Below are 43,985 nucleotides of genomic sequence, written 5' to 3'. Positions count from 1 at the left end.
AGCCTGCCTTGTCCTCGGTAGGTGTAAAATCCATATCCGAGAAACTTTACTGTAGTGATCCTTGCCACTTTCGTCTTCTCCCGATTTATTTTCAGGAATAGCTTTCCTTCGATAAACGGTGCGATGTGACTGAGTGTTCGCTCTGCTGCTTTCCTGCTTTTGCAGAAGATCATCAGATCATCGGCATAACGGACAAACCGGTGCCCGCGACGTTCCAGCTCTTTGTCGCATTCGTTGAGCATGATATTTCCCAGCAATGGACTGATGGGGCCTCCCTGAGGGACGCCTTCTTTACTTTCTTCAAACATTCCGCCGACCATTACTCCTGCGTTCAGGAATTGATGGATCAGCGAAATCACCCGCCCGTCTTTTATCGTTTCTGATAAAATCTGAATGAGCTTGCTCTGGTTTACCGTATCAAAATACTTTTCCAAATCCATATCGACCACATAGTTGTAGCCTTCTGTCATATTGGTCTGGCATCGTTTCAGTGCATCCTGTGCACTGCGTTTCGGTCTGAAACCAAAACTGTTATCCGAAAACTGCTTCTCAAAAATGGGGGTCAACACCTGGTTGATTGCCTGTTGGATGAGTCTGTCAACGACAGTCGGTATTGCCAACTTTCTTGTTTTCCCGTTGTCTTTGGGTATTTCTACCCGGCGCACCGGTTTTGGGTGGTATTTGCCACACCGGATGGCTGTGATGAGTTCATTCCGGTTTTCTCTCAGGTAGGGCAGAAGTTCATCCACCTGCATGCCATCGATTCCACCTGCACCCTTGTTTTTCTTGACCCGCTTGTATGCCAGGTTCAGATTATCACGGGTTAGAATTTGCTCAAGCAAGCCTTCCGTCTGCTCATTCGTGTTGGTGATATCCGTTTCAATTATCTTTGGTGATACGCACACTTCCGCATAGTCTTTCTGTTCCGCAGATACCTTTTGCAGATAGTCTTCCATTCGAAGTTGTCTGTGTTTTAATTGATCACTGTCAGTAATTTTCATTGATCGTCACCTCCTTTGGTTCAGCCCTTCCTTCAACATCTAGTATGTCTCTGTACTATGGCCTCAGCTGACTTCTCACGATAAATCTTATTTCAACCATGCTTTATACTCTGTTTCCACATGTCCGTGAGATCTCCCCGGGTAAGAACGCAATCTTTCCTTCCATCTATCTGCCACATCTACATCATCAGCTTCCGGATAGTTTTGGGCTTCGGTTTGGATGGCAACCTTACCCAGCTGATGTTGCCTCATGTGATTTCTGTTCGTCAGACCAGAAGTTTGCCGCCGGCTTCCTTCAGATTCCCCGTCGCCGGGGACACCCTTGCCTTGAGCTATGCACTTGGCACTACCTACCCGTGCTCGGGACTTTCACCCGTTAGATTGCGCCCATGCCGGGCGCACTATAAAAAATCCCATCCACAAGAAACTTGCGAATGGGATTGCAATGCGATTTATGGCATACCCCACCGTATGTACGACAATTATCAAGAAAATCAAGGGCATTTGATTAAGAATTATTTAATTTTTGTCACATAATTTAATGATCCATTCCCCAGATCGATTATTCCCTTTGCGGATAATCATACCTTTATCCTGTAAGTCCGCCATGATGCTTTTTACCGAACAGTTCTACCTTGTCTTTTAAAGATGTGTATATACTTATATTAGCAAACACTTTAATTAGAATATTCTCATTTTTAACAACTTCATATAAAATCTCAATAATGCATTTTGTATATTCCGACGTGAAAGGCCACCTAGATCAGCTATCAGATACCATAGCAAATGTTAATCAATTTTAAGTAGTTTTGCATTGATTGCCACGATGATTGTACTTACTGACATTAGTGCTGCACCTACAGCTGGGTTTATGACGATCCCTTGATAATACAGGATCCCTGCTGCTAAAGGCAGTGCGATCATATTATAACCAGTAGCCCAGATCAAGTTTTGGATCATTTTTTGATAGGTTGCTTTTGACAATTTTAAAATTGTTACCACATCCAGTGGATTGCTTCGTACCAGAATAACATCCGCCGTTTCAATGGCAACATCGGTTCCAGCTCCGATGGCGATACCTAAATCAGCTTGTGCCAGTGATGGTGCATCATTCACACCGTCACCAGTCATTGCCACGATCTTGCCTTCTTTAATAAACCCCGCAATTTTAGCTGCTTTTTCCTGGGGCAATACCTCAGCAATCACGGTATCGATCTTCAGCTGATTACCAACATAAGCGGCAACGCGCTGATTGTCCCCGGTTAATAGAATCGTTTCGATCGCCATCGACTTTAGCATCTCAATCGCTTCCCTGGCACTATCTCTGATAATGTCTGATAATGCAAGATAGCCAAGGAGGGTGTCGCCATCTAATATGAATACCACTGTTTTTCCCATTTGGGCGAGTTTTTCATAATGCTCAGCGTCAAAAGCTATTTTTTCAGAACGCATATAACCAGGACTCACAATCATCATATCACGTCCATCTACCTTGGCTTTTAGTCCCTTACCCGGAATATTTTGATAATCTTTTACTTCCCTCAACTTGAGGTTTAATTTTTTTCCTTCATTTACAATTCCCTGTGCAATGGGATGTTCCGAGTTTGCTTCAACTGAATAGGCAAGTGAGAGGAGTTCATGCTGAGTTATGCCAATGGCTTTGATATCCGTTATCCCAAATGTACCTTCAGTCAAGGTTCCGGTTTTGTCGAAAACCACAGCATTCAGTTTTCGCGCGTTTTCAAATGCTGCCCGATCTCTGATTAAAAGACCTTTTTGCGCACCGATGCTTGTCGAAACAGCCGTTACCAGCGGTACGGCCAAACCTAATGCGTGAGGGCAGGAAATGACAATAACAGTGACTGCGCGGGTAACTGCAAAATTCAGATCTTGTGAGATGAACATCCATGCCAAAAAAGTCAATGTTCCGGCAATCACGGCGATATAAAACAACCACTTGGCTGCTTTGTCTGCTAATCGTTGGGTATTGGATTTTGAATCCTGGGTTTCGCGAACAAGTTTTAGCACTTGTGACAGAAAGGTCTCTTCTCCCACTCGCGACACATTAAATTTCAAAATCCCTTCACCATTGATGGAACCACCGACGATTTCATCGCCTTTTTCTTTTTCAACCGGGACTGATTCTCCCGTAATCATCGATTCATTCACTGCTGATCTGCCATCATAAACTAAACCATCGATTGGAATCTTTTCTCCCGGCTTGACAAGAATAGCATCCCCTGCTTTCAATTGTTTGACCGGAATATCAGTGATTTCACCGTTGACCGTTATCTGGTGTGCTTCTTCAGGCATCAATTTAACCAATTCATCCAATGCCCTTGAAGCGCCCATTACCGATTTCATTTCAATCCAATGACCTAAAAGCATAATGACAATTAATGTGGCGAGTTCCCAAAAGAAATCATCGCCGTTTATAAAAAATACCGTTAGGGTACTATAGATATAGGCGATTGTTATCGAAAGCGTAATGAGTGACATCATTGCCGGTGATTTTTTCTTAAGCTCATCCCTGGCTCCAGTAAGAAAAGGCTTTCCGCCGTAAATAAAAAGTATGGTGGAAAGACCAAACAGTAAATAGGAATCTCCGGTAAAACGCCAATCGACGCCGATAAACATTTGGATCATTGGCGATAAAAGTAATATCGGTACCGTAATAATCAAAGCGATAAAAAATCTTTTTCTGAAATCCGCCACCATCATTGCGTGATGATCATCATGTACGGGATGTTCTCCATGCTCTGGAACAGGATGGTGTGAATGCTTCTCTTCTGCCGGGGAAACCGGTCGGTCTGCTTGAGGCATTTGATTCATTTTCCCAGGAGCGTGGTTATGCGTATGTTCATTATTCTTTTTCGAAATTTCCTTGTTATCCAAGGCTATATGGTGATTAGGTTAACTGATCATCACCCATTAATGTTCCTTCAGATTGAGTCTTCTGGGGATTCTGAGTTATCTTTTCTTTATCCATCCCGTTCACATCCTTTCTTTTTTTTAACCATGTATATAAAACCCGATCACAATTTTTAAACTGAAATCGGGTTTTATATACATGTTTTCAATAATTACTAGACCATTAAAAATCCCGACGTGTTCACGTACTTAAATCATCGCTTGCATAAACCATGCCAAGAACTTCTTTTTCAAGCAAACACTTTTTTCATGCGGTTAAACGATCGTTTTTAATCGACAGTTATGGCGCTTACTGGACACTCATCCTGAGCTTCAATCGCACAGGCTTCATTTTCCGACGTGATTACATCAGCAATCACTTCAGCGATACTATCATTGTCCATTTCAAACACATTCGGACAAACCGATTCGCACAAACCACACCCAACACAAGTATCCCGATCAACAATTGCTTTCATCATGGAACCTCCACACTTATATTTAAACAGCTGCTTTTTTTCAGAGACAAAAGTCAATTAGACTCCAATCAGAAAAACAGTCTATTATTTTAGTTACCCACAACAATCATATCTAAACATTCTCTGAGTTGAACGCTAGTATGAATCTGCCACTTTCAGTTAGTGTTCGCATGTGGCCAAATTTCAAAGTCGTAGGGAACCTGGATGGTGCGCTCGTTTATTCAGAAGTTCAGCTCGCAACGAATATTCTTTAATTAATTCTGAGAATGTTCATCATTTCTTTCCCGAAAGCTCTACCTCCGGCCGATTTGATCGGACAGGGACTTCGCAAAGTAAAAACTTTGTTTAATTTTTAAATTTTCATATTAATCAATAACCGATACCCATTCAAAACAAAAGAAACGATAAAATCTTCATCCACCCCAATGGGCATCTTAACCAGTGCCTGTCGAATCTTGTCTTCATCCAGCGCTGGTATCTGGCAATCGATCTTTTCTACATTCAGTAGCTCCAGAAAATCATGAATAAACAGATCATTTTTTCGTTCAAGATCAGATTGGTAGCCCCGGCTGATCAAGGCAATGTTGAGGAAATAACAAATGTTATCTCTATCGGTTAAAATTCGGTTAAAACATAAAAAATCCCATCCACAAGAAACTTGCGAATGGGATTACAATGCGGTTTATGGCGTGCCCTGAGGGATTCGAACCCCCGACCTTCCGGGTCGTAGCCGAACGCTCTATCCAGCTGAGCCAAGGGCACGCATCGTGACCTAGGATACTTCCGTTGGCCACGAAAGTTATTATAGCACATTTATAAATAGAATAAAAGTCTTTTTTTGATAATTTTGTATAATTTTTCACAAATTATGGGTTCTTTCCATTGATGGTTGAAATAATTATAAGTTGCTATCTATCACGTCATAAATCATATCTAAAATGCTCGTTTTTAATAACTTGTACAATACGATATCATTTTAAACGAAAAGCATCATAATCACAAGGAAAGTTTGGTTCTTAGACATAATTGTGACCAAAGTGTGATTGCTATTGATTAAAAAGTGTTATAAAATATACTTAACTTTGAAATAGGAGCGACGGCATGCCAAAAAAAAGATTTTTAACTGTTATAATCATTTCCCTAATTGTTTTACTATTCGCCGGTTGCAACAAAGATGACGGCTCTACCAAGTACCTCACCTTGATGACGGTCCCCACCGAAGCAACTATTCCAGCGGGACTCCATTTAGACTCAATATTAAGTATTACCAACCCGATCCCAGATGATCCTAGCGGTGCCACTACCACCATTCAGTTTGGGGTCTTCGGTTTTACCAATATCGCTGGGGAACCAGTTTACTACGTTTATGGAAAGAAAGAAGCCATATCCGAAGGTCAGTCCCATCTCATCGGTCAAGGTTTTTACCAGGTCGAATATCAGGTCGATGAACAAAATGTACATCTGGCTTTGAAAAACAGCAGTTCTGCGCTGACCAAGGTAGATCGAGGCAATGGTATTACTACCGCATATGATGGTGAACTGCCCTTTGCTTTTTATACACCTGTAGAAGGCCTGAATGGTTTTTACTCCTTTGTTGACGCCGACGGAGTGACACAATTCCGGGTTTATGCTACCTTCCTGAACAAGAACGGAAATTTCTTTCCTGCCACCGAAGATGGTCAAATGATCGCTGGATCACTACCCATCAACAGGTCGATGGAAGAAACCCTCCATGCTCAGGGTCAAGGCGGAGTTTCTAACCTGATTACCACCCCCATTACCTGCGCCAACATACCAACTTCTTTTGTTATATAATGCAAACTGTAAAAACCGGCTGATCGCCGGTTTTTGCTGTTGTATCGATTTTTATAATTTTAGTCGTAAACTGGATCGTATTCCGGATTTTGGTGGGCTTTAAAAAAGAGCGCTAATTGTGCTTCGGTGGTGCGACCCAGGGACAAAGGCGGTAGCTGATCCATGGCAAAAAAGCCACTCTCGATGGTTTCAGCATTGCATCTAAAATCACCTTCCAGCAATTCGCAAAGCATCAGGATCTTATAAATGGTATAGGGACAGGTATCCTGAACCCACTTACTGCGATCTAGCAGTCCGACCAACCGAATTGGCTTAACCAGCACACCGGCCTCTTCAAAGGCTTCCTTGATGACATTTTCCTGAGGCGTCCGATTGACATCGGCCCAGCCACCCGGTAGCGACCAGCGGCCATCAACCTTTTCCCGAACCAGCAGGATTTTATTTTCTACGATAACACCGCCACGAACATCCACTTTAGGGGTCAGATAGCCTTCTTCCCGGACGTAGTATTCCTTGATCACCTCATGGGAAACCTCGGTGTGTTTTTCGATGATTTCTCGAGACAGCTTTTCGATTTCACGATAACGAACCAGATCATAATCATTTTTGCAGTAGGTCAATCCTGATTGAGAAATTGATTGCAATTCTCTTGCCCATATAAGCCATTGTTTTTCCATTTTCTTTTCGAAGCTGCGCTTCTCTCCTTTCGAAATCAACAAATTGTATCTTCACATTTCTGAATCCTATGCTATAATATAATCAAGATTAATCTTATCTGTTTATTCTCTCATTTATTGGGAATATAACAAGTAAAGATTAACATTGACTTAGGAGGTCTATTATGTGTAAAGAACCAAAATTTTTCGTCTGTAAACATTGTGGTAATTTTGTGGGTATGATTCACGAATCGGGTGTCGAAATGATCTGTTGTGGCGATCCCATGACTGAAGTTGTTGCCAATACGACGGATGCCGCCCAGGAAAAACATGTTCCAGTTATCGCTGTAAGTGGCAGTACTGTTACTGTCGATATCGGAAGCGTTCCTCATCCAATGACGCCTGAACACCATATCTCATGGATCTATCTTGAAACAACCGAAGGTGGCCAGCGAAAATGTCTGGCAGAAACAGGCGCCCCTAAAGCCGAATTTGCATTGACACCTGGTGATAAGGTCATTGCTGCTTATGAATATTGTAACCTTCATGGTTTATGGAAAGCAAGTCTATAATAAAAACACGCTATAAAAATCGCTACACAAATCCTTAAACAAGAAAAGCTGCCATTATGGCAGCTTTTCTTAACTTATTAAAAGAATTCTTTGATAAATTCTGCGTAGGTGCCATTATATAAATTCATGTCAATGAAGGTTTCATCGCCGTCGTAACCATCCATCATGCCGCGGTGGCTGTATTGCCAGAAGGTGAAGGTTTCTCCATTTGGCAAGGTTTCTGGCCAGGAATTATCCAGATCGACAATCCAGATCGGATAGTCTTTGTAGTCGGTCCCGATATACATTTTAAAAATCCGCTGGGTGGTGTAGATAATTGGCTTAACCCCGTAATGATCTTCTAGTTCTTTTATTAGTTCATCGAGGATGACCTTAACCTGATCCTTGGGCAAGGCATTATCCTCATAGATCCCGTATAACTCCAGATCGATCACCGGTGGCAGGTTTTTATTTGAAGCCGGGACATTGTCAATAAAGTTTCTGGCCTGGACTTTGCCGGTGGAGTCATAATTTAAAAAATGATAGGCTCCTACCTTGAGCTGAGTTTTCTGACTTTCTTGCCAATTGGTCTTAAACCTGGAATCGACGAAATCATCCCCTTCAGTAGCCTTGATAAAAGCAAAATCAATGTTCTGTTCGGCTAGTTGTTCCCAGTCGATCTCTCCCTGATAGGCCGATAGATCCACCCCTTTAACCAGATGATCGGCTCTTTTAGTGTGATTCAATGTATTGGTAACCCCATAAATAATCAAAACGATGATGATTAACACCCCGATTCCGACCACCAATGAAATCGCTTTTCTTTTGGACATTTGATAATCCTCCTATCCTCTAATGGAAACATTATAACAAAATATTTACTGGCAGGAAAGTCTCTTAAGGAGTTATAATATAACCACAGCCGATATATCGGCTGATCGTCTGCACATAAGGAGAGCGTTATGAATATGAATAAACCATTATCCCCGGTTCTTGCTGAAAAACTGGTGACCCTGAAAGATAATATTACTCGTTTCCCTAAGGTCAGCATTGCCTTTTCTGGCGGTGTCGACAGCACCCTGTTGCTACAGGTAGCGGTTGACGTGCTGGGAGGCAATGTTTTGCCGATCACTGTCAATGGTGCCATGCTACCCGGCTCAGAATTTTCCGAGGCTCAGGCTCTAGCCAAAGCAATCGGTGCTAAACCCCTGGTCATTGAAGCCGATGTCTTTTCCTTGCCGGATTTTATCGCCAATTCTTCCGACCGCTGTTACCACTGTAAAAAATTTATTTTTAACCAGATCAAAGACGCCGCTCAAGTAAGTGGCTATGAAGTCATCCTGGACGGCTCTAATTTGGATGATATGAAAGATTACCGACCCGGCATCAAAGCCCTGGCTGAGTTAGGCGTTTTCAGCCCCTTAAAAGAATCCGGCCTGACCAAACAGGATATCCGCGATCTGTCGGCCTACTACAATCTCCCCACTGCCACCAAGCCGGCCATGGCCTGCCTGGCTACCCGAATCCCTACCAACACCCCGATCACGCCGGCAGCCCTTGCAGCCATCGAAGCTGGTGAGGATTTTCTCAAATCCCTGGGCTTAAGTCAATACCGGCTGCGGCTGCTGGGCAATACCGCTAAAATCGAATGCGACCCCGGCGATTTTACCGCCGTCATCGAAAACCGCCTGGCCCTGATCGCCACCCTGAAAAACCTCGGTATCAAAACCATCACCCTGGACCTGGCCGGCTACAACTGCGGCAATATGAACAGCTGAATCATTCGGGTTGAAAACAACCCTAGTACCGACAAGCAGCTAAAACTCTTCGTCTAATTCATCGAGCTCCCGGTACATTTGGTAGAGGTCATAGTAGACCCCTTCTTCCCGAAGTAGTTCCTCGTGGGATCCTTTTTCGACAATTCCGTCTTCGGTGAGCACTAAAATCGAGTCGGCATTTTTAATAGTCGTCAGCCGATGGGCAATCGTAAAGGTGGTTCGTCCACGGGTCAGCTCTTTTAAAGATTCCTGAACAATCCGTTCACTTTCATTGTCCAGAGCTGAGGTAGCTTCATCCAGAATCAGAATCGGCGGATTCTTCAAAAATACCCGAGCAATGCTGAGCCGCTGTTTCTGGCCGCCCGAAAGTTTAATGCCGCGTTCGCCAATATAAGTATCATAGCCGTTTTTGAGCTTATCAATAAACTCATCAGCGCCGGCGTGTTTGGCAGCCTGAATTACGCTTGCCCGATCGGCATCTATCCGACCATAGCTAATATTTTCATAAACGGTTCCCGAAAAGAGATAAACGTCCTGTTGGACAACCCCAACCTGGGAGCGCAATGAATGCAGGGTTAGGCTCTGAATATCTTGACCATCGATGAGAATTCGGCCGGAGGTGACGTTATAAAACCGCGGAATCAGATGGCACAAGGTTGTTTTTCCGCTACCGGAAGGGCCGACAATGGCAATGTTCTCCCCTGCCTTAACTTGAATATCGATATTTGAAAGTACTGCATCACTGCCATCGTTGTATTGAAAACTCACGTCTTCAAAAACAATATCACCCACAACATTTTTCAGTTCCAACTCATTGTCGAGATTTTTGCACTCAGTGGGCTCATCCAGAATTTCAATAAACCGCTCAAATCCGGTCATTCCCCGCTGAAACTGCTCGGCAAACTCAACAATTCGGCGGATTGAAACCAGTAAGGTGGTGACATACATCAGATAAGCCACATAATCCCCGGGGTTAATGGCGCCATTGATCATAAATATTCCTCCAAAAACCACCACCAGTAAATACATCAGCCCGTCAAAAACCCGGGTGGTGGTCTGAAAACCGGCCATATAACGGTAGGTTTGTTTTTTTATTTCGAGAAATTTACTGTTGCCTGTTTCAAACTTAAGCTCTTCAATATTTTCGTTGGCAAAAGACTTTACCACCCGGATACCCAGCAGATTATCTTCTACCTGAGCGTTAATTTCTCCAGTTTGAACCCGTGCCTGTTTAAAAGCAGTTCGCATCCGCCGTCTAAAATAAGAGGTGGTTAGTATCATTACAGGCAAGGCGGCAAAAATGATCAGGGTCAACCAGATGTTGATACTGGCCAGAATCGCAAAAGACACCCCAATTTTTAATCCGGCAATAAAAAATTCTTCGGGACAGTGATGGGCAAATTCGGTTACATCAAAAAGATCTGAAGTGATCCGGGACATCAGCTGGCCAATCTTGGTGTCGCTATAAAAAGAAAAAGGCAGCTTCTGAAGATGTGAAAAAAGATCCCGCCGCATATCGGTTTCGATCCGAGCGCCCATGACATGACCGATATCGGCCATAAAATAATTGGCAACCCCATCGATGAGTCGCAGCACCAGATAAGCCAGTCCCAATTTTAAAATAGTCTCCACCGTCAGACTGGTCAAATCATTGATGGCGGTATTGGTAATAAACCGAACGATCAACGGCAAAACTAGGTCACAGACCGTGGTCAGAGTGGCGCAAAAGAGATCCAATAATAGAATCCATTTATATTTTTTATAGTATGGTATGAAACGTTTGATAAGATGCGTATTACTGATTCCCAAAATATTCCTTCTTTCTACTTTTTTCTTTCTTAATTTTTGCGATCAAAAACTTTGGGCAATTGGAAAACGACTCGCGTTTTCCAATTGCCCATTCATGCTCATTGATTAAATTGTTTTATTGACTGATTTTAGACTGATCCTTCATAATTTCACTAAGCGATGTCGCCAGACCGGCTAAGCCCTGAATCTCCGAAGGAATAATAATCTTGGTAGCCTTGCCATCAGCCACCTTTTCAAAGGTGGATAAACTCTTAAGGGCAATGACCGACTGAATCGGATCGGCATCATTTAACATCTTAACCCCATTGGCAACCGCTTCCTGAACCTTGACAATCGCTTCTGCTTCACCTTCTGCTCGTCTGATCTGAGCTTCTCGATCAGCTTCGGCACTAAGGATGGCAGCCGCTTTTAAACCTTCAGCTTGTAAAATCGCTGCTGATTTTTCCCCTTCAGCTACTAAAATAGCACTGGCTTTTTCGCCTTCGGCCTGGAGGATTTTTTCCCGACGTTCCCGCTCTGCCTTCATCTGCCGTTCCATCGCATTCTGAATCGCTTCTGGTGGCATGATATTTTTAAGTTCAACCCGGTTGATTTTAATCCCCCAGGGATCGGTGGCTTCATCGAGAATTACCCGCATTTTAGTATTGATGACATCACGGGATGTCAGTGTCGCATCCAGCTCCATATCACCAATGATGTTACGCAGGGTGGTGGCGGTGAGATTTTCGATGGCTTTCATGGGATTGTCTACCCCATACATATAGAATTTTGGATCGGTGACCTGTAAATAAATAACCGTATCAATCTGCATCGTAACATTGTCCTTGGTAATGACCGGTTGGGGCGGAAAATCTGCTACCCGTTCTTTTAAACTGACTCTCTTCGAAATTCGGTCAATAATTGGAATAGCGATATGAAAGCCGGTTTCCCAGGTGGTATGGTAGGCACCCAGCCGCTCTACCACATAGGCATTGGCCTGGGGAACAATTTTTGCGTTAACAACAATTACCACAACAAAAATAACGAATAATATCAGCAATAAAATAAATCCAAACATCTTAACTCCTCCTGTTTTCTATTTGATTTGAGTCTTGTTCGACCATCTTAACCATGGCTTTAACCCCTTCAATTGCCACAACTTCGACTTCAGCACCGACAGGAATAATCACTTCACCCTTGATATTTCGGGCTGTCCAGGATTTTCCGTCGACTTTAATAGCACCTGATCCCTTGAGATTGTTGATTTCTTCCTCAACAATTCCCCGTTTTTTCAGAATGCGATCAGCATTGGTTGTGATCGTTTTGGGATCCAAGTGTTTTTTTAAGAATGGTTTTGTTCCCAATAACAAACCAACCGAAACCACTAAAAAAAGCGTCATCTGCACCCAGAATGGGGCGCCCAAATACGCGGTAGCCATTGCCACCAGAGAACCGACACAAAACCAGATCGACACCAGCGCACCAGCGGTAACCAATTCAACCAGCAGAAAAACGACAAACAAGACCAACCAGACCAAAATAATATTCATCCGCTCACCTCCCTCATTCACTTGATTTTATTATAACATAGTTTATTGATTTTTTTATCGCGAGTTGTATAATCGACTTTTTTTATTTTTTTCTTGCCTATTTATTTTTATCTGTGTATAATCAAAGGCAAGTAAATAGAAAAGCGAACATATGGTGCCTTAGTAATAAGGAGAATAGGGAATCAGGTGAGAGTCCTGAACGAACCCATCACTGTAAGGGCGGAGCAAACCACAAGAACCACTGTTTTTTTAATGGGAAGGTGTGGCCAAGCGTTAAAACCCCGAGTCAGGAGACCTGCCTATGATTCGATCCTGAATGAACGAAGGTAAAGTTCATGGCTGTTATTGTAAAAAATAGCAGCTGTGGACTTTTTTATTTGCCAAAGTTTCAGTTTTTTGGTGGCCTCAACCCATCAGGTATCTCATTGACCACCCTACCGACCAATTATTAATTGTCGGTACTCAGTCAGTTTTTGAAAGACTGAAACGAACAAGCAATTATTTAAAAATTCAGGAGGAAACGATGACAATTCTGGAAAAAGCACGGGCTGGTGAAATCACCGCAGAAATGATTTATGTGGCACAAAAAGAAGGGATCGATCCCGAACTGATTCGCCAGGGGATGGCCGCTGGTGAAATCGTCATTCTAAAGAGTTCCCGGCCAAATATCAACCCGGTGGCGGTGGGCAAGGGTCTGTTTACCAAGGTCTCAGCCAGCGTCGGCATGTATGAAGCGGATGACACGATCGATGGCGAAATGGCTAAAATCGACCAGGCTGTCAAGGCCGAGGCAGATACGCTGATGGACTTAAGTGTCCGTGGCCCGATTGACGAAATGCGGGAAAAAGTTCTATCCTCGGTGGATCGACCGGTCGGTACCCTACCCCTTTATCAAACCCTGGCTATGGCCCAGGAAAAATATGGTACTGCTTTAGATATGACCGCGGATGACATGTTCGCGATGATCGAAAAGCATGCCTCCGAAGGCGTCAGCTTTTTAGCCCTGCACTGCGGCACCACCATGGACGTAATCAACCGTGCCAAAGAAGAAGGCCGGATTGATCCACTGGTTAGTTATGGGGGCTCCCATCTGATTGGCTGGATGGTTCACAACCATTGTGAGAATCCCTTCTTCACCCAATATAGCCGGGTCCTGGAAATCTGTAAAAAATACGATGTCGTGCTGAGCTTTGCCGACGGCATGCGCCCCGGCTGTATCGCCGATTCCCTTGATGGCGCCCAGGTTCACGAATTGGTGATCCTCGGTGGCCTGGTTAAAAAAGCTCGCGCGGCCGGGGTTCAAGTGATGGTCAAAGGACCAGGCCATGTGCCTCTGGATCAGATCCAGACCACTGTAAAGTTACAAAAACAATTATGCGGCGGAGCTCCCTACTTTGTCTTTGGCTGTCTGCCCACCGATTCCGGTGCTGGCATGGATCACGTCACTGGTGCGATCGGCGGAGCGATCGCCGCCTATTACGGCGCCGACTTCCTCTGCTACGTCACTCCGGCCGAACACATTGGCATGCCAACTGCCAATGATGTGTATCTGGGCGTGATGGCCAGCCGCATTGCCGCCCATGCTGGCGATGTCGGCAAAGGGCATCCGGCTGCCATTGCCTGGGATCTGGAAATGTCCCATGCCCGCCGGGAACTGAATTGGGGCCGGCAGATGGAACTGGCTATCGATACCGAAACCGCTACCAAGGTCTGGAAGGATCGCAGCACCGACTTCGAATCCGAGTGCAGCATGTGCGGCGACTTCTGTGCCATGAAAATTGTCGGCAAGTATTTACGAGACGAAAACCAGGAAGCGAGGAACTAGTCATGACTCAAATGTTAAAAGCCCGTCAGGGTAAAATTACCGAAGAAATGGAAATGGTGGCACTTGCCGAAGGCTTCACGCCCGAATTTATCAGAGCCGGGGTAGCCGCTGGCCGGATCGTCATTCCTAAAAACAAACTGCGAAACCGTTCTAAGATCTGCGGCATTGGCGGCGGACTGGATATCAAAGTCAATGGCCTGATGGGTACCTCCGGCGATCGCGACGACATGGAAATGGAAGTCAAAAAACTAAAAATCATCGAAGCCGCTGGTGCCCACGGTTTTATGGACTTAAGTATGGGTGCCGATATCGATACCATGCGAACCTTGAGTCTAACTAATTCCAATATCGCGGCTGGCTGTGTACCGGTTTATCAGGCCGCCAAAGAAGCCGCTGATAAACGGGGCCTGATGGTCAATATGACCTCTGATGACCTGTTTGAGGTGGTGGAAAAACAATGTCAGGCTGGTATGGACTTTATGGCGGTTCATTCGGCTCTGAATATGGATCTTCTTAAAATATTAAAAAAAACCGGACGTGTTGCCGATATTTGCAGCCGCGGTGGATCCTTATTAACCGGCTGGATGTTCCATAATGATAAAGAAAATCCCCTCTACGCCGAATTTGACCGGCTGCTTGCGATTCTCAAAGCGACCGATACCGTGCTTAGCATCGGCGACGCCATCCGACCCGGTGCCAATGCTGATTCCCTGGATCCAGCCCACTTGCGGGGCTTAATGGTGGCCGGTGAACTGACCAAACGGGCTCTGGCTGCCGGGGTACAGGTGATGGTGGAAGGTCCCGGCCATGTGCCACTAAACCATATCCCTACTGCGATGCTACTGCAAAAACGACTTTGTTACGATGTACCCTACTATATTTTAGGCTTCCTGGCCACCGATATAGCTCCCGGTTATGATAATATTACGGGTGCTATCGGCGGTGCTTTTGCTGGTATGCACGGTGCTGACTTCCTTTGTTACCTGACCCCGGCTGAACATCTGGGTCTGCCCAACGAAGAAGATGTCCGCATCGGTGTCGAAACCACCCGGATCGCTGCCAATGCCGCCAATGTCTTAAAGCGCGGCGGCGCAGCCTGGAACCGCGATCTGGCGATGTCCCGAGCCCGGGTTTCCCGCAATCAGGAAGAACAAGTAAAAAACGCCATCAATCAGGCCAATCTGATCGCTGCCTTTGCGGCCCAAAAGCCCGCCCATGGCTGTGCGGTCTGTGCCGACAGTAAATGTCCTGCGGATGTAGCGACAGAGTTTTTTGGACTGGCCTAAATAACATATCATCTGTTGCGGGCGGTTATACTCCCCTACGAAAAAAATAAGCGTCTATTATCCAAAAGCGTTGCGCATCATCCCAAGGGGCTTGTATTACAAGCCCGCAAAACTAGCCCCCAATAATATGCCATTTATTCCGGTTGCCTTACCCCCTCCGAACCACATAAATACAGTGATAGAATAGATTAACCAATTCATTTACTAGCAATAGAAAGGATAACTACCGTGATCGAAACCAAATATACCTTAAAACACGTCATCGACCATACCGAACCGGCTGACCCCAAATGGCGTCAGGCCGCTCGGGATCATATTGAACAATTGGCAATTCCGCCCTGGAGCCTCGGTCAGCTGCTGGTTGTCGCCGAACAGCTGGCCGGCATTCAGCGCACCATCCGTCCCAATGTCGATAAAAAAATGGTCATCACCATGGCCGGAGATCACGGCGTGGTGGCCGAAGGCGTTTCTGCCTTCCCTCAGGAGGTGACCCCGCAGATGGTGGAAAACTTTGTCAAAGGCGGAGCTGGTATCAATATTCTAGCCAAGGCTGTTGGAGCGGAAGTGATTGTTGTTGATATGGGCGTTGCTGTGGATATGCCCGAATTGGTTTCACAAGGTGCCATCATCGACTGCAAGATCGCCCATGGTACCAAAAACTTTTATCAGGAACCAGCAATGACCCGGGAACAGGCCATTGCCGCTATAGAAGCCGGGATTAATGTGGCTTCTAAGGTGATCAAAGAACAAGGAATCAACCTGCTGGCCACCGGCGATATGGGGATTGGCAACACGACCTCCAGTGCCGCTATTTTAGCGGTTATGGCCGAATATCCGGTTTCATCGGTAACCGGCCGCGGCACCGGCATTGATAACGCCGCCCTGATTAATAAGATCAAAGTGATCCGGGAATCGATCAACCGCCATCAACCCGATAAAACCGATCCTATTGATGTTCTTTCCAAAGTCGGGGGCTTCGAGATCGCCGGGATTGCCGGCGTAATCCTGGGGGCTGCTTTTAATCAGGTGCCGGTTCTGGTGGACGGCTTTATTTCCACCGCTGGTGCCCTGATCGCCAAAGCCCTTTGTCCCCAATCCCTGGATTACATGATTCCCTCCCATCAGAGTGAAGAACCAGGCCATCAGCTAATGTGGCAAGCCCTGGGATTACGGCCTCTGCTTAACCTCAATTTCAGATTGGGAGAAGGCACCGGGGCAGCGGTGGCAATGCACCTGGTGGAATCCTCGGCCCGGGTGATCTGCGACGTCTTAACCTTTACCGATGCAGGAGTAACCAATGGTCATGAAGGGCTATGATCCCCAAACCAATGGCGGCCAGTATTTAGAAGACCTGGCCACCGCCTACTGGCTTTCCGATGCTCTCTTTACCGCTCTGGAGATGGATCTTTTTCAAACCATCGATGATTTCGGGATGCAAGGCGCCTGTCTCTCCGAACTAGCCCCAAAACTGGGCGCCAACGAAAGCGCCCTGGAACGTTACCTGGCACTTCTCAACAGCATGGGATTGGTGGGACACTACCAAAACGTTTATTATAACCAATTGATTATCAAAGAATATTTACTAACAGCGAGTCCCCTTTATCAGGGCGACTCGCTGCTGTGGCGAAAAAATCTTACTGACGACTGGAATACCCTTAAAGCTTCACTGACCGCTGGTGGTCGGGTCAACTTTCTGCCGACGGATATCAGCGAAGATCAACTGAACCTGCGCCGGGCTAAATATATCAAAGCCATGGACAACGTGGCCAAACTAAAAGCCCGCGACTGCACCACCCTTTTTAGCGAACTCAGCGGTGATATTCTGGATCTGGGAACCGGCTCCGGAGCCATGGCATTGGCCTTTTTAGAGACCTTTCCGGATACTCGTGCCACCCTGCTCGACATTGTGCAGATGCTACCCCAGACCCAAAAGCTTGTCGATGCCACCGCCTATGCGGATCGGGTTAACTACCACCCCGCTAATATTCTGGAACCGCAATGGGGTCTTTCCAAAAAATATCAGCTGATCATTCTTTCGAATATTGTCCACGCCTACGCTGAGTCAGAAAACGAACAGGTTTTAAAAACCGCGGCCAGCCATTTAAGCGATGACGGCATCATCCTGATCCATGATTTCTTTACTGAACATAACCCGGTCAAGGCTCATCTGACCGATATCAATATGTTTTTAAACACCTACAACGGCAAAGTTTTTTCGGGAACCTGGGTGATGGCTGAGCTGGAAAAAAATGACTTGGTCACCTCGCCACTGATACCACTGGCCACCGACACTGCCCTGATCTTTGCCGCCCGATCGCAGTCGGTCCTGGAGCCCCTCTGTTTAAAATAAGATACCGATTAACTGCTAATCAAATCAAGGAGAAACCATGAAAATACTTTTCATCCAAGCCCTCTCAATGGAGGGTATCGACGTCGAGCGGGTTTATCCCATCGGTATCGTCGTCCTGGCATCTCAGGTCGAGCGCGAAACTAGTCATCAGCTGCAGCTTTTTGACATGAATATGGCCATCGATCCCTATGGCGATTTGCGCTTGCAGCTGGATACCCATCAGCCCGACGTGGTCTGCCTGTCGCTGCGAAACATTGATCCTTTGGGCAATAAAACTTCATCACTGATTCCCAGCTTTGCCGTTAGCCTGGCTTTTATTAAACGCTATGCGGCAAATACCAAAATCTTAGTCGGTGGAACCGGTTTTTCACTATTCCCGGAAAGGCTGATGCGCGACTATCCGGAAATTGATTTCGGCGTGACCGGTGAGGCCGAAAAAATCATTGTACCACTGCTGGAAAATCTCAATGACCCACCCCACCTGCCAGGGCTTTGCTACCGCGAAAACGAAGCGGTCGTGATCGTCCCGCCGGTGGGTGATTATGATATGCTGGATTATCAGATGCCCAACCGCGATCTGCTTGATCCCCGCCCCTACATCACCGTTAATAAATATGTCGAAAGTATCGGCGTGGAAACCAAACGGGGCTGCTGTTTTAGCTGCGGCTACTGTTCCTATCCGCTCCTGCAGGGCTCTAAAATGCGTTGCCGCACCGCGGAAGCGGTGGTCGATGAAATCCAGTTTCTCTACGAAACCTACGGTGTCACCAGGATCCACTTCACCGATTCGGTGGTCAATATTCCGGTTGATCACCTCGATACGATCTGTACCGAAATCATCCGGCGGGGCTTGAAAATTAACTGGAGCGGTTTTTTTCGCGAAAACCTCTTGACAGCCCAAAACGTCGCCCTCTATACCCAATCCGGCTGCGAATGTTTTTCCCTGTCCCCCGACGGCCTGAGTCAAACAGCCCTGGATGCCATGGATAAGCACATGAGTGTCCAGGATATCCTCGACACTGCTCAGGTGCTGGCGAACAGCGGCGTGGTCACAGTTTATCACTTCCTCGTCAATACGCCCGGGGATACCACCGCAACTCAGCAAGAAGCCAAGGACCTCATCGATGCGATTTACGAAATCCATCACGCTTCCAAAACCTTGGGTACCATTGTGCTCAATAATATCCGGATTTTACCGGGTACCAAGGTTGAACAACAGGCACTGGCAAACGGGGTGATTACCCCGGAAACCGATTTGCTCTACCCCACCTATTACAACCCGGCACCCTTTGACCGGGTCCGCTACGAGCTGGAAATCTATCACACCAAAAAAAATATCTTTATGTGGCAGGAGGTCACCTCATGAATGTCATTCTATTAGAACATCCCCGCTCCTATAGCGACGACCGCTGCAACGATATTGCCAACGCCCCCCTTTCAGCCTGCTTAAACACCGGCTATATCGGCGGCATGCTGGCCGCCAACAACATTGATGTGACGATTGTGGACGGCTATTTGGAACAGCTGGATTATCCGACCATTGAAGAGCAAATTGCAACGCTAGCACCCACGATTTTAGGGATTCACCTGGTTTATCACTGGGAGGACAACACAACCCTTTATCAGTTTATTAAGCACATCAAGCAAACCTATGACATTGCTTGTGTCTGCGTTTATGGTTTTTACCCCACCTTTGCCTATGAAGAAATTCTTAACCGCTGTCCGGCCATTGACTTTGCCCTATTGGGCGAAGCTGAACTGACTTTTTTGACGCTGGCCGAAAATTTCCCCACCCTTCCCCAGGCGGGAATCGCCGCGCGCACCGATCACGGCATTGTCGCGACCCGCGGTGAGGTGGTTATCGATCTGGATTCATTGCCCTTTCCCCTGCGCAGCACCGGCTCCTATTCTTTTGGCGAAGTCAATATTTCCGGTAGCCGGGGCTGTTACGGTGGCTGTACCTTTTGTTATATCAACCCCTACTATGGCGATACCAAACGGAAGTGGCGGGGTCGAAGTCCGGAGAACATTATCGCCGAAATCGATGCGGTGATGCAGGAGACCGATATCCGCTACTTTTATTTTATGGATCCCAACTTCTACGGTCCCGGTCGCGCCGGAAAAGAGCGGGTCCTAAAACTGGCTCAACTTTTAAAAGAACGCCACCTCCACTTTGGCATTGAAGTACGGGCCAACGATATTGAAGAAGAGACCATCAAGGCCCTGACTGAAGCCGGTCTTAAACACATCTTAATCGGTCTGGAAAGCGGCCGGGATGAAGCACTGAAGCGACTTAACAAGCTGACCACCGTGGCCGAAAATGAACAGGCTCTGCAGATCCTGCGGAAATACGGCATCGAACCCAGCGTCGGTTTTATTATGTTTGAGCCGGACTCGACCTTAGAAGATCTGAAAGTCAACTACGATTTTTTAAAACGAAACGCCTTACTGGATAAGCTGGAAATCAGCGTTAATGTACTCTACCATCATATGATTATTCTTAAGGGCAGCGCCTCCTACAAAGCCCTACAGGATCAGGGGCGGCTAAATATTTCATCTCACTCCACCTATGAGGCGGATACTGATTATCTTAATCCCCGGGTGGCGATGTTAGTCGGGATGATGAGAGATATGACCAATCATATCTTTTCCTATATGAAGGATACCTGGGAACTGAGCTTTAAAAAAGACCCGGTGATTTTAGAAAAATATCGTCTGATCAATCAGCTGCTGATTCAGTCCTTTGAAGATTATCTTTACTTACTAAAAAGCAGGGAAATTACCATTGACCAACGAAACAGCTATGTGGATACCTTTAATCATACCGTTGATGGAATTATGGCTTAAAAAAAGCTCCTTTAGGCATTCGCCTTCAGGAGCTTTTTTATTGTTATATTTTTTTGCCATTTTCTTCAAACTCAATTATTTCATTTCTAACAACATCTATCTCAATTACGTGACGCTCGTCCGACTTGGTAATGGTAAAGGTCAGATTTTCAAAGTCAAAGGACTCACCTACATCGGGAACGCGATCCAAGAATTCAACAATCCAACCACCTACCGTGATTACGTCAAAATCATCGTCCATATCGAACAGATCAAACATTTTTCCCAAGTTAGCTTTACCCAAAATCTTATATTCATTTTCCGAGATTTTCACAAACTCATCAATGACCTCATCATGCTCATCCCAAATTTCGCCTACCAGTTCTTCAATAACATCTTCCAGGGTGACAATCCCGGATGTTCCCCCATATTCGTCAGATACCACAGCAATATGACATTTTTTCTGCTGGAGCAGGGTTAACAATTTGGAAATCTTCATATTCGGAGTAATAAAGACTACCGGACTGATGATTTCCTCCAGACTGCTCTTGCCATTAGCCACGTAGTGGGTAAAATCCTTATAACTGATAAAACCGATAATCTGATCAATGGTCCCCTGATAAACCGGTAACCGGGAAAAGCCGGTATCAAAAAATAACTTGGCAATATCCTCTTTGGGATTATCCACATCAATAGCCACCACATCGACCCGGTGGGTCAGAATATCATCCACATCGAGGTCATTGAACTCAATGGCACTGCGGATCAGCTCCCCATCTTGAAGATCGATGCCACCATCGTTTTCAGCTTCTTCGACAATCGTCAGCAACTCCTGTTCTGTCATGCTGCGTTCATCATTCACCTTAAACAATTTATCCAGCATTTTTTTCCACAACATAAATAAAAAGTTCACCGGGGTCAAGACAAACATCAGAAACCGAATAAAGGGAACTGAAAACATGGCAAAGCTTTCTGGCGAATCTTTGGCCAGACTTTTTGGTGAAATTTCCCCAAAAATAAGCACCAGTACGGTCATCACCGCCGTTGATATGGTTACGCCGGCATTGCCGAAATAACGAACAAAAACCACCGTAGCAATCGAAGCGGAAGCAATGTTGACAATGTTATTACCGATCAGGATTGTCGATAACAAAACATCATATCGCTCAGAAAGCGCCAATACCTGGGCGGCTCTTTTGTTTCCGTCCTTGGCTAAATTTTTTACACGAATACGATTTAGGGAGGTGAATGCCGTTTCCGTTGCCGAAAAATATGCTGACATCAGCAACATCACCACCAGAACTGCAATAAAACCTATAACACTACTGTCCATTGACTAAGATTTCTCCCAGTAAATAGATCCATCAGTCATCCACTTGACTATTTTGATTTGATGCCTTGTTTTTTTTGTTTTCGTCTCAGATAATGGTACGTCGTCCAATTCTATTCCTCTTTCAAATATTATTTGTCACTATAATATCATATTTTTAGTTACAATTCCATAGTATCTGATAAATTTTACCTAATTGATCGTGCTTTAATTCGTTTTAATTTTTGTATGCTATTAAGATAATTGAATAACAGTTGGTCTAGCAGGATTTACTTGGCTTTCCATCCCGAAATCATAACGATCCGAAATATATTGATAGTTGTATCGTAGAGCAGCTTCTTTGCATTTCGCATGTGCCATTCCAGGTTTTCGGCATTACTGTATGTAGCAAATGCCGCCGAGATGCCTTGTTCAAAAATGGTTTCATAGCCATTCTCAAGAGCTCCGGAAACAACAATTACCGGTACTTGCTGTTTTTTTGCGCGCATGCCAATACCTGAGATAACCTTGCCCATGGTACTCTGACAATCTGTTTTTCCTTCGCCGGTCACAATCAAATCAGCTCCTTTTATTAATTCATCAAACTTGATGGCATCCAGAACAATCTCCAGTCCGGAAGCAAGCCTCGCTTGATAGAGAGCCACCAGCGGTAACGCCAAGCCCCCTGCTGCACCGATACCATTTCGATCGATCAGATCTTTTCCGGCCAAATTTTCAAATAGCCGTCCAAGATGTAAAGCCCCTTGTCCAGCTGTTCCACCATCTGATTAGTTGCGCCTTTTTGCGGTCCATAGATATGGGCAGCACCGAGATCTCCGCATAAGGGATTATTCACATCACAGGCAATGATAAACTCAACTTCAGAAAATAACGGATCAACCTGACTCAAATCAATTGTCTTAATGAGACCTAAATTCTGACCACAGGACTCCAACTCCTCATCGGCTTCGCTTAAAAACTTTATCCCCAGCGCTGCTGCCATCCCCATACCGCCATCATTGGTGGCGCTTCCGCCAATGCCTAGGAGTATCTTTTTACAGCCTTTTTCTTTGACTGCATGAACAATCATCTCCCCGGTTCCATAGGTGTTTGTTAAAAGCGGATTTTGTTCGTCTTTTTTTAACAGTGGCAATCCCGAAGCTGCGGCCATTTCAATTACCGCGGTGTTCCCCTCAAGAATCCCATATTCTGCTTTAATAATCCGCAAAAGCGGGTCATGAACCTTTATTTCAACACTTTCACCTGCTAAGGCATTTATTAAAAGACGCACTAAACCTTCGCCGCCATCCGAAATAGGGACTTTTTTTTATTTCTGCTTCGGGAAACACCTGAAGGATTGCATCTTCAACAATGTCACAAACCTCAAAGCCAGACAATGATCCTTTGAACGAATCTGGGGCAATCACCACTTTCATATGCTTATCTCCTCTATTTTGACTATCTGATACGGCCTCGTTACTTTGTCAAAAAATAATAGCATGGGCGCCTGCCCATGCTGTCATTTTTTTCTGTAAGCTTATCGTCTGATTTCTAACATCTTGACTTTTAAATCATTTTCAAGTTTTTCAAGCTCGGCTTCCACTTCTTTTCGTTTCTGACGACCTTCGGTCTGGATTTTCAACACCTCATCAAAGGTCGAGATCAGCGATTCATTCGAGATCCGCAGGGTTTCAATATCAACGATTCCCCGTTCTGATTCTTTGGCCGTGGCGATCGATTCCATCTTTAGGGTTTCAGCATTTTTACGTAATAATTCGTTGGTCATATTGGTGACTTCCCGCTGAGCTTTGGCTGCTTGTCCGGAATGAACCACACCCAGAGCCAACACCATCTGACTTTTCCATAAGGGAATCGTATTAACAATTGAGGACTGAATTTTTTCAGCCATCAAGGTATCATTATGTTGAACCAAGCGGATTTGTGGCGCCATCTGAATGGAGATCATCCGAGTCAGTTCGAGGTCATGGATTTTTTTCTCAAAGCGATTGCACATCGCTGACAGATCGTTGACTGCCTGGGCATCTTCCGGTAACCCGCTAATTTGCGAGCGCTTGATCAGCTCTGGTAATTCTTTATTTTCCACTTCATTGAGTTTCTTTTTGCCAGCCATGATATACATCGATAATTCTTTAAAATAGGTTTTATTAACGTCATAGAGTTTATCCAGCATGGCGACATCTTTTAATAACTGCATCTGATGTTTTTCCAGTGCCTCGGTAATCCGGTTGACATTGGTTTCAGCGGTCGCATAGCGGGTCTGCATCGAGTTTAGCTTATTGCTGCTTTTCTTAAAAAAGCCCATAAAACCCTTGTCTTCTTCTTCTATGTCAAAATTGCGCAGTTCCATCACCATGTCACCTAGCATTTTGCCAACTTCGCCCATATCTTTGGTACGGACATTATTTAGTGCCGTTTCTGAGAAATCGGCGATTTTTTTCTGTGCCCCAACACCAAACTGCATTACCAGACTGGAATTGGTGAGATCGATCTTGCTGGCAAAATCATCCACCATTTTTCGTTCTTCCGGGGTCAGCCGACTTTCGTCAAAAACTTCCCGTTCCCCCTTCAGTTCCTGATGTACATTGGCCGTCATTACTTTTTCTTCTTCAAATGGGTCAAAGGTTAGGGTCGGGGTTGCCTGGGAATAATCATTCATATTATCTTCCATCGCTAGTCTCCTCGTCTATTATTTTGCTGTTATTGAAAATCTGCCTTAAGCTTTGCTGGCAGTTTGTCTTTTAAGTTGTACGCTTTATTTCTTGAAATCCCTTTTAGTCAGACCTTCCTGAGCCAACATCGTATTAAGCACCGAAATATCGGTTGAGACATCCATCGCGGTGTCTTCATAAAAACTGTCCAATAAGTTTTCAAAAGCATGGCTGATGGTGTCCAGGGTGTCTTCAATTTCTTTTTTGGTGGCTAAAATATTAGCGCCTTGAATAGGCTCAGCATCCAAATCCCGATAGACCGAGACCAGCTTTAAGGTGGTGGGTAAATAATAGCCCATAAATTTACGGATTTCCGGTAATCCACCGGGATTTTCTTCAATAAATTCAAAAATTTTGGTGATCACTTTTTCCAGCCGATCCAGTTTCAAGGAAATCACTTCCCCTTCAATGGCCAAATTGGCTTGGTTGATTTTTCTGATGGTCTCCTGACCTTCGGCAATCACCTCATGAACCGCCTTGATTTCAGGATTTTCTGATTCCATTTTTCTTTTCTGCTCCAGCTCTGCCTGTTCGCGGCGGGCTCGATCCTCCTCGATTTTCTTACCTTCTCTTAGCTTCAAGTGGTTCTCATAGGCTTCATTGCTGATTAGCAAATATTCTTCATGTTCATCAAATCGCCCCTCCGGGAACATCCCCAAACTGATCATCTTACGCAGATCTTTGACTACATATTTCTTGCTGCGCCCAAAGGGTTCAGACAATTCAGAGATTTTGCAGAATTGCCGTCCTTTCAGGCGACTGGCATACTGACGAAACCGTTTCACTCTACCCCTCAGGTTTGAACCCTTTGCTGACATCAGCGCACTAATTGTAAAAATCGGTAGCAGAATCCCGGCACCGATACCCATCAGTGGCATACTGTTAAATGCAAAGCCAAATACCGAAGAAAAAATTAGTAATAGCAGCAGTGAAACACCAATGCCGATACCTCCAAAGATCTTCAATAGCATCCCGGAGATCCGACCATGTGGTGATTTTGATACCAAATTAGTTGGCAATTTCTTAACGGGGCTATAGGCATTCTGATAACTATTTTTAACCGCCGTATCCCTTGTTTGTGGTTTGTTTATTTTTTGCTGGGTCTTTCTGGCGTTAGTGCCCTGCTTTCTGCTTTCCTGGTTGTTTTCACGCTGTTGTCGTTGCTGCTCCTGCCAATATTGACCGCTTCGTTTGACTTCATCCATAGCCCGGGCGACCGTCTCCGAGATGTTCTTGTTTAACTCTTTAAATTCCGCCGAATTCAAGGCATCCTGAACAATATCCTTGATATCATTTCCGACATTTGAATAATCTTTTTTTATCATCGTTTGACCCTCCCAAACATTGAATTAATTATATCTTATAAAATTTAAAATTTCAATTAAGAAACTAATTCCCCTGGCTATTCTTAAAACAAATTTATGAAGAACGGCTGTTAAGCATCATTCGGTCATTCTAAACTGCCCCTCAATGCAAAAAAGCCTGATCATATCAAGCTTTAAGGGCGTCAATGCGGCTTGTTGCAGCATGACAATCGTGAATCCGTTTAGTCGCTACTACTTCTTCCCGACTATTTTATCGAATCCGTGGTTTTTGCATACACAGCGGCAGCTCCAGATGACATTGAGACAAGAGTGTCTCATCCAGCAAAATGTCTTTAACGGTGCCATCGGCAAACACGCTGCCGTGGTGTAAAATAATCACCCGATCACAAATATCAAGAGCCATGTCGAGATCATGGGTGGCAATAATTTTGGTCATTTTCAGGGAGTCAAGGGTATTAATGACATTTCGTCTGGCCTGGGGATCCAGAAAAGAAGTCGGCTCGTCAAACAAAATAATCCGGGGATTCATGGCTAGTACCGAAGCAATCGCAATGACCCGTTTTTCACCGCCGGATAAACGATGCGGCATCCGATCCCGGAGATGCACAATCCCCAGCTGTTCCAGTGCAGTGACCACCCGCTCTTCAACCACGTGTTCATCGAGCAATTCATTTCGCGGACCAAAGGCAATATCATCATAAACCTTTGTCATAAACAATTGATCATCAGGGTTTTGAAATACCATCCCAACTTTGCGGCGAATATCTTTTAGCGTTTTTTTTTCGACTGGCAATTCTTCAACACTAATCGATCCGTCTTTGATCTCGGAAATACCGATGATCAGCTTGAACAAGCTCGATTTCCCGGCTCCGTTAGCGCCCACCAGGGCAATGCTCTCACCCTCATTAATTTTTAGATTTACATCCCGGATGGCCTGATGACCGTCAGGGTAGGCATAGTTTAACTTACTTATTTCTAGCATTAAGAACTCCTCATTATAAAAAACTGCCGATAAACTGGCTCAGATCAAAAAATCGCATCACAGACAAAATACCTGATACTAAAATCAGGTACAACCAATCGACCTTTTGAATCGGACTGGGTTTGGCATAAAGATAATTGCCATCATAACCGCGACATTTCATCGCCACATAAATACTCTCGGCGCGGTCAAAACTTTTTAATAATAATTGTCCCACAAAGATACCCATATCCTTCATTTTGATCCCCTTTGAATCCGGTGCTCTTAAAATATAGGCGGTATACATATTTGAGACTTGTTCGAGCAACACCGAAATATATCGATAGGTCAGCATGATTTGCTCGACAATAATCTTAGGCACTTTGATTGACAACAACTGATAAGAAATTTTTGGCAATGAGGTGGTAGCGATCAGAATCAGCACCGCCATAACCGTAAAGATGGTCTTAACCATAATTGAAATAAAGGAGATAAAGCCAAAACTAAGGGGAACCGGTCCAATCATCAGCGCCAGTTGCTGATTAAAGAAAATATTGGATAAACCAGCAAAAAAAGAAAAGGGCAAGGCTACCAAAAGCCGTTTCAACAGAGGTTTGTAAGGAATTTCGGACAGTGCCATTAAAATCACCGGATAAAAGGCAAACACCATCAGTCCAGTTATATTAAAAGGATTAAAGGAAATAACCAGTACCAGATAGAGCATCGTAGTTATCAGCTTAACCATCGGATGGAGATGATGGATAACCGTATTGCCATCGGCCATTTCCTCAAGGGAATTGATTGTATTCATCGAGTCGGTAATTGTTGACATTAGGGCTACCTTTCACTTAAATATTAAATAACCTCTGTTGCTAAACAGAGGTTATCAAGTAAACTATTGTTAATGTTATCATATAAAGATTGTCATTTCAATTAGTATTATCTCGCTATGCTGCTTTTTCTTTTCTGCGTTTGACAGCATAAATCAGATAACCGGTTCCACCAGCCAGAAGTAAGGTAATTCCTGCTCCAACAATACCGGAAACACTGGTTCCAGCGACCGAGCCTTCACCGTCAGTTGATTTGAAACTGTAATCTGGCAGAAAGGCAGTGCTTTCCTGAATCCCCGCCGCGTTGTCATAGGCACTCCCCGAAGTTTCCAGTTCGGCCGTTCCAGCGACATTTTCCAGAGCCCATTCCAAACCATCCGGATTGGCCGAAGCAAAGAGTGATAAACCGCCACCGACTACCACTGCAAAAACCAGTAAAACCCCTAAAACCTTTTTAATTGACAAGCTTTGAGGTAGTTTTTTGTTATCCATCGATGATTCCAGCAATTCCGGTCTCATTTTATAGATAAAGACTAAAATTCCGCCGGTAACAATCCCTTCAATCAGACCAATGGCCAGATGAATCGGAATCATCATGCCCATAAAGGTTGCCATCGGCAATTCAGTAATCCCCGAAGCCAGCGTTTGTAGCACCACCGAAATGGCACCGAGGGTTAGGGCAATAATAACCGAAACCACAGATGCGACGGTGATCCGGGTCGGTGTCAATCCTTTTTTAACAATCGGTTTAAAGATAAAGGGGTACACTAGTAAACAGGCATAAAAACCGAGGTTCCAGATATTTGCTCCGGTGGCCAAAAGCCCGCCATCAGCAAAAAATAAGGCCTGAATCAATAATACCGCTGTTAGGGTTAGAAAGGCGGGAAATGGTCCCAATAGGGCTGCCAGTAAAATCCCCCCGCCAATATGTCCACTCGAACCGGTTCCGGGAATGGTGAAATTAATCATTTGTCCGGCAAAAATCACGGCTCCCATAACACCCATTAACGGGATCTTTTTTTCATCTAAATCGTCTTTACATTTATACGCCGAATAGGCGATTGCTCCGGCGCTAGCCGCAAGCATGATTCCTCCAACTGCTGGAGAAACTAAAGCATCTGCCATGTGCATAATAAAACCTCCTCAAAATTTAAAATTATACAAAAAACACGAAGCACACCTCCTGAGTTTCAACTCTGGAAATACCTTCATGGCATCATTTTCGTATCTTAAAATTGATTCGTATTCTGCACTTCAATGCTTAAATACTATCTAAATTATAAGTCACTTGTCTATACATGTCAAGCGAAAATAATTGGAGTCTGTCGTCTTTGCTGACAGACTCCATCAATATAATACCGCTAAATCTAACGTCTGCGCTTTGGTGGCTGACGAGAAGATCTGCTGCCAGAAGAATTGGCCTTTTTTTTGATTTTAATCTTTTTATATCTGATGTTATTTTTGCGCATAAACTGGACAAACATGATCCGTAAAATGGCCAGCAGAATCAGAATCACAATGATCGTCACATACCAGTAAAGGATCGGATAATCGGTCCAGTTTCTGGCTTTCATGGCTTTGACGGCATAGACTGGCGTAGCCTCGACAAAGGTTTCGCCATTGTATACCTGCAATTCACCAAGCTGTTCACCCTCCTTGATGTCTGCCTCCAGGTTTGCCAGGGTTTCGTCGCCAATTAGCTTGGTTTCGTCCCACTTAACCTTGGCTGTATAATTACCCTGTTCAGCCTCGAGCACCGCCGTCACCAATGGATCATGGGTCTTGTACTTGAGTTTATTTCCGTCAAAGACATGGTAGTTAACCACCTGCACTACTCGGTCTTCATCTTCAGGGTCTGACCATTCTAGTAACTCATACTCCTTGACGACCGCATTGATGGTATCACTGGCCGCTCTGTAAATTGTCGTCTGATCAGCATTGAGGATAATACCGATCATTTTCTTATCGTTACCTTCCCCTTCAAAAACCAGGCACCTGTTTGCCTCTTCAGTAAAACCCGTTTTGCCGCTGGTTGCGTAACCATTAAAAACCGTATTAGTTCCTGACAGATCATTGGCAACCCGAAAATCTTCAGATAACTCATTGAAATTGGCATACAACAAGAGATTGGAATTATTCCACCGGTGCTTATTTTTATTCGTTTGAACCTCATGAACCTTGGCTCGCGTGATCGCCTTGATGGTGGTCTCAGCAAAGGCAGCTTTCGCCAAAATCAGCAAATCCGCCGGGGTTGTAAAATGATTATCATTGTGCAGTCCGTGGGGATTAGTAAAATTGCTGGCGGTCATTCCCAGATCCTTGGCCTTCTTATTCATGGCTGCAATAAATGTTTCATAGGCTTTATCAGAACTGATTGAACCATCCCCGGCAATTTTTCGGCCAATGTTCACAGCGATCGTTTCTGCCGCATCATTTCCGGAAGGCAACAACAAAGCATAGAGCAATTCGTTAAGGGGCAGCACCTCTTCTTCCTCAAGACCTGCGGTACTGCTGTCTGCATCCAAATATAAAATTTCAGTACCGACAGTAATATTCTCGTTGAGATCACCGTTCTCAATCGCCACCAGTGCTGTCATCAGTTTGGTGGTACTGGCCGGATAGAACTTTTCATTCTGCTTTTGCGCAAAAAGAATATCGCCGCTATTCACTTCATAAATAACTACACCCTCATCAACGCCATAGGCCGGCAAGCCTGCTGCCAAAACACCAGGTGTGCAAAAGACTAGGCTAAGAATCAACAATAATCCTACTTTTCTTTTCATATCCCCTCTCCCCTCAAAGCAGCTATTTGATATAGCGGGTCACTTTAAACAATTCCTTTTCTTCATTGATTGCTTCTTCACTGCCTAAAACACAGATGGCATTTTTTTCCAGCACTGCCGCAATCATTTTTGCATAGCTTTTTAATTGTTCAACAGTGGTTTCTAAAATTTCATCCCGCTCTTTTTGCAGATCTGCGGCGGTAACGCCACTGAAATAGAAATTGTCCGCGATTTCACCTTTCACCGAGGCGCTCAGCGGAACATCCTTGCTGCTGATGGTTCCAATGATATACTTTTCCAACTCGCGCTCTGAGAGATCAAGCTGATTGATATAATCAACAACACCCTGATAGGCTTCAAAGGTTTTTTTCAGTTTAGGATCCCGGTAGGATCCAAAATACAGGTCGCCACCGCGGCCGATACTGATAAAGGCACCATAAGCACCACCCTGAACCCTAACCCGGTTCCAGAGATAGTCCATTGAAAGAATGCCTTTTAAGACTAGTTGAGACCCGGCGTATTGGTATCCTAAAGCTCTGATATTATAGCCCTGGGAAACATATTGAATCTTGGCCGCCGTTAAAAAACCTTCGTTGGCAATTTCAGTATCAAAGGCAAAGGCATTTTTTGTCGCTTTTTGGGGAGCCAACCTTGAAACATAAGAACTCAGGGCAACCAAAGTCCGATCGCGGATTTCTTCAGTACCGGTGATGCTGATCAGCGGTTTTTTTTGGTTGAAAACCAATGCCGCAATGCTGGTCAATTTTTCGGCCAGCGCTTCAAATCTTTCTTCGAAATTTGCTTCCAGATCAGCAATAAAACGATAGAACTCAATCCCGCCAAACTCTTCAAACAGCCGTGCCGACTGAGAATAGTAGGACTGTAGCCGTTGCACCCCAACGACATGGCCGGCGGTTAAGAACTGACTCTCCTTGTGGGTCTTGATTTCCCGGATCATATCGTGGATCAGGTTTTTTTCCTGATAACGGGTCTTGGTAATCACGTCGGTCATAATATCAATCAGGGTCGGAATATTTTCAGCAACCGCTTTACCCTTAACATAGCAATTGGAGGTAAAATCGCCAAAATGATGAACATCATCATAGGACTCAATTCCAAAGGACAGACCGCCGGTATGAATTTCAATTTCCTGACTCAGTCTCCGGAAATCCATCGTTTCGGTGCTGAGACTACCCAGCATTTTACACATCAGCGATAAATATTTAAGATCTTCCTGGGGCAGCTCGCTGTAATCAAAATAAAGTTTTAAATAGGAAATCCCACCAGTAAAACCTGAGTGATATAACAGTGTGGTATCGAGCACTTCGGTCACTTCCAGAGGGTAGGTTCGGCCAGTGCGACTGATATCTGCCAGCGACAGCTTCGGAATTTTCTCCAGATCTTCCGGAGCATCCTCTTCATTTTGTTTTTGGATCAGGGTTTGGGTTTCATCAACCAGCGCCTGGAGTCCTGCCGGGGTCAGACTGGCTTTAAAAGCCGCCAGTTTTTCAACTAACGCCTGATCGGCTTTTTCCTGCAAGGTATTATCCGGTACAATTGTCACCAAAGTTTGGTGAGTATTGTCAATTAACATCCGTTTGAGCAGTTTTTCAAAGTAACCGTCTTTCCAGCTGTCCTTGAATTTTTTAAAAGCTGCCTTGTATTTAAGGTAGGCGATCGGGTCGTCACCATAGAGCCAGTCATCCATCATTTCGATCCCATAAATCAGACCTTTGGGATAGGAACCGTATTCTCCTTCAATGTGGGAAAATTCATGGATATTGATGCCCGCTTCGACGCTAAGGGGATCAAGACCCTCATTTGCCAGCTTATTTAGCACTGTCTCAACCGTATTGACAAATAAGTCGCGATGTTTTTCCTCGGTATTTTTAAGGACAATCGAAAAATAGGGTTGTCTAAGCGAACTGCTGTAATGGTAGCTGACATCTTCAGCAATTTTTAAATCCAGTAAGGCTTCTTTTAACGGCGACGAATTATTATTCAATATGATATGAGCTAGAATATCAAAGGCCAGGGCATCTTCATAAGATAATTTATCACCCAGCACCACGGAAAGAGCCAGATAGTCTTTATTCTCCAGTGATTCTTCTTTTGAGACCCCATAGGATGTCCGCAATTCTGTCCGATTTTTAAGCGGCGGCTGAGCCATGATCTCACTATCAACTCGCTGTTTTTCAAAGCCACTAAGATATTCCTCATTAAGGTATTTCAAGTGCGCCCGGACATCGCCATCGCCATAAAGATAAATATAGCTATTAGAGGGATGGTAATATTTTTTATGGAAGTCCAGAAAATCAGCATAGGTCAGTTCTGGTATCACGTCCGGATCTCCGCCGGATTCGAAGCGGTAACAGGACTGCGGATAAAGGGATTCAAAAATCTTATTCTGCAGCAATTCTTCCGGATTGGAGAAGGCACCCTTCATTTCATTATAAACCACCCCATTGTAGATAATCGGATCGTCCGCATTTTCAATGTGATAGTGCCAGCCTTCCTGCAAGAAGGTATAGGGGTTTTCATAAATATTGGGATAAAAAACTGCATCCAGATAAACATCCATCAGATTCATAAAATCTTTGGCATTGGTGCTGGCAATCGGGTACATCGTTTTATCGGGATAGGTCATCGCATTGAGAAAGGTGTTTAGCGATCCTTTAGCTAACTCAACAAAGGGTTCCTTGACCGGGTATTTTTTTGATCCGCATAAAACCGAATGCTCGAGAATATGGGGCACCCCGGTGCTGTCGGTAGACGGTGTCCGAAAGCTGATTGAAAAAACCTTATTATCATCGTCGGCTGATATATACACTAATCGGGCTCCGGTTTTTTGATGGACAAAGGTTCGCGCGAAGCCATCTATTTCATCCACAAATTCTTCTTTATTCAAGATAAACCCGTGGATATTTTCTTCCAGTTTAAACATTTTTTGTTGTTGTTCTAGTAATTCTTTTTTCAAATGTCGCTCCTTCTGTATTTATTTTATTGTATCTATTCTATTTCGATTATTCCATTTTTCTTAAGATATTCCTTCATTTTGCGTTCATAACCCATTTCCGTCGGTTCATAAAAATGAGTACCGACTAGATCATCCGGCAGATACTGCTGTTTGACATAGTGGCCGGGATAATTATGGGGGTATTGGTAGGTCATGCCGCGACCCAATTTTTTACTGCCAGAATAATGGGTATCCTGCAAATGAGCCGGAACATTGCTGTTTGAGATATGCTTGACCGCATCAATGGCGGCGTCGACTGCCAGATAGGAGGCATTGCTTTTTGGTGCGCAGGCCAGAAAAACCACTGCCTGGGCCAAATTAATCCGGGCTTCCGGCATGCCGATAAACTGCACCGCATCGGCAGCAGCCATTGCTACCGTTAAAGCCAGCGGTTCGGCATTGCCGATATCCTCTGAGGCTGAGATGACAATCCGACGGGCAATAAACTTGGGGTCTTCTCCCGCCGTAATCATTTTGGCCATCCAGTAAAGCGCCGCATCGGGATCGGAACCCCGGATACTCTTGATAAAGGCCGAAATGGTATCGTAATGATTATCACCATTTTTATCATATTGGACGGCTCGTTGCTGGATACACTCCTGAGCTGTTTCCAAATCAATATGAATGAATCCGGCTTCGTTTTTATCGACCGTCAGAATCCCTAACTCCAGGGCGTTCAAGGCACGGCGGACATCGCCATTAGCCACCTCAGCAAAATGATCAAGGGCGTCTGGATCACACTTAATTTTCATCACCCCATAACCCCGGTCACGATCATTGATCGCTCGTTTTATCACATCACGGATGTCTCCCGGGGTCAGATTGTAAAACTCAAAAATGGTGGAACGGGATAACAGCGGCGAGTTAATTTCAAAATAGGGGTTTTCGGTAGTCGCCCCAATCAGGGTCACCAGCCCTTTTTCGACGCTGGGTAAAAGCGCATCCTGTTGCGCCTTATTAAAGCGATGGATCTCGTCAATAAAGAGGATCGATTTTTTATTATAAACGCCTAGATTGTTTTTGGCCTTATCCAGTATCTCAGTGATTTCTTTTTTCCCCGAAGTGACCGCGTTCAGCTCATAAAACACTGCATTGGTACGGTTGGCAATAATTTTTGCCAATGAGGTCTTGCCGGTGCCCGGCGGTCCGTAAAAGACCACCGAGGATAGTTTGTCCGCTTCTATCAGCCGATACAAGAGTTTCCCCCGGCCAATGATATGCTGTTGACCGACAAATTCGGCCAGTGTCTGGGGTCGCATTCTTACCGCAAGGGGTGCATTATCGGCGATCTGGCCTTCATAATTCTGGTTGAAAAAACTTTCCTGCATAATGTCCTTTCACGATAGCATTTTATTCTGGTATTACAAAACTGCTGATCCATTCATAATTACCGGTTCGTTTCAATCACGGCTATTTCTGTCTGGCTTAACTCAAAAAAATCATAGAACCACCGGTCGATTTCAGCAAGCATCTTGCCAGATTCGGCAGTGTTTCCATTTTCATTTAATTCTACAATTTTATCATAAGTATCTTTAAAAAACTTAATAGTATCATCTTTTATGTCCGGTATTCCCAGCCGCAGCAGGGTGTTTGGATAATATTCATAAAGCTTGTCTCCCAGTTTTTTCCCGTAGGACTTAAAATAATAATTATACAGCCGACTGTTTAAAAGCATCACCAGAAACTCCTCCGTAACCTGGTGGTACAGCCGCGGTTTGAGAATCATTCCATAAACATCGGCACTGAAATAACATCTATTTTCATCAATGGCAAAACGATTTTGAGTTGCCTTATAGGGGAAGACGATTTTTCGCCCTTCAAAATGATCCGGATCCCGTCCCCATTGAAGCTTATACCAGGCCAGCTTGCCGTTTTTGCATTCCCGGCGGTTTTTAAGCTTTTCCCGGTATTTTTCCAGATGGGCTACCACCTCCGGGTACAAATCAATGTCCCTTATCTTGTTGGTATAGAGGATTTTCTTTTGCGGTTTTGTTACCTGGTAGGCCTTAACGTCCTTGTTTTTGATCCAGGGTTTTAAAAAGACCGGATCAAAGGCACGAAGTGCCAGATCAGTTTGTTCAAAAATAAAGGCCTTGTCATTGCCGGTAATAATACCCTGAAAACTCTGGACAACATTATCCAGGTTGAATGGTGTTTTTTTCTCAATTTTTTCAATGATCCCCTGCGTAACTGGCGAATAAAGCCGCCAGGAATCATCACTTAGCCTGGCTTGCAATAGTTCAAACGACTCATAAAGATCGCTTTGCCAATTTTTTTGATTTAGTGATTGGATCAATTTGGGATAGCTTTCGGCTTTATGGTTTTTGATCAAGAAGCGCTTAATCTGAATGGTTTGACCGTCATCGATCTGGTTTTCTTTGGTTAGTCTAATAATGGCTGGATCAACTCCAACCCCTTCAATAACCCGTAAACCGTTAAAGTCGACAATTTCCTCAATCGCAAAAGCTTTCCTGATAAAGGCTCGCAATGGTTTTCCATAAAAGGCCTCGATAAAATAACGGGAGGTGATATGGATTAATTGTCCTTCAGCTTTTAGCAGTTCCCAGCCCCGGTAGATAAAACAATAGGAAAGATCGCCCTTGTCCCGGTACACCTCACCATAGCGGTTTTTTAGCAGTTTCATATAGTCGGCCTGGATTTCCTTGTGTCCCACATAGGGCGGGTTGCCGATTACCACATCGACCGACTTCGGTTTTACTAATTCATCGATAAGAATATCGCCGCAAAAAACTCCCAGAGGTTTGACGTACTCTGTTCCTTTTAAGGTTAGGATCAGCCGGGTCACCAGGCAGGCAATCGGATCCCGATCCACGCCCAGCAGACCAGTTTCTAGCAACTGGCGATGCTGTGCCGCTTTCTCATCGGGACTTAACTCGCCATTTTTTGAAATAATCACATCATAAACAGCACTTAATAGGGATCCACTCCCACAAGCTGGGTCCAATATCCGGATTTCTTCAAGTTTATCCCCTATTTTGCTTGATCCCAAAACATTGGCAGCCATATAAGTGGCAATGTTCTCCGGGGTATAAAAGATACCGTGATTTTTCTTATGATTGATCAGCAGACTTGCTTCGTAAAGGCTGCCGATCAGCCCCGGATTCTCGCCGACCAAAGAGGGTGTGGCAGTGATCAGATCACAGATCCAATCCCAGATCTCGTTCCCAATCGGCTGGGGATCTCCCGGCTCTTGCTCCCAGAAAGTCACCTGAAGGGGCTTTCCCTGCCAGAGCCCCAGGATATAGTTTAGGGTAAAGTTCTTTTTGATATCATTTTGATGGGCTTCAAAATCAAGGCGCTGATTGTCCGCTAGATATTTTAAAACAATACAAGCGAGTAAAAAAAGCACATTGGCACGTCGATTCTCAGCCAGGTAATTGTAACGATTTATAAATTGTGTCAGCTTATCTGAAATCTCCTGAAACTTCATTAAAACCTCTTTCATTTAATTGATGTTCGTGTCATTTGGTTATTATAACATCATTTGTCTGAAAAAGATAAAGAAAAGGCTGAAATAAACGATTTAGAATAAAAAACAAACCACCAAGATTAATGCCATACGCGATAACATTAATTTACGACATAAAAAAAACGGCGTCAATAGCCGTTTTTGTAAATTCTAAATGGTGCGAGAGACGGGAGTCGAACCCGTACGCCTTGCGACACACGCCTCTGAAACGTGCTTGTCTGCCAGTTCCAACACTCTCGCATAAATCATTTTGAACACCACTATAGAATACTCTCTTTTCAAAGAATTGTCAAGCCCTGAATACATCTTTTTTTCTGACCTACCCTATTTATATCAAAACAGCTGATTCAATCCGCCTAACAAAAGAAACAGGCTCAGTCCGATCTGAAGAATCAAAATAATCGGGATTCCCCAGGCAAATAAAAAGTGTTTTGTTTTATGATGAAAAAGCCGCATTCCCAGAAGTCCACCAATTGAACCACCAATCAGACATAATCCCATTAACGTTTTTTCTGGAATCCGCCAGGCCTCCTTTTTTGAACGTTTTTTGTCGTTCCTGAAAAAGAAAAAGGTGATTAGATTTATTGCGATTAAATAAAGAACGCTGTAATAGATGAAAGTGTTCATGTTTTCCTGCTCTTTCTTATTCTTTTTTTAACCAGGCTTGTCTTAATAAAAAACCGGGACTTGACTCAACAAACCCCGGTTTTTAAAATGATCTGCTTTGATCTTATTTGCTTCTTTTTACTTCTTAGCCCATCAGTCCCGGATATAAGGGATATTTTTCGGTTAAAAAGGCGACTTTTTCAAGTGCCAGTTCCATGTCTTTTTTAATCAGCGCCGCTTCAATGGCATCAGCTACCACTTCCATGTCAGCCTCAACCAGACCCCGGGTGGTAATGGCTGGGGTACCAACGCGGATTCCGCTGGTGACAAAAGGACTTTCCTTATCATAAGGAATGGCATTTTTGTTAGCAGTGATATTGACTTTTCCAAGCGTTTCATCGGCTTCTTTTCCGGTCAGGCCAACCTTGCTGACATCAAGCAGCATCAGGTGATTGTCGGTTCCACCGGAAACAATCCGAAAACCCCGATTTTCAAGGGCAGCTGCCAGTACTTTGGCATTCTTGACCACCTGTTCCTGGTAGGCCTTAAATTCTGGCGTTGCGGCTTCTTTAAAGGCTACCGCCTTGGCGGCGATCATGTGCTCCAGGGGACCGCCCTGGGTACCTGGAAACACGCCTTTATCAATCAGTTTGGCATATTCCTGTTTGCATAAAATAATGCCCCCTCTTGGGCCTCTTAAGGTTTTGTGAGTGGTGGTCGTGACAAAGTCAGCATAAGGTACGGGACTTTGATGTTGTCCAGCTGCTACCAGACCAGCAATATGAGCCATATCCACCATCAGAAAACAACCGGCGGCCTTGGTCATCTTTGAAATTCGTTCAAAGTCAATGGCTCGGGGGTAAGAACTGGCTCCGACCACCACCAATTTGGGCTGATGGTCTTTGATCAGTTTTTCTATTTCATCATAATCGATGGTTTCCGTTATCTGATCGACACCATAAGATATGAAATTATAATATATCCCTGACAGATTGGCCGGGCTACCATGGGTTAAATGCCCGCCCTGATCCAGGCGCATCCCTAAAACCGTATCCCCGGGTTTTAAAATCCCCATGTAAACTGCGGTATTTGCCTGGGCGCCGGAGTGCGGCTGGACATTGGCATGCTCGGCACCAAACAATGCTTTAGCACGATCAATGGCAACCTGCTCAATGGTATCCACGTGAACACAGCCACCGTAAAAACGGTGTCCTGGGGTTCCTTCGGCATATTTATTGGTTAAATGGCTTCCCATAGCAAACATCACTGCGTCCGATACGAAGTTTTCAGAGGCGATGAGCTCTAAATGACTTTGTTGTCGATGCAATTCCTTTTCCATGAGTTCATAGATCTCAGGATCTGCAACTTTTACTTTTTCAAAAAACATAAATTCCTCCATAAAACTCTTTCTAGTAGTCATTTCGCCGATTTGAGAGCCTTTCGAGGGAAGCTGCAATACTTTTTAAATAGACCGATATTTCTTCAATTTTCACTTTGAAATAAAAAACAAACATGATACCTGACATCAAAAAGAAGATCAGCAATATCGGGATGATACTCCAGGCCACTCCGGCCATACTATTTATAAATTGATTCATATTGTCCTCCATTAGGCGACTGTCTTTGTACGAAAGACACTTGTGCGGCGATAACATTTACTATTGTAACATTAAATTCTGATAATGCAAGCTAGATTCTATCATTTTTTGCAATTTGTTAAATCGCTGGAAGAATTTTAAGTTTTTTCGATCAATGCTTTACAATCCCATAAATCTGGCAATATTTGACTATTAATCTGGTGCCAATTAATTGATTGTTGCTCTGACTACTCGACAACCTCGATGGCATCTCCGGCTTTGATGGTACCACCTTCCAGGATAATGGTAAAGATCCCTTCTCTTGGCATGACACAATCCCCCACCTGCTGAGCAATTTCGCAGCCGGAATGGCATTCTTTGCCGATCTGAGTAACTTCCTGAAGCGTTTCTCCGATTTTTAACTTGGTTCCCACCGGCAGTTCATATACACAGATTCCCTCGGTAGTAATGTTTTCGGCAAAATTACCGGCACATAGCCCCGCCGCACCCATTGCGATCATTTTATCGATACTCTCCTGGCCGAGAAGGCTGACCTGCCGATGCCATTTCCCAGCGTGGGCATCGCCTTCCAGGCCAAAATCCTCAATAAAATTACCGACCGGAATCGGTTTTTTCATGACACCTTTTTTCTCACTGATATTAATTGCAATTACTTTTCCACTCATTAGCTTTCTCCTGTTTTTTTATTGATGGTTGGGATTAATAAACTCGCCGGATTTTCCGCCGGTTTTTTTTGCCAGATAGATCGTCTCAATAGTCATTTCTTTGTCCACCGCCTTACACATATCATAGATGGTCAGGGCGGCCACTGAAACCGCCGTTAGAGCCTCCATTTCGACGCCGGTTTGGCCGCTGTTTTTAACCGTCGCTTCGATTAGAATTCGGGAATTCAGCTCATCGATTTCAAAATCAATGTCACTGCCGGAAATAAAAATATTATGACACATCGGGATCAAGTCGGCCGTCCGCTTAACGCCCATAATTCCGGCAATTTGAGCGACTCCCAAAACATCGCCCTTTTTCATCTGCCCGTCAATGACTTTTTGCAAGGTCTCTTTTTTCATGGTGATAGCACCTTTGGCAATGGCTACCCGCTGCGTGCTTTTTTTCTCAGTAACGTCAACCATCTTACTGCGACCCGCGTCATTAAAATGGGTGAACTCTAAGATTTCTTTGTCCATGTCATCCTCCAATTTCGTTCATATTTCTGAGTAATTGCTTTTCATCTTCATTGATATGATGTTTTTCCGGTTTTTCATTGATCGCCTGTAATAGGATTTCTTGATAAGTTTTTCCAGACTTTCGCAGCGCTACCAGGTCAATCTCATAATCCGAATGGAGACAGGGTTTGATCTTACCGTCAGTGGTTACCCGAATCCGATTGCATTCGCTGCAGAAATGCTTGCTAATCGGATTGATCAGCCCCACTCTACCCTTGGCTCCGGGCAGCTGATAATATTCTGCTGGTCCGGTTTTATCCGGTTCTAAAAGCGGAGTTAAATCTGGCATTCGTTTTAATACCTCATCATTGGATAGGTACTTGTTTTCGGCAAAACCGCTGGATTCACCCAAGGGCATCAGTTCAATAAACCGCACATCAACCGCTTCATCTCTAGTATAATTCACAAAGGTTTCGATTTCATTGTCATTAAACCCCTTAATCAGCACCGTGTTGATTTTTATCGGATGCATCCCCACTGCCTTGGCCGCCGCTATCCCGGCAAAAACATCTTCGAGCTGACCCCACCGGGTAATTTCATGAAACTTGACCGGGTCAAAGGTATCCAGGCTGATATTCACCCGGGTTAAACCGGCTGCTTTTAAATCTTTGGCGTATTTAGGCAAGAGGATCCCATTGCTAGTCATGGTAAGATCCTCAATCCCGGGGATTTCTCCGATTCTTCTGACCAAATCGACAATTCCATGGCGCACCAGTGGTTCCCCCCCGGTTAGCCGAATCTTATTGACCCCTAGTGAAACCCCAGCTTCAATGAGCTCAAGAATTTCTTCAAAGGACAGGTTTTTCCGATGAGGATGTTTCTCAATCCCCTCTTCGGGCATACAATAGATACATCTTAAATTGCATAAATCGGTGATCGAGATACGCATGTAATTTATTTTTCTTCCATAATGATCCTTCATCTGCTTCCTGCTTTCTCCCCTGATGTCTAGGGTTCAACTAACTCTCCCGGCTGTTCCAGGCTATATCCCCCCAGCCGCTCCAAGGAATCTTTGAATTCTTGAGATTTAAGTATTTTGATGAATATCTGCACCCGGGGATCCTCCAAATTCTCCTTTAAAACCACAAAATCATAGGCTTCGTCACCGATCGGGATAAAATCCAGCTCCATCATATTGGCGGCCGATAAAACCCCGATACCAACATCGCAAGAGCCGGATTTGACAGCTGAAGCGACCATCATATGGGTGTTCATTTCGCGGGTATAACCCAACACCTGACTGCCATCAAGCTTATTTACTTTTAATAAATAATCGAGTAGCACCCGGGTTCCCGAGCCACGCTGGCGATTGACAAAACTTAAATCCGGCCGGATCAGATCGGCAATGCCCTGAATGTTCTTAGGATTACCTTTAGGGATGATCATCCCCTGGGTGCGTTTAACACCTTTGATCAATACCACTGTTTGATCGGCCAGGTAACGTTTTAAATAGGGAAGATTGTAAATCCCGCTTTCCTCATCGAGCAGATGGATTGGCGCAATATGGCATTCGCCCTTTTTGATCGCCATAATCCCCCCCAGACTACCCACATGAGCTGAGGACAGGTTGACCAGTTGCTTATTTTTATGGATGATATTGGCGACGATATCCATCAGCACATCGTGACTGCCAATCGAAACCAGGGTATTTTCAATTTCTTCGCGGGGACGCATCAGAATCAGCTCGACCTCTTCGCCGGCGTCATAGCCTTCGACATTTTTAGGGATTTTTAAAATACCGTCGGCGTTGACCAGTGACATCGTCACCCCAGCACCACGATCCAGTGGCGTTGCCACGAATCGTTGATTGACCCGGCCGCACTTCATCCGGACAAACTCCAAATATTTCAGCGACGACATCAGCCGTTTGGACAGCACCGCTTTAATGGTAACCCCGTCTGTCAAGGTCTGATGGTTACAGGCCAAAATCACTGGCTTAACAAAGCTTTCAAAGACAAAGTAGGCAGAAACCGGATAGCCGGGAATGCCGATTACCGGTTTCCCCTGCACGATTCCCAAAACAACTGGTTTTCCCGGTTTAATGGCCACCCCGTGAACCACCACTTCACCCAGTTCTTCGATCAAGCTGCGGGTATAATCTTCAGTTCCGGCCGAAGAACCGGCCGAAATCAGCACCATATCGTTTTCTTCAACGGCTTTGACAATCGCCTTTTTAATCAGCTCATAGTCATCCCGTACCGGCTGATAGCGTTCGGCTTGACCGCCGCATTCCTTGACCAGACCGACAAACATATGGGTATTAGAATCGACGATTTTTCCCACTGCCATGGCTGCTCCGGCTTCTACCAGTTCGGTTCCGGTGGGGATAATCCCCACCCGGGGTTTATTCAGCACTTCAATTTCAGTAATACCGCCAGCTAAAAGGGCGCCCAAATCGATCGGTCGGACCTGATGATAGGCCGGCAGAATCAGTTCACCGGCGACGATATCTTCGCCAATCGGCCGGACATTCTGCCACAGCGAAACCGGATTGTTGATGGTGATCTCATCGTCACTTTTAATGATCACATCCTCAATCATCACTACCGCATTATAGGGATCGGCGATCACATCGCCGGTATCGACAAAATTAAAATCAATTCCTTTTACCAGCGTCCGGGGATGTCGCTCATCAACCCCAATCATCGCCATTGCTTCCACACAGATGCCATCCATCGCCGAGGCATTATAATAAGGTGATGAAATTTTTGCAAAAACTGGTTCCTTTGTCACCCATCCCTGGGCTTCGATTACTGGCAATAAACGGCCTTTTTGCTGCCCATCTGCAAAGGATAATAATGCCAGATACTTAGCTACGGCCGCATCCAGATCTTCATTTTTTAAATATAAATTTCGTGCTTCTTTTTTTCCGGTATTTTCGGTATTCATTCTTCCCTCCCGTTGTGATGCAATTAATAATAGCTGTGTACTTTCTAAAATAAGGTCACTTCAACCTGATCCCCGGCATTTTTGCCTTCTTCATTTTCGGTGATTTCCAGGTATCCGTCCGAATAGGATAAGAGTGTAATCATCCCGGATTTACCGTGGGTTGGCCGAACTTCAATACCATTTTCGGATTTTGCAATCGCCACAGTCTGGAAGGTCCGCCTGCCCGGGGCGGCATGGATATTTTCCATTAGAACCCCCGAAACGGTCTGATATTTGAAAAGGTCTTGGCCATAATACCGGCTCATAAATTCCTGAAGCACGATCATCATCACCATGATGGCCGCCGCTGGCTGACCCGGTAAACCGATCACCGGTTTTTGCGAAACGGTTCCTAAAATTGTCGGCTTTCCCGGT

37 protein-coding genes, 2 tRNA genes, 2 pseudogenes and 1 riboswitch are annotated in these 43,985 nt (G+C 44.8%); of the genes and pseudogenes, 9 read left to right on the top strand and 32 right to left on the bottom strand.

The genetic code is table 11. The features are described 5' to 3' along the window. From ltrA to QZ998_RS02495, 6 genes are all read right to left on the bottom strand, one after another. A partial coding sequence (gene ltrA, locus QZ998_RS02520; RefSeq protein ID WP_296557730.1) for a group II intron reverse transcriptase/maturase occupies positions 1 to 1,001 on the bottom strand: 1,001 nt, incomplete at its 3' end. A gap of 87 nt (positions 1,002 to 1,088) precedes the next feature. Next, positions 1,089 to 1,253 (bottom strand): hypothetical protein, encoded by a 165-nt coding sequence (locus tag QZ998_RS02515; protein ID WP_296557728.1) that lies wholly within the window; start codon positions 1,251 to 1,253, stop codon positions 1,089 to 1,091. A 537-nt stretch (positions 1,254 to 1,790) separates the two neighbouring features. After that, complete coding sequence (locus QZ998_RS02510; protein WP_296557726.1) at positions 1,791 to 3,824, bottom strand: copper-translocating P-type ATPase; 2,034 nt, start codon at positions 3,822 to 3,824, stop codon at positions 1,791 to 1,793. Positions 3,825 to 4,201: 377 nt separating this feature from the next. Further along, positions 4,202 to 4,390 (bottom strand): ferredoxin, encoded by a 189-nt coding sequence (locus QZ998_RS02505; RefSeq protein WP_296557725.1) that lies wholly within the window; start codon positions 4,388 to 4,390, stop codon positions 4,202 to 4,204. Positions 4,391 to 4,742: 352 nt separating this feature from the next. After that, positions 4,743 to 4,967, bottom strand: a complete 225-nt coding sequence (locus QZ998_RS02500; RefSeq protein ID WP_296557723.1) for a hypothetical protein — start codon at positions 4,965 to 4,967, stop codon at positions 4,743 to 4,745. A 108-nt stretch (positions 4,968 to 5,075) separates the two neighbouring features. Next, positions 5,076 to 5,152: transfer RNA gene (locus QZ998_RS02495), tRNA-Arg, on the bottom strand. 339 nt (positions 5,153 to 5,491) lie between these two features. Here QZ998_RS02495 and QZ998_RS02490 point away from each other — a divergent pair. Continuing rightward, positions 5,492 to 6,205 (top strand): hypothetical protein, encoded by a 714-nt coding sequence (locus QZ998_RS02490; protein ID WP_296557722.1) that lies wholly within the window; start codon positions 5,492 to 5,494, stop codon positions 6,203 to 6,205. 59 nt (positions 6,206 to 6,264) lie between these two features. Here the strand turns inward: QZ998_RS02490 and QZ998_RS02485 are convergent, their stop codons facing one another. Continuing rightward, positions 6,265 to 6,882: an NUDIX hydrolase gene (locus tag QZ998_RS02485; RefSeq protein ID WP_296557720.1), complete on the bottom strand. Its 618-nt coding sequence runs from the start codon at positions 6,880 to 6,882 to the stop codon at positions 6,265 to 6,267. A 164-nt stretch (positions 6,883 to 7,046) separates the two neighbouring features. Between QZ998_RS02485 and QZ998_RS02480 the strand changes: the two genes are divergently transcribed. Beyond that, positions 7,047 to 7,433, top strand: a complete 387-nt coding sequence (locus tag QZ998_RS02480; protein ID WP_296557719.1) for a desulfoferrodoxin family protein — start codon at positions 7,047 to 7,049, stop codon at positions 7,431 to 7,433. A 77-nt stretch (positions 7,434 to 7,510) separates the two neighbouring features. On the opposite strand, the gene QZ998_RS02475 is transcribed toward QZ998_RS02480, so the two are convergent. Next, positions 7,511 to 8,245: a GH25 family lysozyme gene (locus QZ998_RS02475; protein ID WP_296557717.1), complete on the bottom strand. Its 735-nt coding sequence runs from the start codon at positions 8,243 to 8,245 to the stop codon at positions 7,511 to 7,513. Positions 8,246 to 8,374: 129 nt separating this feature from the next. On the opposite strand from QZ998_RS02475, the gene larE reads away from it, so the two are divergent. Further along, positions 8,375 to 9,190, top strand: a complete 816-nt coding sequence (gene larE / locus QZ998_RS02470) for an ATP-dependent sacrificial sulfur transferase LarE (protein ID WP_296557715.1) — start codon at positions 8,375 to 8,377, stop codon at positions 9,188 to 9,190. Between the two features lie 39 nt (positions 9,191 to 9,229). On the opposite strand, the gene QZ998_RS02465 is transcribed toward larE, so the two are convergent. The 3 genes from QZ998_RS02465 to QZ998_RS02455 form a co-directional block, all read right to left on the bottom strand. Beyond that, complete coding sequence (locus QZ998_RS02465) at positions 9,230 to 10,993, bottom strand: ABC transporter ATP-binding protein (protein ID WP_296557733.1); 1,764 nt, start codon at positions 10,991 to 10,993, stop codon at positions 9,230 to 9,232. A gap of 121 nt (positions 10,994 to 11,114) precedes the next feature. Next, positions 11,115 to 12,056, bottom strand: coding sequence for an SPFH domain-containing protein (locus QZ998_RS02460; protein ID WP_296557713.1), 942 nt, complete (start codon positions 12,054 to 12,056; stop codon positions 11,115 to 11,117). Position 12,057: 1 nt separating this feature from the next. Then, a complete protein-coding gene (locus tag QZ998_RS02455; protein WP_296557712.1) occupies positions 12,058 to 12,528 on the bottom strand; it encodes an NfeD family protein in 471 nt (156 codons plus the stop codon). Between the two features lie 135 nt (positions 12,529 to 12,663). Next, a riboswitch (cobalamin riboswitch) is annotated at positions 12,664 to 12,846 on the top strand. Between the two features lie 205 nt (positions 12,847 to 13,051). Here QZ998_RS02455 and thiC point away from each other — a divergent pair. From thiC to QZ998_RS02425, 6 genes are all read left to right on the top strand, one after another. Beyond that, positions 13,052 to 14,353 (top strand): phosphomethylpyrimidine synthase ThiC, encoded by a 1,302-nt coding sequence (thiC, locus tag QZ998_RS02450; protein WP_296557711.1) that lies wholly within the window; start codon positions 13,052 to 13,054, stop codon positions 14,351 to 14,353. A 2-nt stretch (positions 14,354 to 14,355) separates the two neighbouring features. Then, positions 14,356 to 15,639: a B12 lower ligand biosynthesis ThiC-like protein BzaB gene (gene bzaB, locus QZ998_RS02445; RefSeq protein WP_296557710.1), complete on the top strand. Its 1,284-nt coding sequence runs from the start codon at positions 14,356 to 14,358 to the stop codon at positions 15,637 to 15,639. Positions 15,640 to 15,867: 228 nt separating this feature from the next. Further along, a complete protein-coding gene (gene cobT, locus QZ998_RS02440; protein ID WP_296557708.1) occupies positions 15,868 to 16,956 on the top strand; it encodes a nicotinate-nucleotide--dimethylbenzimidazole phosphoribosyltransferase in 1,089 nt (362 codons plus the stop codon). After that, entirely contained in the window at positions 16,943 to 17,989 is a 1,047-nt protein-coding gene (locus QZ998_RS02435; protein WP_296557705.1) for a class I SAM-dependent methyltransferase, read from the top strand. The genes cobT and QZ998_RS02435 overlap by 14 nt, the downstream gene beginning before the upstream one ends. A gap of 37 nt (positions 17,990 to 18,026) precedes the next feature. Then, complete coding sequence (gene bzaD, locus QZ998_RS02430; RefSeq protein ID WP_296557703.1) at positions 18,027 to 19,355, top strand: B12 lower ligand biosynthesis radical SAM protein BzaD; 1,329 nt, start codon at positions 18,027 to 18,029, stop codon at positions 19,353 to 19,355. Further along, positions 19,352 to 20,836 carry a radical SAM protein gene (locus tag QZ998_RS02425; RefSeq protein ID WP_296557701.1) on the top strand — a complete coding sequence of 495 codons (1,485 nt, stop codon included), beginning with the start codon at positions 19,352 to 19,354 and terminating at the stop codon, positions 20,834 to 20,836. The genes bzaD and QZ998_RS02425 overlap by 4 nt, the downstream gene beginning before the upstream one ends. A gap of 43 nt (positions 20,837 to 20,879) precedes the next feature. Here the strand turns inward: QZ998_RS02425 and QZ998_RS02420 are convergent, their stop codons facing one another. The 21 genes and pseudogenes from QZ998_RS02420 to QZ998_RS02320 all read right to left on the bottom strand — a co-directional run. Beyond that, the gene (locus QZ998_RS02420; RefSeq protein WP_296557699.1) at positions 20,880 to 22,148 is read right to left on the bottom strand and encodes a hemolysin family protein; all 1,269 of its coding nucleotides are present in this window, start codon (positions 22,146 to 22,148) and stop codon (positions 20,880 to 20,882) included. A gap of 266 nt (positions 22,149 to 22,414) precedes the next feature. Continuing rightward, positions 22,415 to 23,439: pseudogene (locus tag QZ998_RS16845) on the bottom strand (glycerate kinase). After that, complete coding sequence (locus tag QZ998_RS16840; RefSeq protein ID WP_366512377.1) at positions 23,384 to 23,560, bottom strand: glycerate kinase; 177 nt, start codon at positions 23,558 to 23,560, stop codon at positions 23,384 to 23,386. The pseudogene QZ998_RS16845 and the gene QZ998_RS16840 overlap by 56 nt, the downstream one beginning before the upstream one ends. 101 nt (positions 23,561 to 23,661) lie before the next feature. Then, positions 23,662 to 24,813, bottom strand: a complete 1,152-nt coding sequence (locus QZ998_RS02405; protein ID WP_296557697.1) for a toxic anion resistance protein — start codon at positions 24,811 to 24,813, stop codon at positions 23,662 to 23,664. Between the two features lie 84 nt (positions 24,814 to 24,897). Then, a complete protein-coding gene (locus tag QZ998_RS02400; RefSeq protein WP_296557696.1) occupies positions 24,898 to 26,178 on the bottom strand; it encodes a 5-bromo-4-chloroindolyl phosphate hydrolysis family protein in 1,281 nt (426 codons plus the stop codon). A 250-nt stretch (positions 26,179 to 26,428) separates the two neighbouring features. After that, the gene (locus QZ998_RS02395) at positions 26,429 to 27,160 is read right to left on the bottom strand and encodes an ABC transporter ATP-binding protein (RefSeq protein WP_296557693.1); all 732 of its coding nucleotides are present in this window, start codon (positions 27,158 to 27,160) and stop codon (positions 26,429 to 26,431) included. Positions 27,161 to 27,173: 13 nt separating this feature from the next. After that, a complete protein-coding gene (gene cbiQ, locus QZ998_RS02390; RefSeq protein WP_296557692.1) occupies positions 27,174 to 27,971 on the bottom strand; it encodes a cobalt ECF transporter T component CbiQ in 798 nt (265 codons plus the stop codon). A gap of 115 nt (positions 27,972 to 28,086) precedes the next feature. Then, positions 28,087 to 29,100 (bottom strand): energy-coupling factor ABC transporter permease, encoded by a 1,014-nt coding sequence (locus QZ998_RS02385; protein ID WP_296557690.1) that lies wholly within the window; start codon positions 29,098 to 29,100, stop codon positions 28,087 to 28,089. Between the two features lie 236 nt (positions 29,101 to 29,336). After that, the gene (locus tag QZ998_RS02380) at positions 29,337 to 30,752 is read right to left on the bottom strand and encodes a D-alanyl-D-alanine carboxypeptidase (protein WP_296557689.1); all 1,416 of its coding nucleotides are present in this window, start codon (positions 30,750 to 30,752) and stop codon (positions 29,337 to 29,339) included. A 22-nt stretch (positions 30,753 to 30,774) separates the two neighbouring features. Continuing rightward, positions 30,775 to 33,729, bottom strand: a complete 2,955-nt coding sequence (locus tag QZ998_RS02375) for an insulinase family protein (protein WP_296557688.1) — start codon at positions 33,727 to 33,729, stop codon at positions 30,775 to 30,777. 32 nt (positions 33,730 to 33,761) lie between these two features. Then, positions 33,762 to 35,096: a replication-associated recombination protein A gene (locus tag QZ998_RS02370; RefSeq protein ID WP_296557687.1), complete on the bottom strand. Its 1,335-nt coding sequence runs from the start codon at positions 35,094 to 35,096 to the stop codon at positions 33,762 to 33,764. Between the two features lie 59 nt (positions 35,097 to 35,155). Then, entirely contained in the window at positions 35,156 to 37,219 is a 2,064-nt protein-coding gene (locus QZ998_RS02365; protein WP_296557686.1) for an N-6 DNA methylase, read from the bottom strand. 194 nt (positions 37,220 to 37,413) lie between these two features. After that, positions 37,414 to 37,498: transfer RNA gene (locus QZ998_RS02360), tRNA-Leu, on the bottom strand. Between the two features lie 93 nt (positions 37,499 to 37,591). After that, positions 37,592 to 37,885: a DUF1294 domain-containing protein gene (locus QZ998_RS02355; RefSeq protein ID WP_296557685.1), complete on the bottom strand. Its 294-nt coding sequence runs from the start codon at positions 37,883 to 37,885 to the stop codon at positions 37,592 to 37,594. Between the two features lie 124 nt (positions 37,886 to 38,009). Further along, positions 38,010 to 39,284 (bottom strand): serine hydroxymethyltransferase, encoded by a 1,275-nt coding sequence (gene glyA, locus QZ998_RS02350; protein ID WP_366512375.1) that lies wholly within the window; start codon positions 39,282 to 39,284, stop codon positions 38,010 to 38,012. Next, entirely contained in the window at positions 39,274 to 39,462 is a 189-nt protein-coding gene (locus tag QZ998_RS02345) for a hypothetical protein (RefSeq protein ID WP_296557682.1), read from the bottom strand. Before QZ998_RS02345 ends, glyA begins: the two co-directional genes overlap by 11 nt. Positions 39,463 to 39,689: 227 nt before the next feature. Next, positions 39,690 to 40,127 carry an MOSC domain-containing protein gene (locus QZ998_RS02340; protein WP_296557680.1) on the bottom strand — a complete coding sequence of 146 codons (438 nt, stop codon included), beginning with the start codon at positions 40,125 to 40,127 and terminating at the stop codon, positions 39,690 to 39,692. 18 nt (positions 40,128 to 40,145) lie between these two features. Further along, positions 40,146 to 40,643 carry a cyclic pyranopterin monophosphate synthase MoaC gene (gene moaC / locus QZ998_RS02335; protein ID WP_296557679.1) on the bottom strand — a complete coding sequence of 166 codons (498 nt, stop codon included), beginning with the start codon at positions 40,641 to 40,643 and terminating at the stop codon, positions 40,146 to 40,148. A 1-nt stretch (position 40,644) separates the two neighbouring features. After that, entirely contained in the window at positions 40,645 to 41,604 is a 960-nt protein-coding gene (gene moaA / locus QZ998_RS02330; RefSeq protein ID WP_296557678.1) for a GTP 3',8-cyclase MoaA, read from the bottom strand. A gap of 26 nt (positions 41,605 to 41,630) precedes the next feature. Next, positions 41,631 to 43,571, bottom strand: a complete 1,941-nt coding sequence (locus QZ998_RS02325) for a molybdopterin biosynthesis protein (RefSeq protein WP_296557677.1) — start codon at positions 43,569 to 43,571, stop codon at positions 41,631 to 41,633. Between the two features lie 44 nt (positions 43,572 to 43,615). Then, positions 43,616 to 43,985 (bottom strand): annotated as a pseudogene (locus QZ998_RS02320) (molybdopterin molybdenumtransferase MoeA); the annotation flags it as partial.

The organism is uncultured Acetobacterium sp., assembly GCF_927416815.1.
In the GTDB taxonomy this organism is placed as follows: Bacteria; Bacillota; Clostridia; order Eubacteriales; family Eubacteriaceae; genus Acetobacterium.
The sequence above is the reverse complement of the archived record's forward strand: the minus strand, read 5'-3'. Positions and strand labels throughout refer to the sequence as shown.

Bases quoted from the DNA above. Each gene is read 5' to 3' on its own strand.
- QZ998_RS02515 (WP_296557728.1), bottom strand. From the start codon at position 1,253: ATGAGGCAACATCAGCTGGGTAAGGTTGCCATCCAAACCGAAGCCCAA.
- QZ998_RS02510 (WP_296557726.1), bottom strand. From the start codon at position 3,824: ATGCCTCAAGCAGACCGACCGGTTTCCCCGGCAGAAGAGAAGCATTCA.
- QZ998_RS02505 (WP_296557725.1), bottom strand. From the start codon at position 4,390: ATGAAAGCAATTGTTGATCGGGATACTTGTGTTGGGTGTGGTTTGTGC.
- QZ998_RS02490 (WP_296557722.1), top strand. From the start codon at position 5,492: ATGCCAAAAAAAAGATTTTTAACTGTTATAATCATTTCCCTAATTGTT.
- QZ998_RS02485 (WP_296557720.1), bottom strand. From the start codon at position 6,882: ATGGAAAAACAATGGCTTATATGGGCAAGAGAATTGCAATCAATTTCT.
- QZ998_RS02480 (WP_296557719.1), top strand. From the start codon at position 7,047: ATGTGTAAAGAACCAAAATTTTTCGTCTGTAAACATTGTGGTAATTTT.
- QZ998_RS02475 (WP_296557717.1), bottom strand. From the start codon at position 8,245: ATGTCCAAAAGAAAAGCGATTTCATTGGTGGTCGGAATCGGGGTGTTA.
- larE (WP_296557715.1), top strand. From the start codon at position 8,375: ATGAATATGAATAAACCATTATCCCCGGTTCTTGCTGAAAAACTGGTG.
- QZ998_RS02460 (WP_296557713.1), bottom strand. From the start codon at position 12,056: ATGTTTGGATTTATTTTATTGCTGATATTATTCGTTATTTTTGTTGTG.
- QZ998_RS02455 (WP_296557712.1), bottom strand. From the start codon at position 12,528: ATGAATATTATTTTGGTCTGGTTGGTCTTGTTTGTCGTTTTTCTGCTG.
- thiC (WP_296557711.1), top strand. From the start codon at position 13,052: ATGACAATTCTGGAAAAAGCACGGGCTGGTGAAATCACCGCAGAAATG.
- bzaB (WP_296557710.1), top strand. From the start codon at position 14,356: ATGACTCAAATGTTAAAAGCCCGTCAGGGTAAAATTACCGAAGAAATG.
- QZ998_RS02435 (WP_296557705.1), top strand. From the start codon at position 16,943: ATGAAGGGCTATGATCCCCAAACCAATGGCGGCCAGTATTTAGAAGAC.
- bzaD (WP_296557703.1), top strand. From the start codon at position 18,027: ATGAAAATACTTTTCATCCAAGCCCTCTCAATGGAGGGTATCGACGTC.
- QZ998_RS02425 (WP_296557701.1), top strand. From the start codon at position 19,352: ATGAATGTCATTCTATTAGAACATCCCCGCTCCTATAGCGACGACCGC.
- QZ998_RS02420 (WP_296557699.1), bottom strand. From the start codon at position 22,148: ATGGACAGTAGTGTTATAGGTTTTATTGCAGTTCTGGTGGTGATGTTG.
- QZ998_RS16840 (WP_366512377.1), bottom strand. From the start codon at position 23,560: ATGAAAGTGGTGATTGCCCCAGATTCGTTCAAAGGATCATTGTCTGGC.
- QZ998_RS02405 (WP_296557697.1), bottom strand. From the start codon at position 24,813: ATGGAAGATAATATGAATGATTATTCCCAGGCAACCCCGACCCTAACC.
- QZ998_RS02400 (WP_296557696.1), bottom strand. From the start codon at position 26,178: ATGATAAAAAAAGATTATTCAAATGTCGGAAATGATATCAAGGATATT.
- QZ998_RS02395 (WP_296557693.1), bottom strand. From the start codon at position 27,160: ATGCTAGAAATAAGTAAGTTAAACTATGCCTACCCTGACGGTCATCAG.
- cbiQ (WP_296557692.1), bottom strand. From the start codon at position 27,971: ATGTCAACAATTACCGACTCGATGAATACAATCAATTCCCTTGAGGAA.
- QZ998_RS02385 (WP_296557690.1), bottom strand. From the start codon at position 29,100: ATGCACATGGCAGATGCTTTAGTTTCTCCAGCAGTTGGAGGAATCATG.
- QZ998_RS02380 (WP_296557689.1), bottom strand. From the start codon at position 30,752: ATGAAAAGAAAAGTAGGATTATTGTTGATTCTTAGCCTAGTCTTTTGC.
- QZ998_RS02370 (WP_296557687.1), bottom strand. From the start codon at position 35,096: ATGCAGGAAAGTTTTTTCAACCAGAATTATGAAGGCCAGATCGCCGAT.
- QZ998_RS02365 (WP_296557686.1), bottom strand. From the start codon at position 37,219: ATGAAGTTTCAGGAGATTTCAGATAAGCTGACACAATTTATAAATCGT.
- QZ998_RS02355 (WP_296557685.1), bottom strand. From the start codon at position 37,885: ATGAACACTTTCATCTATTACAGCGTTCTTTATTTAATCGCAATAAAT.
- glyA (WP_366512375.1), bottom strand. From the start codon at position 39,284: ATGACTACTAGAAAGAGTTTTATGGAGGAATTTATGTTTTTTGAAAAA.
- QZ998_RS02345 (WP_296557682.1), bottom strand. From the start codon at position 39,462: ATGAATCAATTTATAAATAGTATGGCCGGAGTGGCCTGGAGTATCATC.
- QZ998_RS02340 (WP_296557680.1), bottom strand. From the start codon at position 40,127: ATGAGTGGAAAAGTAATTGCAATTAATATCAGTGAGAAAAAAGGTGTC.
- moaC (WP_296557679.1), bottom strand. From the start codon at position 40,643: ATGGACAAAGAAATCTTAGAGTTCACCCATTTTAATGACGCGGGTCGC.
- moaA (WP_296557678.1), bottom strand. From the start codon at position 41,604: ATGAAGGATCATTATGGAAGAAAAATAAATTACATGCGTATCTCGATC.
- QZ998_RS02325 (WP_296557677.1), bottom strand. From the start codon at position 43,571: ATGAATACCGAAAATACCGGAAAAAAAGAAGCACGAAATTTATATTTA.